The organism is Streptomyces sp. NPDC059787 (assembly GCF_042732315.1).
In the GTDB taxonomy this organism is placed as follows: Bacteria; Actinomycetota; Actinomycetes; order Streptomycetales; family Streptomycetaceae; genus Streptomyces; species Streptomyces atrovirens.
This window is the reverse complement of record NZ_JBHWHX010000006.1, coordinates 1-57,671: the sequence shown is the minus strand read 5'-3', so window position 1 is coordinate 57,671 and position 57,671 is coordinate 1. Positions and strand designations below refer to the sequence as shown.

The following is a 57,671-nucleotide window of genomic DNA, read 5'->3' as shown; positions in this document are numbered from 1 at the left end:
GCCGTCTCCTCCGCCGACCAGCGGCGGATCGTCGACGCCTTCCTGGCCGCGCACGCTCCCGAGGCGGAACCGGCCGACGGCCAGGGTGAGTGAGGGACGTACGACCGTGTCCGCGGGACGCTACGCCCTGCTCGTCGCGACGGGCCGGTACGACAACGAGGAGCTGCGGCGGCTGCGGTCGCCCGCCGGCGACGCCCAGGCGCTGGCGGAGGTGCTCGAGGACCCGGAGATCGGCGACTTCGAGGTGAGCATGGTCGTCGACGGCAGCCATCGGGAAGTGACCCGGGCCATCGAGCACTTCTTCCTCGACCGCCGCCGGGACGACCTGCTCCTGCTGCACGTCTCCTGCCACGGTCTCAAGAACGACAGCGGCGAACTGCACTTCGCCGCCGGGGACACCGACCGGCGGCTGCTCGCCTCCACGTCCGTCCCCGCCCTGTTCGTGCACGAGCGGATGCGCGCCTGCCGGGCCCGGTCGATCGTCCTGCTCCTGGACTGCTGCTACAGCGGCGCCTTCCTGGCCGGCGGCAAGGGCGACACCACGGTCCACGTCGGTGACGAACTGGCGGGACACGGCCGCGCGGTGCTCACCGCGACCAACCGCACCGAGTACGCCTGGGAGGACGGGCGGCTCACCGAACTGGACCCGGAGCCGGAGTCGGAGTCGTCCCGGTTCACCAGGGCCGTGATCAGGGGACTCGGCACCGGTGAGGCGGACCGTGACGGGGACGGCCTGATCGGCGTGCACGAACTGTACGACTACGTGTTCGACGAACTGCAGAAGTCCCCTGTGCCGCAACACCCCTTGATGTGGGCCGAGTTGGAACGCCGGGTCGTGGTGGCGCGGGCGGCACGGCCGGCGCTGCCGACGCCGCCCGATCAGGCGAGGCCGTCGGTGCCCGGACCCCCCGCGAGCCCGGTGTCACCGCTGCTCGTCCTCACCGGGGCGCTGTCCCACCTGATGTGCATGGAGGACGCGCGGAGTCGTCACCAGTTCGCGACCGTGCTGGGCGAGCGGCTGTCCCGACGGATCGATCTGCGGGGTGTCCGGCAGCGCGAGGACGTGGTCGCGATCGTACGGACGGCGCTGAACCAGGACGACGGAGAGGGCCTCCTGCTGTCGACGGTCGCCCTCTTCGAGGGGCAGGCCGCGGCCGACGATCTGCGGGCGCGGCTGGAGCCGGCCGGCACTTCACCGGCCTGCGGCTCGTCGCCGGAGCGGTTCCTGCTGCTGGAACTCGTCGAGGCGCTCTGCGGGCTGTCGTGCATGGAGGACCCCCAGGGCCGCCTCCTGTTCGCGACGCTGCTCGGTGACCACATCGGCCGCCCGGTCGATCTCAGGGGCATCCGGCTCCGGGAGGACGTGGTGGGCATCGTGCGGTCCGCGCTCGACGTCCCCGGCGGGAAAGGCGTGTTGGCGCAGGTGGTCCGGCTCTGCGAAGGAGCGCCGGCCGGTGACCGCGTCGAGCGGCTGATCGACGCCCCGGACTGACCCACCGGTACGACTCCCCGGTGCGGCAACCGTTTACAAGCGCGCTGCCCCGCGCTACCTTCCCCTCACGGGGAGGTGGGAGCGCTCCCATGCTCAGGTGGACCGGAACCCGCCGTTGGGACACTCCCACCTCGCCCCTCCACGCACTCCTGCATGATCCGTCAACCCCACAGTCGCGGACAGGTGTGTCATGATCACAACAAGACCGGGGAGCGGGTCCGCTCCCCGCTCAGCGCTCCCCACCCGCACCCGAGCCCTCTTCCTCGTCCTGGTCTCCCTGCTCGCCACCATCCCGGCCGTCGGCCTGGTCGTGACGGCGGGCGGTGAGGCCGAAGCCCACGGCACGCCGATGAAGCCCGGCAGCCGCACCTTCCTGTGCTGGCAGGACGCGTTGACCGACACCGGTGAGATCAAGCCGGTCAACCCGGCCTGCAGGACCGCCGCCCAGGTCAGCGGCACCACCCCCTTCTACAACTGGTTCTCCGTCCTGCGCTCCGACGGCGCCGGCCGCACCCGCGGCTTCGTGCCCGACGGGCAGCTGTGCAGCGGCGGGAACACCAACTTCACCGGCTTCGACACGCCCGGCGCCGACTGGCCGCTCACCCACCTCACCTCGGGCGCGACCGTCGACTTCTCCTACAACGCCTGGGCCGCGCACCCGGGCTGGTTCCACGTGTACATCACCAAGGACGGCTTCGACCCGACGAGCACCCTCACCTGGGCCGACATGGAGGAGGAGCCCTTCCTCTCCGTCGACCACCCGCCGCTCAACGGGTCCCCGGGCACCGTCGAGGCCGACTACCGCTGGAGCGGACAGCTCCCCGGGGGCAAGTCCGGCCGGCACATCATCTACATGGTCTGGCAGCGCTCGGACAGCCAGGAGACCTTCTACTCCTGCTCGGACGTCGTCTTCGACGGCGGCAACGGCGAGGTGACCGGTGTCAAGGACCCCGGCGACCCGACCGACCCCGACCCCGTTCCGGGGGAGTGCACCGCCACCCGCAGCACCACGGGCAGCTGGAGCGGCGGCTACCAGTCCCAGGTGACCGTCACCAACAGCGGTGACGTGCCGATGCTGGGCTGGATGGTCGACTGGACCCTCCCGGCGGGCCAGAGCGTCGACAGCCTGTGGAGCGGCAACGCCACCTACGACGGCCAGGACGTGATGGTCCACAACGCCGACTACAACGGCTCCCTCGATCCGGGGGAGAGCGCGACGTTCGGCTATGTGGTCTCCGGCTCGGGCGGTGACAGTACGACGACCCTGCCCTGCCGGGTCGGCTGAACCGCCCCGTGGGCGGCCCCGATGGCGTGTCCGGTCGTCATCGGTGCCGCCCACGCACCCCGTCAGCCACCCAGCAGCGAAGCGAGCCAGCCCAGTTGGCGCCGTACGTGCACCGCGTCCCCGCCCTCGTGCCCGTTGAAGGGATAGGCGTGGAGCACCTTGGCCGGATCGCCGGCCGCGCGTTCCGCGTACCGGTTGAACGCCGCGTACGCCCCGCTCGGCGGGCAGACCGTGTCGCGCAGCCCGACCCCGAAGTGGGCCGGGGCGTGCGCGCGCCGGGCGAAGGACACGCCCTCGACGTAGGAGAGGGTGCGGTAGGCGGCCTCCTCGGCGCCCCGGTGCACCGAGAGGTAGGCGGTGATCTCGCCGTACGGGGGCACGTCGGTGAGGTCCAGGGCGCGGTGGATGCCGCACAGCAGAGGGGCGGTGACCAGGAGCGCCGCCAGATCCGGTACGAGGCCCGCCACGGCCAGCGCGAGTCCTCCCCCCTGGCTGTTGCCCACGGCCGCGACGCGGCCCGCGTCCACCCCCGGCAGCGCGCGTACGGCGGCCACCGCGCGCACCGCGTCGGTGATCAGCCGGCGGTAGTGGTGGTCCCTCGGGTCGAGCAGACCGCGGACCGCCGGACCGGGGCCGCCCGGCGCCAGGGCGTGCGGGTCGGGGGTGTCGCCGCCGCAGCCGTACTGGTCGCCCTGGCCCCGGTTGTCCATCAGCAGATGCGCGTACCCGGCGTTCACCCAGGTCAGCCGCTCGTGCGGCAGGCCGCGTCCGCGTCCGTAACCCGCGAACTCCACCACCGCCGGAAGGGGTTCGGTCACGTTCGCGGGAAGGCTGAACCAGGCGCGCACCGGGTCGCCGGCGAAGCCGCGGAACGTCACGTCCCAGGTCTCGGTGAGCCGCAGCCCGTTCACCACCGGCCTCACCGAGACCAGCGGGTCCCCCTCGGCCGACGCCTCCTTCAGCGTGTGCTCCCAGAACGCGTCGAAGTCGGCGGGCTCCTCGATCTCCGGTCGGTAGTGCTCCAGTTCAGCCGGGGGCAGGTCGAACGCGGGCACGGGGCACCTCGCAGAGTCGAAACGGAGTCGAACGGGCAGTACGGCCGATCGTTGCGGGAACGCACCAGAAAGTTTTGGGGACGTTAACAGATCAAGACCCGTTTCCACAGCCGTGCGTACCGGATCCGTCGCCGCCGCGACCTCTTGAATTTCCGCCACGCACCACCCATTGACACCGCTTACCACTGCTCATAGGTTGCCGCGAAGTTACCGGTAGGGGCACGAAACTTTCGGTTCCGCGCCCTACGCACGGGAGGCCCGAGCAATGAGCACCTCCACCACGTCGGCTCCACCGCCGGGCACGCAGGACCCGCCGCCGACGAAGACACCCCCACGACGCACACGCTCACCCGCGCGCACCGGCTGGCGGCGCGCGCTGCGCAAGGACTGGCAGTTGTACTCGCTGGCCGTGCTGCCGCTGCTGTTCTTCCTGGTGTTCCGCTATCTGCCGATGATCGGCAACGTGATCGCGTTCCGCCGGTTCGAGCCGGGCGGTTCGGTCTTCGGCGAGTACTGGGTGGGACTGCGCTACGTCGAGATGTTCCTGTCCGACCCCACCTTCTGGCAGGTGTTCAGGAACACCCTGTGGATGGGCGGGCTCACGCTCGTCTTCTGCTTCCCGATCCCGATCGTCCTCGCCCTGCTGCTGAACGAGGTGCGCCGGAACTCCCTGAAGCGGTTCGTGCAGTCGGTGTCGTACCTGCCGCACTTCCTGTCGATCGTGATCGTCGCCGGCATCACGCTGCAGATGCTCGCCACGGACGGTCCGGTCAACCACGTCCTGGGCTGGTTCGGGCACGACCCGATCCGGTTCATCCAGGAACCCGGCTGGTTCCGCGCCGTCTACGTCGGCTCGGAGATCTGGCAGACCGCCGGCTGGGGCACGATCCTCTACCTCGCCGCGCTCACCACCATCGACGAGGACCTGTACGAGGCCGCCCGCATCGACGGCGCGGGCCGCTGGCGGCAGATCTGGCACGTCACCCTGCCCGGCATCCGCCCCACCATGATCACGCTGCTGATCCTCAACATCGGCACGTTCATGGCCGTCGGCTTCGAGAAGGTCCTGTTGCTCTACAACCCGCTGACGTATCCGACCGCCGACGTGATCTCCACGTACCTCTACCGGACCGGTGTGGAGTCCAACAGCTTCAGCTACGCCGCCGCGATCGGCCTGTTCGAGGCGGTCATCGGCCTGGTGCTCATCACCTCGGCCAACCAGCTGTCGCGCCGCACGGTGGGGACGAGCCTGTGGTGAGCGTCAGCCGGCCGACCCGCGGCCACCGCGTCTTCCAGGGCGTCAACGGCGTGATCCTCACGCTGGTCGTGCTGGTGACGCTGTACCCCTTCGTCAACATCATCGCCCGCTCGTTCAGCGGGGAGCGGCACATCCGCGCCGGTGAGGTGACGCTGTGGCCCAAGGGCTTCAACCTCACCACGTACGAGATCGTCTTCAACGACTCGATGTTCTGGCGCAACTACGGCAACACCGTCTTCTACACGGTGGTCTCCACCGCCGTCGCCATGGTGCTGACCACCTGCTACGCCTACGTCCTGTCGAAGAAGAACCTCAAGGGGCGCGGCGCCCTGGTCGGGATCGCCGTCTTCACCATGTTCTTCACCGGCGGACTGATCCCCAACTACGTCCTGATCACCAGCCTCGGCCTGAAGAACAGCGTGTGGGCGATCGCCCTGCCGAACGCGATCAGCGTCTTCAACCTGCTGGTGATGAAGGCCTTCTTCGAGAGCCTGCCGTCGGAGCTGGAGGAGGCCGCGCAGATCGACGGCCTCAGTACGTACGGCATCCTGCTGCGGATCGTGCTGCCGCTGTCGAAGGCGGTCGTCGCGACCATGATCCTCTTCTACGCGGTGTCCTTCTGGAACTCCTGGTTCTCGGCGTTCCTCTACATGGACCGCACCGAGTTGATGCCGGTCACGGTCTATCTGCGCAACCTGCTCGCGGGTGCCACGGGAGGCACCGGCGCCGGCGCGGCCACCGAGCAGCTCACCCAGGTCAACGCGAACATCCAGTCGGTCACGATCGTGCTCACCTCGCTGCCGATCCTCTGCCTCTACCCGTTCGTGCAGCGCTACTTCGTCTCGGGCGTGATGCTCGGCGCGGTCAAGGGCTGACGGCCGTAACCCCCTTCTCCTCCTCAACCCGCCGACGTACCAAGGGAGTCCCCTGTGAAGAACACCGGACAGCTGTCCCGGCGCCAGCTCCTCGGCGCCGCCGGATTCATCGGCATCGCCGCCCTCACCGGCTGCGGCAGCGGCGGTGACGGCGGCGACGACGCCAAGGACCTGTCGAAGAAGCGCGACGGCGCCATGAAGAAGTACCGGGCCGGCGAGCAGTTCAAGGCCACCGGGCCGCTGACCTTCTCCGTCCTGCACAACAACAACCCCGGCTACCCGATGAAGGACGACTGGCTGTTCTGGAAGGAGGTCACCCGGCGCACCGGCGTCACCTTCAAGGCCACCCCGGTCCCGCTGAGCGACTACGAGAAGAAGCGCAGCCTGCTCATCGGCGCGGGCGACGCCCCGCTCCTCATCCCCAAGACCTACCCGGGCGCGGAGACCGCGTTCGTCTCCTCGGGCGCGATCCTGCCGGTCAGCAAGTACGTGGACCTGATGCCCAACTTCCAGGACAAGGTCAGGAGATGGAACCTCCAGCCGGAGGTCGACTCGCTGCGCCAGTCCGACGGCAACTACTACCTGCTGCCCGGACTGCACGAGAAGGTGAAGCAGGGCTACTCGCTGTCCTTCCGCACCGACGTCCTGGACAAGCACGGCCTGGGCCTGCCCACCACCTGGGACGAGGTGTACACGACCTTCAAGGCGCTCAAGGAGGAGTACCCCGACCGCTACCCGTTCACCGACCGCTGGAGCACCAACACCCCCTTCCCCGCCGGCGCCCTGTTCCAGTACCTCGGCCAGGCGTACGGCGTGCGGGCCGGCTGGTCGTACCTGAACACCAGCTGGGACGCCAAGGCGCGGAAGTTCGCCTTCACCGGCGCCACGGACGCCTTCCGCCAGGTCGTCGAGTACCTGCACAAGCTGGTCGCCGAGAAGCTGATGGACCCCGAGAGCTTCACCCAGACCGACGACGAGGCGGTCAGGAAGCTGCTGGCGGAGAAGTCCTTCGCGATCAGCGCCAACCCGCAGGAGCTGGTGCAGAACTACCGCTACAACCTGGAGAAGCAGGTCAAGGGCGCCACCATCGAGATGATCCCGGTGCCGCTCGGCCCCGCCGGGCCGGTGGTCCTGGGCGGTGCCCGCCTGGAGAACGGCATGATGATCTCCGGAAAGGCCCTTGAGGGCGACGACTTCGTCGCCCTGATGCAGTTCGTGGACTGGCTCTGGTACTCCGACGCCGGCCAGGAGTTCTGCAAGTGGGGCGTGGAGAACACCACCTTCACCCGCTCCGGACCCGGACAGTACGGACTCAAGCCCGGCATCAGCCTCATGGGCTCCGACCCGGACGCCCCGAAGGACCTCCAGAAGGACTTCGGCTTCTCCAACGGCGTCTTCGCCTACGGCGGCAGCTGGGCCCTGGTCTCCTCCTCCTTCAGCCCCGACGAGAAGAAGTTCACCGACGCCATGGCGGCCCGCGAGCCGCTGCCCACCGACCCGCCGCACCCGCTGCGCGCCGAGGAGCAGGAGCAGGCCACCCTCTGGGACACCCCGCTGAAGGACCACGTCACCCAGAACGCCCTCCGGTTCGTCCTCGGCAAGCGCCCGCTCTCCGAATGGGACGACTACGTCAAGGAGCTGAAGGCCAAGAACATGGACCGGTTCATCGACCTGCACAACCAGGCCTACGAGCGGTTCAAGAAGGAGAACGCGTGATCAGCGTCCCCGACGCGCCGAACGGCCGGCTGTCCGACGCCTGGCGGGCCTGCGTCGGCACCGGCCGCCTCGACCTCGCCCTGCGCCGCGACTACCAGGACTCCCTCGCCCTGCTCCGGCGCGACATCGGCTTCCGGTACCTGCGCGGCCACGGCCTGCTCAGCGACGGCCTGGGCATCCACCGCCCCTACGAGTGGCAGGGCGCCCGCCGCACCCACCACTCGTTCACCTACCTCGACCAGGTGCTCGACGCCTGCCTCGGCCTCGGCATCCGCCCCTTCCTCGAACTCGGCTTCATGCCGGGCGCGCTGGCCTCGGGGGAGCAGACGGTCTTCTGGTGGAAGGGCAACGTCACCCCGCCCGCCGACGAGAAGGAGTGGACGGACCTGGTCCGCGCCACCCTCGCCCACCTCGTCGACCGCTACGGCGCCGACGAGGTGCGCACCTGGCCCGTCGAGGTGTGGAACGAGCCCGACCTGCCCGCCTTCTGGCCGGGCGCCGACGAGCAGGCGTACCACCGGCTGTACGAGGCGACCGCGCACGCCGTGAAGGAGGTGGACGCCGAGCTGAAGGTGGGCGGCCCGGCGGTCTCACCCGGCGCCGACGGCTGGATGGAGCGGTTCGCCGAGTTCGCCGAACGCCGGGACGTACCCGTCGACTTCGTCTCCCGGCACGCCTACAGCTCCGGGCCCGCCCAACACGTCCCGTTCGGCGTCCACCAGACACTCGCCCCGGCGAGCGACCTCCTCGACCAGTTCGCCGAGCCCCGCCGGTCCCTGAAGGGCACCCGGCTGGAGGGCCTGCCCGTCCACATCACCGAGTTCAACTCCTCCTACCGCCCCGACAACCCCGTCCACGACACCGCCTTCCACGCCGCGTACATGGCCCCGGTCGTGACGGCCGGCGGCGACCACGCCGACTCCTTCTCCTACTGGACGTTCAGCGACGTCTTCGAGGAGGCCGGCATCCCGACCGCGCTCTTCCACGGCGGCTTCGGCCTGCTCACCCACCGCCAACTGCGCAAACCCACCTACCACCTCTACGCCTTCATGGCCCGCACGGGGGAGGAGCGACTGGCGCGGGGCGACGACCACTTGGTGACCCGGCACGCCGACGGCCGGGTCACCGTCCTCGCCTGGGCCCCCGTCGACCCGACAGGAGAGACACCCGGCCCGGACCGGCACACCCTGCGCCTGTCCCTGCCGGTCGGCACCGCCCCGCGCGGCGAGGTGTTCGTCCGCCGCTCCTCGGTCGACGAGGAGCGCGGCAACGCCTACACCGCCTGGCGGCACATGGGCAGCCCCCGCTCCCCGAAGCCGGGGCAGCTCGACGTCCTGCACGAGGCCTCCGAACCCGCCCGCGCCCACCGGCGGCTGCCGGTCGAGGACGGCCGCGCCGACCTCGACCTCACTCTGGCCCGCCACGAGATCACCCTCGTCGAGCTGACCCCGGTCGACGACGAGACCCCGCCCTGGTGGGACGAGCGGCGGCTGCTCGGCCGGGAGGTGCCGTGAGCACCGTACGGGCCGACGCGTTCGGCACCGGGGCGCTCTCCCGGGCCGCCGCGCTGATCCACACGCTCGTCACCGTCGAGGCCCTGCTGCTGCTCACCGCGGCGCCGGGCCTCGCCGGCCTCTTCCTCCTCGCACCCGACCCCGCCAACCTCCCCCTCGCCGCCCTCTGCCTGCTGCCCCTGGGCCCGGCCGCCTCCGCCGCCCTCCACGCCCTGCACCACCGCAGCCGCGACCTCACCGACCTCCACCCGGCCCGCGCCTTCCTGCGCGGCTGGCGACTGGGCGCCCTCCCCGTGCTGAGGCTGTGGGCACCACTGCTCGCCTGGCTCACGGTGATCGCCTTCACCCTCACCCACTTCTCCGCCGCCGGACTCCCCGGCTGGTGGGCGGCGCTCCTCGCGCTGATCGGCACGGGCTCCCTCCTGTGGGGCGCGCACGCCCTGGTCCTCACCACCCTGTTCACCTTCCGCACCCGCGACACCGCCCGCCTCGCCGCCTACTTCCTGCTGCGGCACCCCCGCGCCACCCTCGGCGCCCTCTCGCTGCTGATCCTGACGGCCGCCGGCACCGCCCTGCTCACCGAGGCCCTGCCCGCCCTGCTCGCCGCCCCCCTGCTGCTGTCCCTGCTGCACAGCAGCCGCCCGGTGATCGCCGAGACCCAGGAGGACTTCACCGCATGACCCCGCCCCGCACCCCGAAGATCCCCTACGGCGGCGACTACAACCCCGAGCAGTGGCCGGAGGAGGTGTGGGACGAGGACCACCGCCTGTTCACCCGGGCCGGCATCGACACGCTCACCGTCGGTGTCTTCTCCTGGTCCCTCACCCAGCCCGCCGAGGACACCTACGACTTCACCGTCCTGGACCGGATCCTCGACCGCGCCGCCGCCGAGGGCCGCCGGGTCTGCCTCGCCACCGGCACCGCAGCCCTCCCGCCCTGGCTGGCGAAGCGTCACCCGGAGGTCAACCGCACCGACTTCGAGGGCCGCCGCCACCGCTACGGCCAGCGCCACAACTTCTGCCCCGGCTCACCGGTGTACAAGCGTGCCGCCTCAGCCCTGGCCGGCCGCCTCGCCGAACGGTACGCAGGCCATCCCGCCGTACTCGCCTGGCACATCAACAACGAGTACGGCGGCGCCTGTTACTGCGACCTGTGCGCCGACGCCTTCCGCGCCTGGCTGCGCGAGCGCCACGGCACCCTGGACGCCCTCAACGACGCCTGGTGGACGACGTTCTGGTCGCACCGCTACACCGACTGGGACCAGATCGAGCCGCCCAGCGCCCTCACCGAGCACTGGCGCGGACCCGACCACACCGCCTTCCAGGGCATCACCCTGGACCACCACCGCTTCACCACGGACGCCCTGCTCGGCTGCTTCCTCGCCGAGAAGGAGGCGATCCGCGCCCATGACCCGGACACGCCGGTCACCACCAACTTCATGGGCATGTTCCGCCCGCTCGACTACCACCGCTGGGCGCCCCACCTCGACTTCGCGTCCTGGGACAGCTACCCGCCCCTGGACGCCCCGCCCACCGTCGCCGCCCTCGCCCACGATCTGATGCGCGGCCTCAGGGACGGCGCCCCCTTCTGGCTGATGGAGCAGACCCCGTCCACCACCGCCTGCCGCGACGTCAACCCGCTGCGCCGCCCCGGCGAGCTGCGCCTGGCCACGTACCAGGCCGTCGCCCACGGCGCGGACGCCGCCCTCTACTTCCAGATGCGCGCCTCACGCGGCGCCTGCGAGAAGTACCACGGCGCGGTCATCGGCCACGCGGGACGGGACGACACCCGCGTCTTCCGGGAGGTCGCCGAGGTGGGGGAGGAGCTGGAGACCCTGGGCGGCGCGACGCTCGGCGCCCGCACCCCCGCCCGCACCGCCCTCCTCTTCGACTGGGACAGCTGGTGGGCCCTGGAGATGTCCGACGGCCCCTCCCGGCTGGTCCGCTACCAGGAGGTGGTCCACGCCTACTACCGGGCCGCCCGCGAGGCCGGCGCCGACGTGGACGTCGTCCCGGTCACCGCCGACCTCACCCCGTACGACGTGGTCCTCGCCCCCGTGCTGCACATGGTCAAGGGCGATCTCGCGGCCCGCCTGGAGGCCGTCACCGCGCGCGGCGGGACCGTGCTGGCGACGTTCCTCTCCGGCCGCGTCGACGAGCACGACCGGGCCTTCCCCACCGACGTGCCCGGACCGCTCGCCCCTCTGATGGGCATCCGGATCGACGAATGGGACGCGCGCCAGGAGGAGGTCGTGAACCCCGTACACCTGGGAGACCTCACCGCCGACGCCCGTCTGGTCTTCGAGATCGTGCAGCCGCGCGGCGCCGAACCGGTCGGCACGTACGGCGCCGACTTCTACGCCGGAACCCCGGCCGTCACCCGCCACCGCGTCGGCGAGGGCGAGGCGTGGTACGTCGCCACGGCCCTCGACCGGCCGGGCGTCGACCACGTGGTCCGCCGGATCCTCGCCCGCCACGACCTCGTCGGCCCGTACGCCGGCCACACCGCCGTCGAGACCGCGGCCCGCGTGGCCCCCGACGGCACCCGCCTGCTCTTCCTCCTCAACCACGCACCGGAACCGGCCCGCTTGACGGCCCACGCCCCGGCCACCGACCTGCTCACCGGCAAACACACCGAGCGGGACGAGCCGTTCACCCTCGACCCGCTCGGCGTGGCGGTCCTGCGCCTTCAGTAGATGATCCGCCCCCGCCCGTCCGGCACCCCGGACTTGCGCAGGAAGTAGCTGTTGACCTGGTCGCGCCACTCACGGGCGCTGCGCAGCTGCTCCTCGAACCGCTCGGCCACGCGCGCATGACGTGCCGGTTCCACCAGGTCCGCGAGGCCCGCCCACACCCGGCGGGCCTCCTCGGCCTCCTCCACACCCTCGAAGTGCGTGTCGTAGATGTGCTGGATCACCGTCTTCCCGCTGCGCAGCACATGCCCGTACGGAACGTGGTGGAAGAACAGCAGCAGTTCGTCGGGGCAGGTCTTCGGCGACTCGTACACCTCGGCCCACGGCTCGGCGTACTGACCGGCGTACCCGGTGCCGGCCGCCGTGGTGCGGTCCACGCCGACACCGTCACGGTCGGCGAAGTGGTAGGTGCCCCAGGGACTGTACTCGTAGCCGTCGACGCTCGGCCCGTAGTGGTGCCCCGGCTGCACCATGAAGCCCACGCCGAGCGGCGCGGTGTACTTCTCGTACGTCGACCAGGAGCCGTCGAGCACCGAGTGCAGCCCGTCGACCAGCCGTTGCTCCGCCCCCGGGTGGGTCAGCGCGATCCACTCGCCGAGGACGGCCCGCGGATCCGCCGCCGGGTCCCAGGCCAGCCGCCCGAAGGCGTAGAGGTTGGCCTGGGCGAGCGGATGACCGGTCCAGAACGGGTCGTCGCCGGCGTTCGACACGGCCACAAGACCGTCCGCCAGCCGCCCGGCGCTCACCTCACCGTCCGGCCGGAACCGCAGCGCCTCGCTCCACATCGGACCCAGCCAGCACGCGTGCCGCTGCTGCCCCGTGTACTCCTGCGTGACCTGGAGCTCCACCGCGAGCCGCGTGCCCGGCATGGCGCCGATCAGCGGGGAGACCGGCTCGCGCACCTGGAAGTCCATCGGCCCGTGCTTGACCTGGAGCACCGCGTTCGCCGCGAACTCCCCGTCCAGCGGGGTGAAATGGTCGTACGCGGCCCGCGCCCGGTCGGTGCTCCGGTCCCGCCAGTCCTGGTGGTGGTCGTAGACGAACGCCCGCCAGTGCACCGTGCCGCCGTACGGCTCCAGCGCGGCGGCCAGCATGTTGGCGCCGTCGGCGTGCGAGCGGCCGTAGGCGAACGGGCCGGGCTGCCCCTCCGAGTCGGCCTTCACGACGTACCCGCCGAAGTCGCCGATCTCCTCGTACACCCGGCGGGTCGCCTCCGCCCACCAGCTGCGCACCGCCCCGTCCAGCGGGTCGGCGGTGGGCAGCCCGCCCAGCACCATCGGCGCGGAGAAGGTGACCGACAGGTGGGTGCGGATGCCGTACGGACGCAACACGTCGGCGATCGCGGCCACTTCACCGATCCGGTCGGTGAGCAGACGCGCCTCGGTCGCGTGCACGTTGACGTTGTTGACGGCGACGGCGTTGATCCCGCACGCGGCGAGCAGCCTGCCGTACGCCCGCACCCGCTCCAGATCACCGCGCGCCCGGCCATCGACCCAGAACAGCGAACCGCCCGCGTAGCCGCGCTCGACCTGGCCCATGACCGGGTGCACGGCCACGTTGTCCCAGTGGTCCAGCATGCGTGAGGCGTACGCCGGACGGTGCTCCTCGCGGGCCCGCTCACCGGTGAAGGCGGCCTCTCCGAGCCGTACGACGTGGAACAGGCCGTACAGCAGCCCGCGTCCGCCGGACGCGGTGACGGTCGTGACGCCGTCCCGGCGCATCAGCGCGAAACCCTCGTCATCCAGCCCGTCGGCCAGTTCGAGAACCAACTCGGCGTCCTCGCCGCCGTCCCGTACGACCCGTCCGCCGAACCGCTCACAGGCGTCGGCCAGTTCGCCGTACACCGTCTCCACCAGAGGACCGGCGCCGGCGGCGCGTATCAGCGAACGCCGGCTGCCGACCGCCCGGAACGCGGCCGACGGCAGCCAGGCCGCGTCGAAGTCCCCCGAGTAGGTCATGCCCGTGCTCTCCCCTTGCCGTGGAAACGCCGCCCGGAGAGCACCGGGGGCCGCCCCCATTCTGGTGTACCGGTGACCTGAGAGGTACCTGTCGGCCTGCGGAAATCCATGGAAAAGGCGGGCCCGGGCGACGCCCGGACCCGCCATGTGAGCGGCAGTCGGCTCAGCTCAGCAGTTCCACCTCCGCCAGCGCCGCCTCACCGGTCAGCACCAGCCGGTAGTGGCCGTAGGCCTTCGGCCGGTCGACCGAGAAGGCACGGGTCTGACGGTCCCAGCGGAACGACTCGTCCGTCCGCCGGTCGAGGTCCGTCCACGTCGTGCCGTCGGCCGAGCCCTGGAGCACCCAGCCCGTGGGCGCCTTGGTGTGGTCCGAGGAGGTCAGCGTGTACTGCACCGCCTCGGTGTCCCCGGTGACGGGCAGTTCCACGGTGGAGACCGCGGCGCCGGTCGCCGACGTGTCGTCGAACAGGGCGCCCCCGCCCTTCAGTACGTCCTCGCGGGGCGTGGGCACCTCGTCGTCCTTGGTGATCGACGCGGGCGCCGCGTTCTCGCCCGTGCCCCACGACGACGGACGCGAGCCCATGTCGAACTCCAGGACGCCGCCCTTCGAGATCAGCGAGTGCGGCAGCGAAGTGGAGTTCCAGCGCTTGCCGTTGACCTTCAGGCCCTGCACGTAGACGTTCCGCGCGCTGTTCCCCGGTGCCTTGACGACCAACTTGCGGCCGTTCTCCAGGTGCACGGTGACCTTCTTGAACAGCGGGGAGCCGATGGCGTACTCGCCGCTGCCCATCACCAGCGGGTAGAAGCCGAGCGAGGAGAAGAGGTACCAGGCCGACTGCTCGCCGTTGTCCTCGTCGCCGTGGTAGCCCTGGCCGATCTCGCTGCCGGTGTAGAGGCGGGACAGCACCTCGCGCACGTTCTTCTGCGTCTTCCAGGGCTGCCCGGCCGCGTCGTACATGTACAGGGCGTGGTGGGCGACCTGGTTGGAGTGGCCGTACATGCCCATCCGGACGTCCCGCGCCTCGGTCATCTCGTGGATGACACCGCCGTAGGAGCCCTTGAACTCGGGGGAGGCCGTCTCGGGGGTGGAGAGGTACTCGTCGAGCTTGTCGCCGAGGCCGTCCCGGCCGCCGTACAGGTTGGCCAGACCGCGGCTGTCCTGCGGGGCGGTGAAGGCGTAGCCCCAGCCGTTGGTCTCGGTGTAGTCGTGGCCCCACACGCGCGGGTCGTACTTCGAGGACTCGACCCGCCAGTCACCCTCGGCGTTCCTGCCCTGGAAGAATCCGGCCTCGGAGTCGAACATGTTGACGTAGTCCTGGGCGCGGTTGAGGAAGTACGCCGACTCCTCCTTGTAGCGCTCCTCGCCCGTCTCCTTGTAGAGCGCCTCGCCCATCTTCGCGATGCCGTAGTCGTTGAGGTAGCCCTCCAGCGCCCACGACAGGCCCTCGTGGGTGTCGGTGCTGGTGTAGCCGAGGAACGGCGAGGTGGCCATGCCCTTGCGGCCCACACCGGAGGACGGCGGCACGACGGTGGCGTTCTTCACCGCCGCGTCGTACGCGGCCTCCGCGTCGAAGTCGACGCCCTTGACGTACGCGTCGGCGAACGCGACGTCCGAGGAGGTGCCGGTCATCAGGTCGGCGTAGCCGGGGGAGGACCAGCGCGAGGTCCAGCCGCCGTCCTTGTAGTGCTGCACGAACCCGTCGACCAGCTCACCGGCCTTGGACGGGGTCAGGAAGGAGTACGCCGGCCAGGTGGTCCGGTAGGTGTCCCAGAAGCCGTTGTTGACGTACACCTTGCCGTCGACGATCTTCGCGCCGGTGTGCGTCGGGGTGTCGGCCGCCTCCATCTTCGAGAAGGGGGATGCGTACCGGTACTTCCCGTCGACCTTCTCGTGGCCCGCGTTCGGGTACAGGTACAGCCGGTAGAGGCTGGAGTAGAGCGTGGTCAGCTGGTCCGGGGTGGCGCCCTCGACCTCGACCTTGCCGAGGATCCCGTCCCACTGCTTCTGGGCGTCGCGCTTGACCTTGTTGAAGGAGGTGCGCTCGCCGATCTCCTGGCGCAGGTTGTCCTTCGCCTGGTCGACGCTGATCAGGGAGGTGGCCAGGCGCAGCGTGACCGTGCGGTCCTTGCCCGCGTCGAAGCGCAGGTAGCCCTTGACGCCACTGGCGTCGCCCTCGGTGACCTTCTTGTCGAACTCGCCGTAGACGAACAGCCGGGTCGCGCCCGTCGACAGCCCGGACTTGACGTCCGAGTAGCCGGTGAAGGTGCCGTTCTCCTTGTCGAGGGTCAGGCCGGCCTGGTCGGTGACGTTGTCGAAGAGCACGCTCGCGTCGTCGCCGGGGAAGGTGAAGCGCATCGCCGCCGCGTGGTCGGTCGGCGCCAGTTCGGCCTTCAGACCGTTCTCGAACCGCACCCCGTAGTAGTACGGCCGCGCGGTCTCGTTCTCGTGCCGGAACGCCAGCTCGCGCTGCTCACGGCCGGTGTCCGGGGTACCGGAGGCGGCCGACGGCATCACCTGGAAGGTCTGCCGGTCACCCATCCAGGGGCTCGGCTCGTGGCTCGCGCTGAACGCCTGGATCGTCGGCAGGTTGTCCGCGTTGTTGCCGCGCGCGTAGTCGTACAGCCAGCTCAGCGAACCTGCGTTGGTGACCGGGGTCCAGAAGTTGAACCCGTGCGGCACGGCCGTCGCGGGGAAGTTGTTGCCGCGAGAGAACCCGCCGCTGGAGTTGGTGCCCCGGGTCGTCACCGCGTAGTCGGAGAGATGGGCCTTCGGCCGCTCGGGCTTCACCGGCTTCAGCGCCACGTCGTCCAGCCAGCCCCGGAACCTGGTCTCGCCCTTGGGGGAGTCGTACGCGACCAGGATCCGGTCGACGGTCTTGCCGGCGGCCACCGAGCCGATCCGGGAGACCACGTTGTTCCACTGGTTGACGTAGAGGATCTTCGACGCGCCCTGCCCCTGCGGGGTGAGCGGGAACCCGTGCTGGTCGGTGGCGCGCAGGTCGCTCAGGTGGGTGCCGTCGGTGAAGGCGAGGTCGACGGAGACGTTGGTGGAGTCGTAGTCGAGGTCGCCGTCCGCCATCGAAGGGAAGATGCGGTACGACAGTTCGGTGTTCCGGTCGACCCTCGTGTTGACGTCGAACACCTTGTTGTACGAGTACGCCCGCCCGTCGGCGGTGTGCCGGCCGGCGTAGCGCAGGGCGCGCTTCCCGGTGAACCCGGCGCCCGCCTTGGCCGTCGGCGAGCCGGTGGGGCCGCGGTCGACCAGCGAGAGCATGTCCTGCGGAACGGGCGCCTCGTCGTCGCCGGTGGAGAACTGGACGTCGGCGAGCTGGACTATGCCGCCGCTGCCGTTCTTGGTGATCTCCAGCCGGAAGTGCCGGTACTCGGCGACGGCGGAGGCGTCGATGTCGTAGATCCTGGTCTGGAAGCGTTCCGCGAACGTCTCGCCCGACCGGGTGTCGAGGGTCTTCCAGTCCTCGCCGTCGGTGGATCCCTTGAGGGTCCAGTCCCTCGGGTCGCGCTCGGCGGCGTCGTTGGCGGACGTGAGGGCGTAACGGACCGCCTTGACGGGGGCGTCCAGGTCGAACTCCACCCAGCCGGTGGACTCGAAGGCCAGCCACTTGCTGCTCGGCTCGCCGTCGACGAGGTTCTCCTTCACCTCCCCGCCGCCGGTGTTCTCCGCGCTGGCGCGGACGTCCGTGACATGGTCGGTGACATTGCCCGGAATGCCGGAGCTGTAACCGCCGTCCACACCCGAGGCGCGCTTCTCGCCGCCTCCCGTGGTGTCGACGGTGTTCAGCCAGTCCGGGGCGGGCTCCCCGGACTCGAACGACGACGCGAACTCACGGTCCGCCTTCGGCGGCGCCTGGGGCAGCGCCACCGCGACGCCCTGTGAGCCCGCGGCCAAAGCGAAGGCGGTCGCCGCGACGACCGCCGTTCCCCATCTGTGCCGAACCCTGTTGTGCATGAGTGAGGACCCTCCCTGCGCCGGACAACGTTGTCAATGAGATGCGCAAGGTCTAGTAGTGCGTCAAGTGGTCGGTGGTGTCAAGGGGGTTGAATGTGGCATTCCAGTCCAACGGCAATGATTCTTCCGTCGGGGAACGCACCGGAGGCCGATATTTCCGCGAGGTCTCAACTCGGAAAAGACCAGAGGTGAACCTTGCATTCGATCTTGATCCATCGACGGGAAGTGGACTATACCTGTCGGCACTCCGGGGCGTCTTCACCGCACCCGACCCTGTACGGCCGCACTTCCTGCACGACCCAGCTTGACCCGAACGCGGTGCCGGGGAGGATCCGGTTCACCGCCTGAGTCCTGGAGAAGGCGAGGACTTGAGCATGGGATCCACTTCCGCCGAGAACAACGGCACCGGTTCCACCGAGAACGACGGCACGACCGGTGTGGGGCGCCGCGCACTGATCAAGCGGTCCGCCGCGCTCGGCCTGGTTTCCGTACCGGCGATGAGCTTCCTGTCCGCGTGTGCCAGCGGGGGCGGGGAGGACAACTCCGGCGACAACGAGGGCAAGACGTCCGAATCCAACCCGTTCGGTGTCAAGGAAGGCAGCAAACTCGACGTCGTCATCTTCAAGGGCGGTTACGGCGACGACTACGCCAAGGCGTGGGAGGCCGCGTTCAAGAAGGAGTGGGGCGTCACCTCCGTCCACACCGGAACGCAGGAGATCACCGGCAAGCTCCAGCCCCGCTTCAACGCCGGGAACCCGCCGGACATCGTCGACGACTCCGGCGCCCAGCAGATCCCGATCGACGTGCTGCACAAGAACGGCCAGCTCCTCGACCTCGCCGAAGTGCTGGACGCGCCGTCGGTCGACGACCCGGACACGAAGGTCCGCGACACCCTCGTCCCCGGCACGCTCGACGCCGGAATGCAGGAGGGCAAGGTCGTCGCCCTCAACTACATCTACACGGTGTGGGGTCTGTGGTACTCCGGCAAGCTCTTCCAGGAGAAGGGCTGGGAGGCGCCCAGGACCTGGGACGACTTCCTCGCCATCTGCAAGGACGCCAAGTCCCAGGGCATCGGCGGTCTCGCGCACCAGGGCAAGTACCCGTACTACATCAACGTCGCCATCATGGACCTGATCGCCAAGAAGGGCGGCCTGGACGCCATGAGGGCGATCGACAACCTCGACCCCAAGGCGTTCGTCGGCTCCGACGCCGCGCAGGAGGCCATCGAGGCGGTCTACGAGGTCGTCGAGAAGGGCTATCTGATGCCCGGCACGAACGGCCTCACCCACAACGAGTCGCAGACCCGCTGGAACCAGTACAAGGCCGCCTTCATCACCAGCGGCTCCTGGCTCGAGAACGAGCAGCTCAAGACGACACCGGACGACTTCGACATGAAGTTCCTGCCGATGCCGCTGCTGCCGGACAGCGCGCTGCCGTTCGAGGCGATCCGGGCCGGCTCCGGTGAGCCCTTCATCATCCCCTCCAAGGCCAAGAACCTCCCCGCGGCCAAGGAGTTCATGCGCAGGATGCTCTCCAAGGAATGGTCGACCCTGTTCGCCAAGGAGGCGAACTCGCTGACCATCCTCAAGGACGGCGTCGACCCGGGCGTCCAGCTCCGGCCGGGCACCCAGTCCACCGTCGAGGCCTCCAAGGCGGCCGGCGACAACACCTTCCGCTTCCTGTACACCGAGTGGTACAGCGAGATGGGCACCGCCATCGAGAACGCCTCCAACGAGCTGATGGCCAAGCGCATCCAGCCCAAGGAATGGCTCAAGCGCGCCCAGGCCGCGGTCGACAAGCAGGCCAAGGACCCGGCCTCGAAGCAGAACCGCCGCGACTGATCTCGCTCGCTCGACCGACCGCATTCCGGGCCGGGAATCCTCCCTGCCGCGTGAACGGCCGGGAGGATTCCCGACCGTATGCACGACCCGGGAGGATTCCCGGCCCGGAACGGCCACACCCAGGGGCAGGAACGCCATGCGCAAAGGGCAGCACCGGTTCGTCGCGGGATTTCTCCTCTTTCCCGTGGCGCTCTACCTGATCTTCGTGATCTGGCCGTACATCCAGACGTTCGGTTATTCACTGACCGACTGGAAGGGCCAGTCGCAGACCTTCAGCTTCGTCGGCCTGGACAACTACACCAAGTTGCTCCAGGACGACATCTTCATGGGAGCCATCTGGCACAACATCCTGTTCCTGGTGTTCATCCCGGTGATCACCATTCTGCTCGCGCTGTTCTTCGCCTTCATGGTGAACGCGGGCGGACGCGGACGTTCCGGAGGTGTCTCGGGAGTCGCCGGATCCAAGTACTACCGGGTCGTCTATTTCTTCCCGCAGGTGCTGTCCCTGGCCATCATGGCGGTGCTCTTCGGAGCGGTGTACCGCAGTGACGGCGGCGGCATGCTCAACGGCGTCCTGATCAAACTCGGACTGGTCGACAAGAACAGTCCGGTGGAATGGCTCAACGAGCCGAACTTCGTGCTGTGGGCGCTCATCGCGGTGGTCGTCTGGCACGGTGTCGGCTTCTACCTGGTGCTGTTCTCCGCCGCCATGCAGTCCATTCCGCGGGACGTCTACGAGGCCGCGCTGATCGACGGCGCCGGCCGCGCCCAGTCCTTCTTCCGCATCACCCTGCCGCTGCTGTGGGACTCCGTGCAGACCGCCTGGGTCTACCTCGGCATCGCGGCGATGGACATGTTCATCCTGGTCTCCACCATGACCGCCGGGGACTACGGCGGCGGGCCCGACCACCACAGCGAGGTCATGTCGACCGTGATGATGCGGAACTTCCTGCTGTACGGCCGGAGCGGCTACGCCTGCGCCATGGGCGTGGTCATGCTGGTCCTCACCCTGATCGTGTCCGTGGTCATGCTGCGCGCCACCCGTCGCGAGCGCATCGAGTTCTGAGGCGGAGTAACGACGATGAGCGCACCCCTCAAGGAAACCGCCCCCACCGGGGGCCCCACCCCGCCCCCGCCGCCGGTGGGCAAGGGCACCGTCCGCCCCGGCCACCGGCGCGGCGAAGGCGTCGTGCTGAACGTCTTCTCGCACGGCTTCCTCGTCGTGTGGGCGGTGCTGATCGTGCTGCCGCTGCTGTGGCTGGTGCTGAGCTCCTTCAAGACCGACACGCAGATCGGCGGCTCGGCCTTCGGCTGGCCGCAGAACTGGGACCTGGACGTGTTCTCCCGCGCCTGGGAGAAGGGCATCGGGGACTACTTCCTCAACACCGTCATCGTGCTGGTCTTCTCCGTGCCGCTGACGATGCTGCTCGGCTCCATGGCGGCGTACGTGCTGGCCAGGTACGAGTTCCGGGGCAACCGGTTCCTGTACTACTTCTTCGTCGCGGGCGCGATGTTCCCCGTGTTCCTCGCCCTGGTGCCGCTGTTCTTCATGGTCAAACGGCTCGACATGCTGAACAGCTACCAGGGGCTGATCCTGGTGTACGTCGCCTACTCGATGCCGTTCACGGTGTTCTTCATGCACGCCTTCTTCCGGACCCTGCCCACGGCGGTCTTCGAGGCGGCGATCCTCGACGGCGCCTCGCACACCCGGACCTTCTTCCAGGTGATGCTGCCGATGGCCAAGCCCGGTCTGCTGAGCGTCGGCATCTTCAACACGCTGGGCCAGTGGAACCAGTACATCCTGCCGACGGTGCTGATGCAGCCGCAGAGCGGTGACGATCCGGAACGCTATGTGCTGACCCAGGGGCTGATCCAGCTCCAGCAGCAGCAGGGCTACGCCTCGGACCTCCCGGTGCTCTTCGCGGGCGTGACGATCGCCATGGTGCCCATGCTGGTGGTCTACCTGTCCTTCCAGCGCCAGGTGCAGGCCGGGCTCACCTCCGCCACCCTGAAGTAAAGCGCCGGCACAGCCTTGAAGTGACGCACCGGAACGCCTCGGGCACGCGCCGCTCCCGTCCCTGGGAGCGGCGCGTGTCCATGTGTCGGTGCACCCGGAAACGGTTCAACCTCTTGACGGGAGGCAACCCGAACGGCTCATCTTAGAGTTCACTAGTTGGACATGAGAGGGGCCTCACCGAAGCGGCCCCCGCGCGCAGGAGGTCGTCGTGGAGACTCCGGGGTCGCAGTCGTCGCTGCACCGAGCCAACCTGGAGCGGGTCGTCCGAGCAGTACGTCTTGCGGGTTCCCTCACCCAGGCCGAGATCGCGAGGACGACCGGCCTGTCCGCGGCCACGGTCTCCAACATCGTCCGGGAACTGAAGGACGGCGGAACGGTCGAGGTCACACCCACCTCGGCGGGCGGGCGCCGGGCACGCAGCGTCTCGCTGAGCGGGGACGCCGGCATCGTGATCGGGGTCGACTTCGGTCACACCCATCTGCGGGTCGCGGTCGGGAACCTCGCCCATCAGGTGCTGGCCGAGGAGTCCGAGCCGCTGGACGTGGACGCCTCCGCGGCGCAGGGCTTCGACCGGGCGGAGCAACTGGTCAAGCGGCTGATCGAGGCGACCGGAGTGGACCCGTCCAAGGTCGCCGGCGTGGGCCTCGGCGTACCGGGGCCGATCGACGTGGAGTCCGGGACCCTGGGCTCGACCGCGATCCTGCCCGGCTGGACCGGCACCAGGCCCGCCGAGGAGCTGCGGGGGCGGCTCGGCGTGCCGGTGCACGTGGACAACGACGCCAACCTCGGCGCCCTCGGCGAGATGGTCTGGGGCAGCGGCCGGGGCGTGCGCGACCTGGCGTACATCAAGGTCGCCAGCGGTGTCGGCGCCGGTCTGGTGATCGACGGTAAGATCTATCGCGGCCCGGGCGGCACCGCAGGCGAAATCGGACATATCACACTCGATGAGTCCGGCCCCGTCTGCCGCTGCGGCAACCGCGGCTGCCTGGAGACCTTCACGGCCGCGCGTTATGTGCTCCCACTGCTCCAGCCCAGTCACGGCACCGACCTCACGATGGAGGGCGTCGTACGGCTGGCGCGGGACGGGGACCCCGGCTGCCGTCGGGTGATCGCCGACGTCGGCCGCCACATCGGCAGCGGGGTCGCCAATCTCTGCAACCTGCTGAACCCGAGCCGGGTGGTCCTCGGCGGCGATCTCGCCGAGGCCGGTGAGCTGGTGCTCGGGCCGATCCGGGAGTCCGTCGGCCGCTACGCGATCCCCAGTGCGGCACGTCAACTGTCCGTTCTTCCCGGGGCACTTGGAGGCCGTGCGGAGGTGCTCGGAGCGCTCGCCCTCGCGCTGAGCGAGATGGGCGATTCGACCCTTTTGGACGGCACTGCGACCGGGTCGCTCACCGCGGCCACCCCTGCCTTCACTTAGAGAACGGATGGCACCGTTGCCATCTCGTTAAGGATTTACTTCTTGACGTCGCACGTGTGGCCGAGTTGACTTCCAGCCACCTCGGCCGCAACGACGCGGCCTCGTCAGGGAGGTTTCTAGAAGTGAACACGCGTATGCGTCGTGCTGCCTTCGCCATCGCCGCCGGTGCGATGGCCGTCTCGCTCGCCGCTTGCGGCAGCGCCGCCGAGTCGGGCGACAAGAAGGACTCCGGTGACTCCGCCGCCAAGGGCGACGACATCAAGGTCGGTCTGCTCCTGCCGGAGAACCAGACCGCGCGGTACGAGAAGTTCGACAAGCCCTTGATCGAGAAGAAGGTCAAGGAGCTCACGAACAACAAGGGCGAGGTTGTCTACAACAACGCCAAGCAGGACGCCAGCCTGCAGAACCAGCAGGTCGAGACGATGATCACCAACAAGGTGGACGTGCTCGTCATCGACGCGGTGGACTCCAAGGCCATCGCCGGCTCGGTGAAGAAGGCCAAGGACGCCGGCATCCCGGTCGTGGCCTACGACCGCCTGGCCGAGGGTCCGATCGACGCCTACACCTCGTTCGACAACGTGACCGTCGGCAAGACCCAGGGCGAGGCCCTGCTGAAGGCGCTGGGCGACAAGGCCAAGGACGGCCAGATCGTCATGATGAACGGCTCCTCCACCGACCCGAACGCCGCCATGTTCAAGGAGGGCGCGCACTCCGTCCTCGACGGCAAGGTGAAGGTCGGCCGCGAGTACGACACCAAGGAGTGGAAGCCGGAGAACGCCAACGCCAACATGGAGGGCGCCATCTCCGCCCTCGGCAAGGACAAGATCGTCGGCGTCTACTCCGCCAACGACGGCATGGCGGGCGGCATCATCACCGCCCTGAAGGCCGCCGGCATCGACAACATCCCGGTCACCGGCCAGGACGCCGAACTCGCGGGTGTGCAGCGCATCGTCACCGGCGAGCAGTACATGAGCGTCTACAAGCCGTACCCGCAGGAGGCCGACGTGGCCGCGGAGATGGCCGTGCTGCTGGCCCAGGGCAAGTCGCTGGACTCCCTCGCCAAGGACAAGGTCGACAGCCCCACCACCAAGGCCGTCCCCTCCGTGCTCGTCCCGGTCGTGTCGCTGACCCAGGAGAACATCAACGACACCGTGATCAAGGACGGCATCTACACCGTCCAGGAGATCTGCACGGACAAGTACAAGGCCGCCTGCGACAAGATCGGCCTCAAGTAAGCAGTCCCCAACTCCCGTGATGCCTCGGGGAGTCCGTGACCCGGACTCCCCGCACGGGACCGACTGCCACGCGCTCCGCCGGCGCCCCGCACACATCAGCCCCGCAAGCTACGCGGGGCGCCGGACGGAACACCCCCCTCAGAAACTTCTGCACAACCTCCCGCCGGGTCAGGCGGCGAAGGAGATGGTTCACGTGTCCGCTACGCCCGTGCTGGCGTTGCGCGGGGTCTCCAAGCGTTTCGGTGCCGTCCAGGCGCTCACCGACGTAGAGCTTGAGGTCCACGCCGGTGAGGTGGTCGCCCTGGTGGGCGACAACGGCGCCGGAAAGTCCACGCTGGTCAAGACGATCGCCGGCGTGCATCCCATCGATGAGGGATCCATCGAGTGGGACGGCAAGGCCGTCCAGATCAGCAAGCCGCACGACGCCCAGAACCTGGGCATCGCGACGGTCTACCAGGACCTCGCGCTGTGCGACAACATCGATGTCGTCGGCAACCTCTACCTGGGCCGGGAGCTCCGCAGGCGCGGAGTCCTGGACGAGGTGGAGATGGAGCGCCGCTCCCGCGAGCTCCTCGACACCCTGTCGATCCGCATCCCCAGCGTCCGCATCCCGATCGCCTCCCTCTCCGGCGGTCAGCGCCAGGTCGTGGCCATCGCCCGGTCCATGCTCGGCGAGCCCAAGCTGGTGATCCTGGACGAGCCCACCGCCGCCCTCGGCGTCGAGCAGACCGCACAGGTCCTCGACCTCGTCGAGCGGCTGCGCGAGCGCGGCCACGCCGTCATCCTCATCAGCCACAACATGGCCGATGTGAAGGCCGTGGCGGACAAGGTCGCCGTCCTGCGCCTCGGGCGCAACAACGGCGTCTTCGAGGTCAAGTCGACCTCGCAGGAAGAGATCATCTCCGCCATCACGGGCGCCACGGACAACGCCGTGACCCGTCGTGCGGCGCGCACCAATGGGGAGATCAAGAAGTGAGCACCGAGAAGACCTCCACCGAGAAGACCTCCGCCTCCACCGAGGACCACGCCGTGGAGAACCCCGAGGCGGCGTCCGCGGCGGTCACCGTCGTCGACCCCCGGCTGCTGGTGCGCGAACAGGGCTTCGCGGGCTACATCAACGAGTTCAAGCGGAAGATGAAGGCCGGTGACCTCGGCTCCATCCCCGTCGTGGTCGGCCTGCTGATCATCTGGGCCATCTTCACCAGCCTGAACTCCAACTTCCTCACCGCCGGCAACTTCTCCGACATGTCCGTCGCCATGGTCGGCACGGGCATGATCGCCGTCGGTATCGTCTTCGTCCTGCTGCTCGGCGAGATCGACCTGTCGGTCGGCTCGGTCAGCGGTGTCGCGGGCGCGGCCTTCGCGGTCATGAACGTCACCCACGGGATGAACGAGGTGCTGGCCCTGGTGCTGGCGATCCTCACCGGCACGGTGGCCGGCGCCGTCCACGGCTTCATCTTCGCCCGCATCGGCGTCCCGGCCTTCGCCGTGACGCTGGCCGGACTGCTGTTCTGGCAGGGCTTCATGCTGCAGATCCTCGGCAGCAACGGCACCATCAACCTCGACTCCGAGGGCCTGGTCGTCAAGCTGACCAGCTACTACTTCTCGGATGTGGCCGCCGCGTACGGCCTGGCGATCGTCGCGACCGTGGGGTACTTCCTCCTGGCGTTCTTCGACAACCGTCGCCGTGAGGCCGCCGGTGTGCCGTCCCGCCCGCTGAACGAGATCATCGTGCGGACCGTGCTGCTCGCGATCCTGGCCTTCGCCGTCGCGATCGTGTTCAACCAGTACAAGGGCCTGCCGCTGGCCGTGGTGATCTTCCTGGCGTTCCTGGTGCTCACGGACTTCGTGCTGCGCCGCACCGCGTACGGCCGCAAGGTCTTCGCGCTCGGCGGCAGCGTCGAGGCGTCCCGCCGTGCCGGTATCAACGTCGAGATGGTCCGCATCTCGGTCTTCGCGATCGCCGGCACGTTCGCCGCGATCGGCGGCCTGTTCGTCGCGTCGAAGATCGCCTCCGCCAACCAGGGCGCGGGTACCGGTGAGTTCCTGATGAACGTCATCGCCGCGGCGGTCATCGGTGGTACCTCGCTCTTCGGCGGGCGGGGTCGTACGTGGGACGCGCTGCTCGGTGTGATGGTGATCATCTCGATCACGTACGGGCTGGCGCTGGAGGGCATCGCCTCGCCGGTTCAGTACATGATCACCGGTGGTGTCCTGCTGGCGACCGTCGTCATCGACGCGGTCACCCGTAAGACGCAGAAGACCGCGGGGCGCGCGTAGCACCTCCGCTGAGGGTGCGCTGTGGTTGATCGCGCCCACGCGGCGGAGCCGCATGCCGGTACAGCCCCGCGCCCCTGAAGTACGTCGCTGTTGCCCGGTGCCTCACAGGTGCCGGGCAACAGTCGTGTCGTAGGACGGACGCATCCGGGGTACTGCTGACCGGGTGACGTACGACGCACGGCCCGGGGGCCGATCGGTTGAGCGGAACATTAGACTCGACCCGCCCGGCAACAGCTCGATCAGCTCTACTGCAAGGAGGCACGGGTGCCGCTGCTGACCCGCATCAGGGGACCGCGCGATCTGGACCGGCTCAGCCTGGAGGAGCTCGACCGGCTGGCCGGGGAGATCCGGACCTTCCTCGTCGACGCGGTCTCCAAGACCGGCGGCCACCTCGGCCCCAACCTCGGTGTGGTGGAGCTCACCATCGCCCTGCACCGGGTCTTCGAGTCCCCCAAGGACAAGGTGCTCTGGGACACCGGCCACCAGTCCTACGTCCACAAGCTGCTGACCGGCCGGCAGGACTTCTCCAGGCTGAAGATGAAGGGCGGTCTGTCCGGCTACCCCTCGCAGGCCGAGTCCGAGCACGACGTCATCGAGAACAGCCACGCCTCCACCGTCCTCGGCTGGGCCGACGGCATCGCCAAGGCCAACCAGATCAAGAAGCGCGACAGCCACGTCGTCGCGGTCATCGGCGACGGCGCGCTGACCGGCGGCATGGCCTGGGAGGCGCTGAACAACATCGCCGACGCCAAGGACCGTCCGCTCGTCATCGTCGTCAACGACAACGAGCGCTCCTACTCGCCCACCATCGGCGGCCTCGCCAACCACCTCGCGACCCTGCGCACCACCGACGGCTACGAGCGCTTCCTGACCCGCACCAAGGACCTCCTGGAGCGCACCCCGGTCGTCGGCAAACCCCTCTTCGACACGCTGCACGGCGCCAAGAAGGGCCTGAAGGACTTCATCGCCCCGCAGGGCATGTTCGAGGACCTCGGCCTGAAGTACGTAGGACCCATCGACGGCCACGACATCGAGGCCCTGGAGTCCGCCCTGGCCCGCGCCAAGCGGTTCGGCGGCCCGGTGATCGTGCACTGCCTCACCGAGAAGGGCCGCGGCTACCAGCCCGCCCTCCAGGACGAGGCCGACCGCTTCCACGCCGTCGGCAAGATCCACCCCGACACGGGCCTGCCGATCGCCAGCTCCGGCGCCGACTGGACGAGTGTCTTCGGCGAGGAGATGGTCAAGCTCGGCGAGGAGCGCGAGGACGTCGTCGCCATCACCGCGGCCATGCTCCAGCCGGTCGGCCTCGACAAGTTCGCCAAGCGCTTCCCCGACCGGGTCTACGACGTCGGCATCGCCGAGCAGCACGGCGCCGTCTCCGCGGCCGGCCTCGCCCACGCCGGGGTGCACCCCGTCTTCGCCGTGTACGCCACCTTCCTCAACCGCGCCTTCGACCAGGTGCTCATGGACGTGGCCCTGCACAAGTGCGGCGTGACGTTCGTGCTCGACCGGGCCGGTGTCACCGGCACCGACGGCGCCTCCCACAACGGCATGTGGGACATGTCGATCCTCCAGGTCGTCCCCGGGCTGCGGCTCGCCGCCCCGCGCGACGCCGACCAGGTGCGCGCCCAGCTCCGCGAGGCCGTCGCCGTGGAGGACGCCCCCACCGTGGTGCGTTTCTCCAAGGGCGCCGTCGGCCCCGCCGTACCCGCCGTGGGCCGCGTCGGCGGCATGGACGTCCTGCGCGAGCCCGGCACCGACGCCCCCGACGTGCTGCTGGTCTCCGTGGGCGCCCTCGCGCCGATGTGCCTGGAGATCGCCGCCCTGCTCGACCGGCAGGGCATCTCCACCACCGTCGTCGACCCGCGCTGGGTCAAGCCCGTCGACGAGGCCATGGCCCCGCTCGCCGAGAAGCACCGCGTGGTCGTCACCGTCGAGGACAACTCGCGCGTCGGCGGCGTCGGCTCCGCGGTCGCCCAGGCCCTGCGCGACGCCGGCGTGGACCTACCGCTGCGCGACTTCGGCATCCCGCCGCGCTTCCTCGACCACGCCTCGCGCGCCGAGGTCATGGCCGAGATCGGACTGACCGCCCCCGACATCGCCCGCCAGGTCACCGGCCTGGTGGCGAAGCTCGACGGCCGGTACGAGCGGTCCGCCGCCGACGCGGTCGACTCGGTGGAGCCGGCCCGCGACTGACCCACGCCTCACACGTCGCCCGGACGGGCCGCCCGTGCCACTGTGAAGAGTGGCGCGCGCGGCCCGTCTGCGTGAAAGCGCCCGCGCCGGGGCATACGAGCTACGCCCCCTCTCGATCATGTCGAGGACGACAAGCGTGGGAGGTACCCGTGACAAGCCCGCTCTTCCGGACGAAGAAGGTGGAGCAGTCCATCCGCGACACCGAGGAACCTGAGCACGCGCTCAAGAAATCGCTGTCCGCGCTGGATCTGACCGTCTTCGGTGTCGGCGTCATCATCGGCACCGGCATCTTCGTCCTCACCGGTACGGTCGCCAAGGACAACGCCGGGCCGGCCACGGCCCTGGCCTTCGTCGTGGCCGGTGTCGTCTGCGCGCTCGCCGCGCTCTGCTACGCCGAGTTCGCCTCCACCGTCCCGGTGGCGGGCTCCGCCTACACGTTCTCGTACGCCTCCCTGGGTGAGCTGCCGGCCTGGATCATCGGCTGGGACCTGGTCCTGGAGTTCGCGCTCGGCACGGCGGTGGTGGCCGTCGGCTGGTCGGGTTACATCCAGTCGCTCATGGCCAACGCGGGCTGGGAGATGCCCGCGGCGCTGGGCAGCCGCGAGGGCTCCGACGTCTTCGGGTTCGACATCCTCGCCGCCGTCCTGGTGCTGGTGCTCACCGGCGTCCTCGTCCTCGGCATGAAGCTGTCCGCCCGCGTCACCACGATCGTCGTCGCCATCAAGGTGACCGTGGTCCTCGTGGTGATCATCGCGGGTGCCTTCTTCATCACCGCCGACAACTACGACCCGTTCATCCCGGACTCCAAGCCCGTGCCCGCCGGCGAGAGCCTCGATTCCCCGCTCATCCAGCTCATGTTCGGCTGGGCCCCGGCCAACTTCGGCGTGATGGGCATCTTCACCGCCGCCTCGGTGGTGTTCTTCGCCTTCATCGGCTTCGACGTCGTCGCCACGGCCGCCGAGGAGACCAGGAACCCGCAGCGCGACATGCCCCGAGGCATCCTCGGCTCCCTGTTCATCTGCACCACGCTGTACGTGCTGGTGTCGCTCGTCGTCACCGGCATGCAGAACTACCGGGAGCTCGACGTGGACGCGCCGCTCGCCGAGGCGTTCAAGGACACGGGGCACCCCTGGTTCGCGGGCTTCATCAGCTTCGGCGCCGCCGTCGGCCTGACGACCGTCTGCATGATCCTGCTGCTCGGCCAGACCCGGGTCTTCTTCGCGATGAGCCGCGACGGACTGCTGCCCCGGTTCTTCTCCCGGGTCCACCCCCGGTTCAAGACCCCGCACCGGCCGACCATCCTGCTCGGTGTCCTCATCGCGGTCCTCGCCGGCTTCACCCCGCTGAACGAGCTCGCCGCGCTGGTGAACATCGGCACCCTGTTCGCCTTCGTCATCGTCGCGATCGGCGTGGTCATCCTCCGCAGGACCCGGCCCGACCTGCACCGGTCGTTCCGCACCCCCTGGGTGCCGGTCCTGCCGATCGTGTCGGTCGCCGCGTCCCTGTGGCTGATGCTGAACCTGCCCGCCGAGACCTGGGTCCGCTTCGGCGTCTGGATGGTGATCGGCATCGTCGTCTACTTCCTCTACAGCCGCACCCACAGCCGTATGGCCCCGGGCCACGACGAGGACCCGGCCGCCACCCCGCCCGCCCCACCGTCCCGCTGAACCGGCACGGGCCCGCCGTCAGGCTCTGGCCAGAGCGAGGACGACGTTGTGCCCGCCGAAGCCGAAGGAGTGACTGACGGCGATACGGACGTCCTGCCGACGGGGCTCCTTGGTCACACAGTCGAGGTCGAACCCCGGTGCCGGGGCGTCCAGGTTCGCGACCGGTGGCACCGTGCCGTGCTGAAGGGTGAGCACGGTCAGCGCCGCCTCGACGGCACCCGCCGCACCCAGGCTGTGGCCGAGCACGCCCTTGGCCGCGGTGACGCCGGGACGGTGCGGCAGCACCCGGGCGATCAGGGTCGCCTCGGCGGCGTCGCCCAGCGGAGTGGAGGTGCCGTGGGCGTTGACGTGGTCGACGTCGCGCGGAGCCAGGCCCGCGTCCGCCAGGGCGGTGCGCAGCGCCGCCTCCGCGCCCCGGGCGTCCTGGGCGGGCGCGGTGGGGTGGTGGGCGTCCGAGGTGCTGCCGCAGCCCACCAGCCGGGCACGGACGCGCGCACCGCGGGCGGCCGCGTCCCCGGTCCGTTCCAGTACGACGACGCCCGCGCCTTCCGCCAGGACGAAGCCGTCACGGTCGGCGGCGAAGGGCCGGGACGCGCCGGTGGGCTCGCCGGCGCGCCGCGACAGGGTGCCCGCACGCCAGAAACCGGCGACCGTCAGCGGGCTGACGGCGGCTTCGGTGGCCCCGGCCACCGCGACGTCGCACCGGCCGGAGACCAGGAGGTCACGGGCCACGGCGACGGCGGTGGCACCCGAGGCGCAGGCGGTGGCCGGGGCGAGGCCGGGGCCGCGGGCCCCGAGGTCGATGGATACCTCTCCGGCCGCCATGTTCGGGATGATCTGGGGGACGGTGAGCGCGGAGACCATGTCGGCGCCCAGTTCCCGCAGGCGCCCGGCCTGTTCCTCGCGTTCCGCGCCCGCCCCCATCCCGCAGCCGATGACGACGGCGACCCGCTCGCCGTCCCACGTCCGGGGATCGAGGCCGGCGTCGTGCACCGCCTCACGGGCGGCGAGCACCGCCAGTACGGCGTTGCGTGACATGCGCCAGGCGGTGCGCCCGACGCGCCGGTCCAGGGCGTCGCGCGACAGGGGGACGCGGCAGGAGAAGTCCACGGGCAGGCCGGCCAGCGCCGGGTCGCGGGACGCGGTGCCCGCCCCGCGGCAGACCCCGTCCCAGGTGGCGTCGGCGTCCTCTCCGGCGGGGGTGACCAGGCCGAGACCGGTGACGGCGACGGGCTCGGTCACGACGGTGCCACCGTGCTCGTGCCGTCCGCGAGCAGCGCGTCCAGGTGGTCGACGACCTGCGCGAGGGTCGTGCCGCGGGAGAGGCCCTCGTTGCCGATCCGCACCCCGAAGCGTTCGTGGAGGATGAGCACCAGCTCCGTCAGGGCCAGGGAGTCCAGGTCCAGTTGCTCCAGTGTGCGCTGGGGCCGGATCTCGTCCTCCGGGACCCGGAAGGCGCCGGTCAGGATGGAACGGACGGCGTCGTAGGTGTCCGGCACGGGGTTTCCTCGCTGTCTTTCGGGACGGACAGGGTGAGCCGGGTGAGCTCCGCGACACCGGCGTCGAATCCGACCGGCGGCTCGAAGCCCAGGTCGCGGCGGGCGGCGGTGAGGTCGAACCAGTGCGGATGCAGCAGTTCCGCGACCAGGAAGCGGCTCAGGGCGTGGGTGCGGGAACTGCGGACCGCGCGCAGCAGCGTGTCGCCGACCGCGGCGCCGGCGGTGGCGAGCCGGGGTGGTACGGCGCACCAGCGGGCGTCGATACCGGCGGCCCGCAGGAAGTGCCGGGTGAGCTCGCGCAGGGGGCGCGGGTCGTCCTGGCCGATGAAGTAGGCGCGGCCGCCCACCGTGTCAGGTGACCGCCGCAGCCGGTCCAGGGCGAGCAGATGGGCGTGGGCGGCGGTCCGGACATGGGTGGTGTCGACGAGGTTGCCGCCGTCGCCGGGCATCGGCAGACGGCCGGCCCGCACGGCACGCGCGAGGGCGGGTACGAAATGGGGGTCGCCCGGCCCCCAGATGATGTGCGGGCGCAGCGAGACGGTGGCCAGCTCCGGACCGTGCGCGGTCAGCACCAGGGCCTCGGCGCGGGCCTTGGTCGCGGGGTAGGCGGCCAGGTGGCAGGGGACGGGGGGAAGGCTCTCGGTGACACCTTCCACGCCGCCGGGCCGGAAGACGACACTGGCGGTCGAGGTGTGGAGGAGCGTGCGTACCCCGTGGGTGCGGCACTGTTCGATCACATGACGGGTGCCGACGACATTGGTGACCCAGTAGGGCCGCGGCGGGCCGCTGACACCGGCCAGCGCGGCGTTGTGGACGACGGCGTCGCACCCGGCGACGGCACGCGAGACCGCGGCGGCGTCGGCGAGGTCCCCCAGGTGCTGGTGGACGCCCAGCCGCTCCAGCGCGCCGCTGGGGCGGCGGCCCAGGGAGGAGACGACATCGCCCCGTGCGCTCAGCTGCCGGCAGATCTCCAGGCCGAGGAAGCCGCTCCCGCCGGTGACCAGTACCTTCATCGGACCCTCCCGCGCAGGCGCTTCGCGGCCCAGCCGGCCAGCCGCATGCGGTCGATCTTGGAGTTGTGCCGGGGGTCGGTGGGAAAACCGGGACGGATCAGCAGGGCGCCGACGCGGTGCCCGTCCGGATGGTCCTTCAGGACGGCGCGCACGGCCGCCAGGGCGGCGGCACGCGGAGTGGACGGCAGGGGCTCCACGCACAGCACGGGCAGTTGGCACACGGCCGTGCCGACGCCGACCAGGGCGGTGCGCCGGACACCGGGGGCGGTGTCCGCCGCGGCCTCGATGTCCTCGGTGGTCAGGGTGAAGCCGGTGCCGGTGACCAGGTGGGCCTTGCGGCCGAGGAACCACAGCCGGCCCTCGTCGTCGAGCCGGCCGAGGTCCCCGGTGCGGTGCAGCACACCGTGGCCGGTGTCGCTCTTGGTGGCGGCGTCGGCGTCGGGGCGCGCGTGGTAGGCGGGGCTGACGGTGGGGCCGGTGACGGCGATCTCGCCGAGCCCGGTGGCGTCGGCGTCCAGGATCCGGGCGCCGACGCCGGGCAGCGGCCGGCCCAGACAGGTGCCCGCGTGCCCGGCGGGCGGCGCGGCGCGCGAGGCCCGTAGCTCGTGGTCGCCGATCGCGGAGACGGGCAGGCACTCCGTGGCACCGTAGACGCTGAGGATCTCGGCGTCGTCCGGTACGGCCCTGCGCAGGACGTCGGCGAGGCGGACGCGCAGCGGGGCGCCGAAGGACAGGACCTGCCGGACCGAGGGCAGGGCGATGCCGCGGCGGGCGCAGTGACGGGCGATCAGGGTGAGCACGGCGGGTGACGCCAGGACGATGCTCGCCCGGTGTTCCAGGATCGGCCCGACGATTTCCTCCGGCGCTGTGCGGGCCGGGGCCAGGTGGTTCACCGCCGGGACGACGGTGGTCACGCCGAGCAGCGGGCCGAGCAGCGCGACCGGCAGGAATCCGGCGAGCAGTACGTCGTCGGGCCGGGGGTCCAGCAGCGTGGTCAGCGCGTCGAGCTGCCCGGCCAGGGTGGTGTGGCGGTACTCCGCGCCCTTGGGCCGTCCGGTGGAGCCGGACGTGAAGGCGATGAGGGCCGGCTCGTCGCCGTCGGGCTCCCGCACCCGCGGAACCGGTGCGTCACCGGCCGGTGCGCGGGTGGCCAGCCGCCGTCCCAGGAGGAGCGGCGCGGGACCGGTGACCAGGGGGATCCGTACGTGGGGGCGGCCCCATCCCAGGGCCCGGCGCCCGAGGTGGGCCAGCGGCTCCCCGACGAAGACGTCCGGGGCGACGTCCCGCAGGCAGCGGCCGACCTCGGCGCGCGGTTCGATCAGCACGGGGACGGCGCCGAGGACGCCGAGGGCGTACGAGACGGCGGTGAGGTCGTGGGCGTCGCGGGTCATCACGACGGCCTTGTGACCGGGCCGGACGCCCGCCTCGCGCAGGGCCTGCGCGAGGCGGTGGCAGCGCCGCACCAGCTCACCGCGACCGGTCGTCCGGGAGGTTCCCCTACGGCATTCGACGAGGGCGACGGCGTCGGGTCCGTCGGTCAGGCGCGCGGCGATGCCGGGGACGGTGGCGGTCATGGTGCCCCCTGGAGGAAGTCACGGACGCGGTCGCCCAGTTCGGCGCCGGCGTCCTCCATCACGAAGTGCCCGGCGTCGGGGAAGCGGTGGACGACGGCGTGGGGATGACGGCGGACCCACTCCTCCAGCAGGACCGGGGTGAAGACGGGATCGCGCATGCCCCAGCCGATGAGCAGCGGCAGCTCCGACAGGCCGGCCCCGCCGCCGGGAGGTTCGAGCAGCCGCCACGCCGGGTCCGCGGGGCCGCGGGGGATCGCCCGGACGGCGTCGGTGACCGCCCGGCGCTCCGCGCGGCGGGCACAGGGCCGTAGATGGGCCCGGCGTTCGGCCGTGAGCAGTGGGCGGTGGACTCCGGCGCGCACGGCGACGCGGGCGAACGCGTTGGTGACGTGGACGAGTTCGGCGACCGGCCGGTGGTCACGGATCCACCGCAGGTGGAACGGCAGCCGGAAGCCGTCCGGGAAGGGGAAGGCCACGGTGTTGCAGAAGGCCAGCCGGGCCACCACACCCGGGTTCCGCAGGGCCCAGGCGGCACCGAGCGGGCCGCCCCAGTCGTGCAGGACGAACGTCCAGCCCCGCTCGGGCAGCCCCTCGTCCCGCACCAGATGGCGGTAGAGGCTGTCCAGGCCCTCCAGCTGGGCCTCGTAGGGGTCCGGGACCCCGTCCGCCGGCCGCAGGTGCCGGGACAGTCCGAAACCCGGCAGGTCCGGTGCCAGGCAGCGGGCGTGCGGGGAGAGCCGGTGCAGCAGCCCCCGCCAGACGTAGCTCCACGACGGGTTGCCGTGCAGGAACAGCACCGGCTGCCCGGAGCCGAGATCGAGGTAGTGCTGCCCGGTGACCGGCACGCGCCGCCAGTGCCGGGGCGCGGGGTAGCCCGGCATCAGCCGTTCCAGCGCGGCGGGATCCGGTACGGGGGCGGGGGCCGGGGTGTCCACGGCTCGGGCGGTCACCACCGTACGAGAGCCAGGCCGAAGCTGAAACCACTGGCCAGGCCGATCATCGCCACCAGGTCCCCGCTCTCGATGCGGTCGGCCTCCCGCGCCTTGACCAGTTGCAGGGGGAGGGAGGCCGCCGCGCAGTTCCCGTGTTCGGCCACCGCGGGCAGGCAGCGGTCCTCGGGGAGGGAGAACCAGTCGATCACCTCGCGGTACTGCGGCATGGCGATCTGGTGGAAGGCGATGAAGGCGTAGGCGCCGGAACGTGCCGCCTCGAGTCCCTCCCCGGCGGTGTCCAGGATCCGGGGGAGCACGTCGAGCGCGGCCCGGCGCAGGTCCCCGTTCAGCCGCAGGGTGGTGTGGTCGTCGTGGACGGAGAGATGGTGCATGCTCCCCCCGCCGGACACGGTGCAGGCGTTCCAGGCGGCGGAGTTGCTGACGAACCGCTGGCCCAGGATGCCGGGATCGCCGTCACCCGCGGGGCCCGCGGTGAGCACCATCGCGGCACCGGCGTCGGAGGCGGTGTAGCCGGGCAGGGCCCTCAGCAGGTCCTCCCGGCCGGGGAGGTGCCAGCGGGTGGCCAGGGTGGAGGGTTCACCGCAGGCGATGAGGACCGTGCGGCAGCGGCCGGTCTCGATGAACGACGCGGCCACCTCCATGGCGTTGAGGAAGCTGTTGCAGGCGTTCTTGACGTCGAACACCGGGCACGAGGCGCCCAGTTTGGCGGCCACGAGGTGGGACGTGGCGGGTTCGACCAGGTCCTGCGAGGTCGAGGCGAACAGCAGCAGGCCGATGTCGCCGATCCTCAGCCCCGACTCGTCGAGCGCCGTGCGGGCGGCCGTCACGGCGAGATCGGAGGCGTCCTCGCCGTCCTCGTGCACATGGACGCCGCGCACCCCGGTGAGATCCTCCAGCAGGCCGGGCGGCGGAGCGTAGCCACCCGTCCCGGTGATCTTGACGCGGATCTCGTCCAAGGTCCGGTAGCGGGACGGAAGATGAGCGGAGACGGCGGCGATACGGGCACGGATGGCTTCGGGCACCGCGCCACCGTAGCCGCTGCCGGACCGGAATGACGCATACGTAATGATGTCCACCCCAACGAGTGATATGGGATGGATTTTCCCGCTCGTTGTCCCCTCCGGTCCGCTTCAATCCGCACGAGGGCCAGTAAACGGCGTGAAGGGGCGGGGACTTGGCGATGCAGCAGCTTGAACGGGCCGTGGCGGTGGTGGGCGTGGGTTGCCGGCTCCCCGGAGGCATCACCGACCTGGACGGCCTGTGGTCCGTGCTGCGCGACGGACGGGACATGGTCGGCGAGATGCCCGCCGACCGGCTGCCCCGCGACCGTACGGTCGACCCGGGGACCGTACGCCCCGGCCGCAGCTACACCGCCGCCGGCGGCTTCCTCGACGACGTCGCCTCGTTCGACGCCGCCTACTTCGGCATGTCCCCCGCGGAGGCCCGGCACATCGATCCCCAGCAGCGGCTGCTGCTGGAGATGACCGCCGAGGCACTGGACGACGCCGCCGTCCCCGCCGAATCGCTGGCCGGATCGGACACCTGCGTGTACGTGGGCGTCTCGGACCCCGGCTACGGCGTGAACCTGTCGATGATGCAGGACCACACGAGCCCGCACACCATGCCCGGCGCCACCCTGTCCATCACGGCGAACCGGATGTCGTACGCCTTCGACCTGCGCGGGCCGAGCATGGCCGTCGACACGGCCTGCTCCTCCGCCCTGGTCGCCCTGGACCGGGCCTGCCGCACCCTGCGCGAGGGCACCGGCCGCGTCGCCCTGGCAGGCGGTGTCAACGTGCTGTCGAACCCCTACTCCTTCGCCGGATTCTCCTACGCGGGCATGCTGTCGCGGCGCGGGCACTGCGCGGCGTTCTCCGCCGACGCCGACGGCTTCGTCCGCGCGGAGGGCGGCGCGGTGCTCGTCCTCAAGCGCCTCACGGACGCGGTGGCGGACGGCGACCGCGTACACGCCGTACTGGCCGCCACCGGCAACAACACCGACGGCCGCAGCACCGGCATGATCGTCCCCAGCGCCGAGACGCAGGAGGCGCTGCTGCACACGGTCTACGCGGAGGCCGGGATCGACGCCGACGACCTGGTCTACGTCGAGGCCCACGGCACCGGCACCCAGATCGGGGACCCGGCGGAGGCCGAGGCCATCGGCCGGGCACTGGGCCGAAGCCGGCGCGGCGGCCCGCTGCCGATCGGTTCGGTGAAGTCGAACCTCGGCCACCTGGAGCCCGCCTCCGGGATGGCCGGCCTGCTCAAGGCGATCCTGGTGCTGCGCCACCGACTGGTGCCGGCGTCCCTGCACGCCCTCCCCCTCAACCCCCGGATCGACTTCGACGGCCTGGGACTGGCCCCCGCCGTCGAACCCGTCCCGCTGGAGGTGGGGGAGCGGGCCGCCGTGGGAGTGAGCGCCTTCGGCTTCGGCGGGGCCAACGCCCACGCCGTCGTCACCCCGCCGCCCCCCGCCGCCCGCCGGCCCGAGCCGCACCCGGTGCCGGACGGGCGCCCGCTGCCGCTGGTCGTCTCCGCGCGCTCCCCCAAGGCACTGAAGCAGATGACCGCCCGCATGGCGGAGCGGCTGCGGGACACGGAGCCCGGCGAGTTCTACGACCTGGCCCACACCAGCACCGTACGGCGCACCGCGCACCCGCACCGCGCCGCCGTACTGGCCACCGACCCGCAGGACGCCGCCCGGCAGCTGGACCGGCTGACGGCCGCGGAACCCGCCCGCGGGGCCGTCGTGCGCACGGGCGAGCGGGACGGGACCGCGTTCGTGTTCTCCGGCAACGCCTCCCAGTGGCCGGGCATGGCCGCCGACCTGCTGGAGAGCGAACCGGCCTTCCGCCGGGCCGTCGAGGAGGCCGACGCGGCCCTGGCACCCCACCTCGGCTGGTCGGTGGCCAAGGAACTGGCCCACCCCTCCCCCCGGAAGTGGCAGCGCACGGAGGTGGCCCAGCCGGCCCTGTTCGCCGTCCAGGTCGGCCTGACCGGGCTGCTCGCCTCGCACGGCGTGCGCCCGCGGGCCGTGGCCGGACACAGCGTCGGAGAGGTCGCCGCCGCCCACGCCGCCGGGGCCCTCACCCTCGAACAGGCGGCGTTGGTGATCGCCGTACGCAGCCGCACCCAGGGCGCCACGGCCGGCCGGGGCCGCATGGCCGCCGTCGGCCTGCCCGAGGCGCGGGCACATGAGGAACTCCTCCGCCACGACGGCGCGTTGGAGATCGCGGGCATCAACAGCGAGAGCGACGTGACCGTCGCCGGGGACGCCGACGCACTCGCCGCCTGGGGAGCCGAACTGACCGGCCGCGGCGTCTTCTTCCGCGAACTGGACCTGGACTACGCCTTCCACAGCCGGGCCATGGACCCCATCCGGGAACCGCTGCTCGACGCCCTCGACGGACTCGAACCTGCCCCCGCCCGCATCCCGTTCGTCTCCACCGTCACCGGCACCGAGCTGAACGGGCCGGAACTCGACGCCGCATACTGGTGGCGCAACGTCCGCGAGCCCGTCCGGTTCGCCGAGGCCGCCGGCCTGCTCGCCGCCGGACACGCGGGCACCCTGGCGGAGATCGGCCCGCACCCGGTGCTACGCCCCTACCTGCGCCGCACCGGTGCCACCTGCGTCGCCACCCTGCACCGCGACGGCGACGGCCCCCGCGAGACCGCGGCGGCCGTCGCCGCCGTGCTCGCCGCCGACACCGGCACCGACTGGCGGCACCACTTCCCCCGGCCGGGCCGGGTGGTCGACCTGCCCGCCTACGCCTGGCAGCACGAGAGGTACTGGCACGGCACCGCGCAGGACCGGGTCGCGGGCACCAGCGGCAGCGGTCTGCTGGACCATCCGCTGGTGGGAGAGCGGATGCCCGCCCCGCACCCCGTGTGGCACGGCACCGTCGAACCGCAACTGGTGCCCTGGCTGGGCGACCACAGGATCGGGGACGACGTCCTCATGCCGGCCGCCGCCTACGTGGAGATGGCCCTGAGCGCCGGCCGCCGGGCCCTGGACCGCCCGGTCGAGGTACGGCACCTGGAGATCGGCCGCCCGCTCTCCGTGCCGTGGCCGGACCCCACACCGGTCGCCCTGCAGACCGCGGTCACCCCCGACGACGGCGCCGTGACCATCAGCGTCCGCGAGGAACACGGAGGCGAGTGCCTGCCCGTCGTACGCGCCCAGGTCCGCACCCTGCTCGGCACGGCACCGGACCCGCTCGACCTCACCGCGCTCCGGGCCCGCTGCGACCGGAGCGTCGACGGCCCCGACTTCTACCGGACGTGCCACGGCATCGGGCTGAACTGCGGGCCGGACTTCCAGCTCATCGACCGTGTCGAGGTCGGCGACGAAGAGGTGCTGGTCACCTACCGGCTGGCGCACACCGCCGACGCCTACACCGCCCACCCGGTCCTGATCGACGCGCCGCTGCAGGCCACCGTGGCCCTCGCCGGGGCGGAGACGGAATCCGCCGCGTTCCTGCCGACCGTGTTCGGATCCGTACGCGTGTGGCGGACCCCCGCGCCCGCCGGCGTCGTACACCTGCGCCGGCGCAGCCGCAGCGCCAACGAGATGTGCTGGGACATCACCTACGCCGACGCCGACGGCACGGTCACCGCCGAGATCGACGGCTGCCGCACCCGCCGGGGCCACCTGACCGAGCGCACCCCGCTGACCGTCCAGCGCACCGTGCTCCGGGCCGCCCCCCACCCGGGGACCCCCGCTCCGCCCTCCCCGCTTCCCGCGCCCGCCGAGGTCGCGCGCGCGGCCGAACCGCGTATCGCCGCCGCCCGCGCCGCCCTGGACGACAGCGGCCACCACCGGTTCACCGCCGCCGCCGAACAGGCCGGCGCCCACTGCTGGGCCGAGACGCTGCACGGCCTCCTCGCCGACCCCGCGGCCCCGTTCTCCATGGGCGACCTGGTGGCCGGGGGCCTGCAACCCCGGCACCGGCGGGCGGTGAGGCTGATGCTGCCCCTGCTGGCCGAGCACGGCCTCGCCCGGACGACCGGACAGACCTGGCAGCTGACCGGCGCGGAGAGCCACGCCGAGGCGCTGCTGCGCGGCCTGGTGGAGGACCACCCCCCGTTCGGCGCCGAGACGCTGCTCCTCAACCGGCAACTGCGCCGGCTGCCCGACGTGGTACGGGGACACGTCGACGCACGCGAACTCCTGCCGGCCGGGGACAGCGCGCACGAGCAACTCCACGAGACCGGCCCGGCCCACCGCTTCGCCCACCGCGCCGTGCAGGCGCTGCTCGGCGACATCGTCGACCGCTGGCCCGCCGACCGTTCGCTGCGCGTCCTGGAGATCGGAGCGACCACCACCGCCCTGACCGCCGCGGCACTGCCCGTGCTGCCCGCCGACCGGACCCGCTACACCTGCACCACCCCCACCGGCAACGGTCTCACCCGCGCCGAACACCGCTTCGCCGCCTACGACTTCGTCGACCACCGCACCCTGGACCCGGACGCCGACCTGATCGGTCAGGGCCTGCCCCGGTCCGGTTTCGACCTCGTCCTCGCGGGCGACGCCCTGCACGCCACCACCGACCTGGCCGCGACCCTGCGCCGGCTGCACGCGGTGCTGGCCCCCGGCGGACACCTGCTGGCCACCGAACCGCACCACGCCCGGCTCCAGGCCCTGCTCTCCGGCACGCTGGACGACTTCTGGGAGCGCGGCGACCACACCCTGCGCCCGGCGTCCCGCATCCTCCCCCGCGACCGGTGGGCACCGCTGCTGCGACGGTGCGGCTTCTCCGGTGTGGCACAGACCGGGCCCGAGGACCGTTCCGTCCTCCTCGCGGCGGCGGACGACGACGGCGGCGGTCCGGGCCATGACCGCGGCCACGCACCGGGCCGCGACCGGGACCATGGACCGGGCCATGACCGAGGCCACGCACCGGGCCGCGACCGGGACCATGGACCGGACCACGACCGCGACCACGCACCGGGCCGCGACCGGGACCACGGACCGGACCACGACCGGGACCACGGACCGGGCCATGACCACGGCCACGCACCGGGCCGCGACCGGGACCACGGACCGGACCACCGCCACGGACCGGACACCGAGCCACCGTCAGTGGTCCCCGGTGCCGCCTGGGTGATCGCCGTCGAGGACGACACCGAGACGGCGACCGCGCGGACACTGGCCGCCCTCCTCGGAAAGGCCACCGTCGTCGTCGCGCCCGACCGGGCCGCCGCCTGGATCGAGGCCCTGCCCACGGACTCCGGCCCGCGTGTCGTCCTGCTGCTCGCCGAGCCGGGCCCGCACGACACCGTCGCACGGACCACCCGCCGGGCGGCCCTCCTGCGCTCCCTGGCCACCGCCTGCGACGGCCTGAAGGGCACCGTCGGACCCCGCGTATGGCTCGTCACCCGCCCGACCGGCCTCTTCCCGGCCCCGGAGCAGCCCTCCCACCCGGACGACGCGGCCGTCTGGGCGGCCTGCCGCACCCTCGCCAACGAGCGCCCCGACCTGTCCCTGCGGCGCCTCTCGTGCCACCGCACCGGTGACACCGGCACCGACGCCCGCCGCCTGGCCGGCGAGCTCCTCGCCCCCGGCGACGACGACCCGGGCGCCCGGGAGGACGAGATCGTCCTGACCGCCGGGGGACGGTTCGTCCCCCGGCAGGTCCAGCACCCGGCGGACGAACCCCCCGGCGTCCCCGCCGGCACGCCGTACATCCTGGAAGCCCGCGACCCCGGCCTGCGCCGACGGCTGATCTGGCGGCAGACGGACCTCCCCGTACCCGGGCCGGGCGAGGTGGCCCTCGAGATGCGGGCCGTGGCCCTCAACTACCGCGACCCCATGAGGGCCAACGGCCTGCTGCCGCCCGAGGCGGTGGAGAACAGCCCGATCGGCCGCGGCCTGGGCACCGACGGCGCCGGCGTCGTACGCGCCGTGGGGGAGGGCGTACGGGACCTGAAGCCCGGCGACCGGGTCTGCGGCCTCGTGCCCGCCGCCCTCGCCTCCCACGCGACGACCTCCGCCTCCGCCGTCGTCCGCATCCCCGACGGGCTGGGCTTCACGGAGGCGGCGACCTTCCCCGTCGCCTTCCTGACCGTCCACCAGACCCTCGTCAACCAGGCCCGTCTGGGTCCCGGGGAGACCGTGCTCGTCCACGGCGGAGCCGGGGCGGTGGGCCTGGCCGTCCTGCAGTGCGCCCGCCGTCAGGGCGCCCGCGTCATCGCGACCGCCGGCACCGAGACCAAACGGGACCTGCTGCGCACCCTCGGCGCCGAGCACGTACTCGACTCACGCAGCCTGGACTTCGTCCCCCGCGTACGGGAACTGACCGGCGGCCGGGGCGTGGACGTCGTGGTGAACTCCCTCAGCGGCGAGGCCATCGCCCAGGGCCTCGGCCTCCTACGGCCCAACGGCCGTTTCATCGAACTCGGCAAGAAGGACATCTTCCTCAACAATCCCGTCACACTGCGCCCCTTCGACCGCAGCCTCACCTTCATCGGCTTCAACCTCGACGCCGTCATCGACGACCCGGAACTCGGCGCCCTGCTGCTCACGGACTTCGAGGCGGAGGCCACCTCCGGCACCTACCGCCCCCTGCCCCACACGACCTACCCCGCCGCGCGCGTCGAGGAGGCCTTCCACCTCCTGCAGCACTCCCGGCACACCGGCAAGGTCGTCGTCACCTTCGGCCCCCTCGACGAACCCGTCCCCGTGGAACCTGCACCCGGCACCCTCCGCCTCGACGGCGAGGGCACCTATCTGATCACCGGCGGACTGAGCGGACTCGGCGCCGCCACCGCCCGCCTGCTGGCCGACCGCGGGGCCCGGCACCTGGCCCTGCTCTCCCGCGGCGGACCCGACGCCCCCGACGCGCCCGCCCTTCTCCGGGAACTCACCGACCGGGGCGTGCACGCCACCGCTCACGCCGCCGACGTCACCGACGAAACCGCGCTGCGCCGGGTCCTCGACGCCGTCGACGCCACCGGGCACCCCCTGCGCGGCGTCGTCCACGCGGCGACGCACATGGACGACGCGGTGCTGGCCGACCTCACCGACGACCGGTTCGCCGCCGTACTGGCGCCCAAGGCGGGCGGCGCGGCCCTCCTGGACCGCCTCACCGCCGACCGCGACCTGGACCTGTTCCTCACCTACTCCTCCGTCTCCGCCGGCATCGGCAACCCGGGCCAGGCCGCCTACGCGGCGGCCAACGCCTACCTGGAAGCCCTCACCCGGGCCCGGCGCGGCGCCGGCCGGCCGGGTACGGCACTGGCCTGGGGTCCGATCGGCGAGACCGGCTACGTCGCCCGCAGCGGCATGGGCCCCGCCATGACCGGACGCGGCCTCGAACTGCTCACCCCCGCCGAGGTCCTCGCCACCGCCGACCGCCTCCTGGCCGCCGGCACCGACGTCGCCGGAGCGGGCCGCTACCGCTGGGGAGCCGCACGCCATCTGCTGCCCGCCCTGGCCACCCCCCGGTTCGCCCCGCTGGCCCCGTCCTCCTCCACGGCCTCCCCGGACGCCCGCAACGAACTCCTGAGCACACTGGCGGACCTCCCGGCGGACGAGGCGGTGCACAGGATCACCGGGACGATCGCCCGGCTCCTCGCGGGCGTCCTGCAGACCGACCCGGCCGACCTGGACCCCACGCGCAACGTCACCGACTTCGGACTGGACTCGCTGCTGGGCATGCAGTTCCTGGTCCAGGCGAGGGACCTGTTCGACATCCGCCTCGGCCCGGCCGACCTGGCCACCGGACGCACCCTGGCCCACTTCGCCCGCCTGATCCACCAGCGGCTGGACCTGAACGCCGACACGTAAGGCACCGGGCATCGCCGGTCTCAGCGGGGCACCGCCCCGACGACGTTCGCGGTGTCGACGCCCGGCCCAGGGCCGCAGCGAGGAGGTCCGTAGCCGGGAAAGGTGACCGGTCAGCCTGCCGAACAGGCCCCGTATGTCCCGTTTCGATGCGGCATGCGGGGCCTGTTGCTCCTCAGGGGTCAGCCCGTCTTCTTGGCGTCCTTGAGCAGTTCCGCCGGGATCTCGGCGTCGTCGCGGATCGCCGTCCACAGCTTCTCCGCCTTCGACTCGACGGCGACCACCCGGTTCGGGTCGACCTTGTCGTACGTGACCGGCAGCATGATCGTCTGCATGCCCTCGGCGTCGATGCCCTTGACGCTCTGGGCGAAGTCGGCGAGGGCGGTCAGCGACGCGAGTTCCTTGTCGGTGGTGAGCGCGCCGGTCGCGGACCGGGCGATGGAGTAGGCCTTGGTGGGGCTGGTCAGCAGGTCCTGCTTCTGCACCTCGCTGATCAGCGCCTTGAGGAACTTCTGCTGGAGTTCGATGCGGCCCAGGTCGCTGCCGTCGCCGTAACCGTGCCGGGTGCGGACGAACTGCAGGGACTGGTCACCGTCCAGGCGGTGTGTGCCCGTCCCCAGCTGCAGCTGATCGTTGTCGATCGGCTTGTCCAGCGTCACGGTGACGCCGCCCACCTCGTCCACGATCTGCTTGAAGCCGGAGAAGTCGAGCTCCACCAGGTGGTCGATGCGGACGTCGCTCATCGACTCGACGGTCCTCGCCGTGCAGGCCGGCCCGCCGAGGGCGTAGACCGCGTTGAACATCACACGCTTCGCCTCCGGCAGCACCTTGCCGCTCTCCGTGGTGCACTCGGGCCGGGTCACCAGGGTGTCGCGCGGGATGCTCACCGCGACCGCCTCGGTGTGGCCCTTGGCTATGTGTACCAGCAACGTGGTGTCCGACCGCTGCCCGCTCACGTTCCCACCGGCCAGGTCGCCGTTGTCGCCGGCCCGCGAGTCGGAGCCGAGCACCAGCAGGTTCAGGGCGTCGCCCGCCGCGGCCTTCTTCGCGGGGCGGGAGGAGTCGTCGCCGAGGGCCTTGTCGAGGTCGACGGCATTGTCCTTGAGCTTGGAGTCCAGGGACGAGTAGAGCCAATAGGCGGTGCCGCCGAGGACGAGGACGAGGGCGAGCAGGGAGAAGAGTACGATCCGGCCGGTACGTCGCTTCTTCTTCTGAGCTCTGCGGTTGCCCCGCTTGTCGGGCGGGGTGCGGTCGGCAGGCGGCACAGGCGTGCTCAGGTCGTGACTCACGGCGGGGTCCTCGCAACTCGTGCCCAGAGGGCAAGGGCAGCAGGCCGCTCCCGTGAGGGGCCGGGTCGGTGCTGCTCGGCTGACGCTTGGTTGGCATTGAACTATAGACAGGTGCTCGAAAACTCTTTTGAGTGATGTGCCCGGTTGTGTGCCCTGGCGAGTACGGCCGGCCGTCCCGTCCCCGGTGCTTCCGGCCGCTCCCGGATCCGTTCCGGCGGCCGCGACCCGAGGCTCGTGCGGCGCCGACGGGGCAACGGGACGCTTGTTCGGACGTGCTTATGATGTGGCGAATTCCGGGGTCATCCGTGGATACCGGGGCCCGGCGCGGGAAGGGACGGCACACATGCGCGGCAGAGGTGCGCAGGCGGTGGCCACGGGATCGTGGCTGCTGCGTGGGAACGACGACCGCCTCGCCGTGTACGCGCTCGTCGAAGGCGGTGTGCACCGCTGGACGGAGACCGCGGTCGGCAGCGGGCGCTGGAGCGGGCCGGACTTCTTCCCCGCTGAGGGGCTGACCGGGCTCGCCGTCGCCCAAGGGGCCAATCGCTACGCGCACTTCCTCGGGCGCAGGGAGAAGCGGACGGGCGGGGACACGCCGAAGGTCGACCTGCTGTACGCCGTGCAGTACCAGTCGGGCCGAACGCTGGGGGACTGGCGTTCCCTGGGCAACCCGTACCGCGACCCGAGGGACGCCGCGACACTCGGCGTGCCGGCCGCCGCCGTCGACGGACAGGGCACGGTCCACGTCTTCGTCTCCGGCGGCCCCGGCGGGGTCATGCTGCGGCGCGAATCCAAGAGCGGGGCGTGGGAGGCCTGGAAGGACCTGCGCGGCGGCGCGGTCGAGGGCGGGCCGGCCGCCGCGGCGAACTCCGCCGGACTGGTCGAACTCCTCGTGCCGGGGAACCGGTCGGTCATGCGCTGGGTGCAGACGGAGCCCGGAGCCGACCTGCGCCGGGCACAGGACCTCTCGCCCGCTCCGGTACCCGGCTCTGCCGCGCTCCTCGAGACCGCCCCCGGTGTGTTCACCGCGTACTGGTCCGAGCAGAGTGGGACGGGCGTCTACGCGCAGCGGCCCGGCGAGTGGGCCTTCCCCGTCGGCGGGGCCCCGGGCGAGGGACCCCACGCCACGCTCCGTGCCTCCGTCGACGGCTACGACTGCACGGTCCTGGCCCACCAGGGGCGTACGGGAACAGCCGTGATCGGCGTCTGCGGCACCGGCGCGGAGTCCGGTGGACTGTGGTGGTCCGACACGGGGGTGACCTGTATCGGCACTCCGGCGCTGGCACTGGACGGGCGGGGCCGGGTCGTCATGGCGACGGTCACCGCGGACGGCGCCGTCCTGGTGAACCGGCAGCGGCCGGAGCCCGGCCTCACCCTGTCCGACTGGGACCGCCTGCCGGGCGACTGAGCCGGCTCCCGCCGTCCCAGGCCGACGAGACCTGCCAACTTACGGCGCGTCAGTACACCAGATCATGCTGGAAATCCAGACCTGCAAATGGTTGTACGGCTCATCGGTGATGATTGTCACGCATCACAAGTTGTCCACAGGCTGTCTTGACCTGGACTTTTAGGAAACCATTATGTGAAAGTTTGATGGTTCACCGTTATGCGGTGATCGCAGTTGAATCGGGGCGATGAGCCCTGTGTCTGGTAACGCGAGCTTCTTCCACGCCAAGGCCCACACAGCGGGGTGTGCGACATCCTTGGAGGGCAGAGCTGCTGGGTATGGATGGTGGATGCCTCGTGGGTGGCTCGGACAACCCTGAAGCCGGAGCGCTGATCTCGGCGTACCGGTCTGCGGTTCCGACCGGCGCGAGGCAGCGCATCGTCCGCGGGGTGCCGACCCCGGTCCGCAAGGTCGTGAAGTCCTCCCTCACCGCCGCCGACTCCGTGCGCTCCGCCGCGGTGGTCTGGGCGATGGGGGGCAAGCGAAAGGCGCCCCGGCACAGCACCGCCTACAGCCGGCGGGTCGTCCGCGTCGGCCGCCGTCACATGCGTGCGCTGTTGGTCGAGGGGGCGACGGACTGGGCCGCCCGCGCCCGCAACCTGAACATCGTGGTCTCCGTTCTGGAGGCGGCGGGCGTCGACTACTTCTGCGTGCGGGGCACGAACAGCGGGCTGCCCGCCGTCGCCGTCCCCGCCGCGTCCCGCCCGCTGGTCGAGGAACTGCTCCAGCTGGCCTTCGAGCAGGCCCCGGGCTATGTGGGACCCGCCGGCGGCAACGAGGCGCGGATGGAGCCCGGCGACGACGAGAGGTCGTGGCGGCAGCTGCGCAAGAACAAGGTGCTGCGCGTCGCGTGGTACGTGTGCGACCCCACCCAGCAGCTGGTCTTCGGCGCGGCCACCGGATGCGACCTGGAGATGTGGACGGAGCGGGACGGGGAGCTGCGGGCTCCGCGCCCCAACCGGGTCATCGACGCGGTTCCGGTGAGGGCCCCGCGCAAGTCGGCGCCGCAGAGCCTCTTCAGCCCCATTCCTCCCGCCTACCACACGGGGGACGCGAGGACCCTGGCCGAGTTTGCCGTGCCGCTCCCCGAGGACCACCAGTTCCCCATCGATGCCGTCTACACCTGGGTCGACGACTCCGACCCGGTCTGGCGGGCGTCGCGCGACCGTGTGCGCCGGGGGTTCTCCGCGGACGGACTGCACGAGCAGGCGGCGAACGACTCGCGGTACACCAGTCGTGACGAACTGCGGTACTCGCTGCGGTCGCTCCACCAGAACGCCCCCTGGGTGCGCAACATCTATCTCGTGACGGCGGGCCAGGCCCCGTCCTGGCTCCAGGCGCAGCACGCGAACCTCCGGGTGGTGGACCACCGGGAGATCTTCTCCGACGCCTCCGCCCTGCCGACGTTCAACTCGCACGCCATCGAGAGTCAACTGCACCATATTCCGGGACTCTCGGAGTGCTTCCTCTACCTGAACGACGACGTGTTCTTCGGCCGGCCGGTGACGCCCGGGCATTTCTTCCATCCGAACGGCATAACCAAGTTCTTCACCTCACCCGCGCTGATACCGGGCGGCGCCGTCTCCTCGACGGACCTTCCGGTCAACGCCGCGGGCAAGAACAGCCGTTGGCTCATCGCGCAGAAATTCGGTACCGCCATATCCCAGAAGATGAAGCACACGCCGCACGCGCTCCGCAGGAGTGTGCTTCAGGAAATCGAGGAGACCTTCGCGGAGCAGCACGCCACCACCCAGCATTCACGTTTCCGTTCCCCTGGGGACGTGCCGATCGCCTCGTCGCTGCACCACTATTTCGCATACCACTCCGCCCGGGCCACGGTGGGGGACATCCAGTACCGGTACATCGACCTCTCGGCCGATCTGGCCGAGCGGCGCCTGAACACGCTCCTCGCCAACCGGAACATGGACACCTTCTGCCTCAACGACACGGTGGAGTCGGCTGACCCGGAAGCGCAGCGGGACATGCTGAAACGTTTCCTTGAGGCGTATTTCCCGGTGCCCAGTCCTTATGAAATCGCGGAATACGAGAATGCCCTCGAGCCTGCGAGTGAGTTCCGGCGCACATGAATTCCTATGACGTCACGCTGGTCGTGCCGGTCTACAACGTGGAGCAGTACCTCCAGGAGTGCCTGGACTCCATCGAGGCACAGACGGTGTTCGAGCGCTGCGAGATCGTGCTCGTCGACAACGGCAGTACGGACGGCTCCTACCGGCTCTGCGCGGAGTTCGCCCGTCGGCACGCCAACACCACGGTGCTGGTGCGCCACGGCGGCGGTGCAGGAGCGGCCCGCAACCTCGGCATGGACCGGGCGACCAGCCCGCGCATCACCTTCTGTGACTCCGACGACGTGCTCCCGCCCACCGCGCTCGAACGCATGCTGGACGCCTCCTCGGCCACGGGGGCCCAGGTCGTGGTGGGTGCGATGGAGACGTTCCCCAAGCCGACCAACTGGGCCTGGAAGGAGCACTTCGGAAAGGGCGACCGGACGTTCGACAGCCTCGTCGAGATGCCTGAACTGGTGCACAGCGCCAGTGCCTGCAACAAGCTCTTCGACCTTTCCTACCTGCGCTCCCACGGCATCCGCTTCGCTGAAGGCGTCCACTTCGAGGACGCCTACGTCGGCGTCTCCGCGCTCGTTCTCGCCACCCGGCTCGCCCTGGTCGACGCGTGTGTCTACCGATACCGCAAGCGCGCCGCGGGGAACTCGACCATGGACGCGATCTGGACGCGGCGGCAGAACTACTGGGACCACCTCCAGCTCGTGGAGTACCTGCACCGGCTGGGCGCGGGCCTCCCGGAGAACTCGAAGGCCGTGCTCGACCTCTTCCTGGTACGGAGCTACCAGGGCTTCGCGCTCCGGGCACCTGACCTCTTCCAAGGGGCGGAGCTGGAGGACATCTACGCGCGGTGTCGCGCGGTCTACTGGGGCGTCTCGCCCGACGTGATCGTCAGGGCCACCGCGGACGCCCGCCATCGGGTGGCCTATCTCGCCTTCCTCACCGGGGACTTCGGCCTGTTCGCGGACCGGGCGGCCAGGCTGCACAAGCTCTCCGTGCGTGACGGTCACCCGTACCTCATCGGTGGACTGCCGGACCAGCTGGCCCCGTTGGCGCAGGCCACGCCCTTCACCGCTCATCTGGAGCACGTTCGCCGGGTGCCGGGAACCGGGACGCTGCGGCTCTCCGGACGGTTCGAGGTCAGCGGCATGCCCCTGGTCCGGCCCCTGGCGGGGCACCTCGGCCTGCGTGTCCGGGGGAGCCGCCTCAGCGTCCCCGCCACGCAGATCCGCCGGCGGGACCTGAAGAACACCCGGCCCGACACGGAATGGGGCGGCTTCACCGCCGACCTGCCCTTCGACGCCTTGCGGAAGGGTGTCCACGACCTCGAGTTCGTCATCGACTCCGAGGGGGGCCAGGCGGTCACCCCGTGCCTGGTCGCCGCGGGTTATCTGCGCGGGGCGCGCGTGGTCGAGCACGGCGGAACACGGGTCGTGCCGCACTGGAAAGGGAAGAACCGGGCGATCCTGATGGTCTCCGGCACGGCACGCCGGCTCGCCCTCGGTGTCCCGGGCGGTCTCCTCGCCAAGGACGCCAAGCATGTGCTGCGCCGTCGGCCGTTCTGGAAGCAGCGCCTGCTGCGGCTGTTCACGAAGCCGCTGAAGCCGCTGTTCCTCGGCCGGGACATCTGGCTGTTCGGTGAGCGGGGCGACACCGCGCAGGACAACAGCTGGCACCTGTTCCGGCACGCGCGCACCGCGGGCAAGCGGCGCGGGGCGTACTACGTCATCCGGGCCGGCAGCCCCGACCGGGCCCGTCTGGCGGGGCTCGGCCACGTCGTCACCCACAGCTCCTGGAAGCACAAGCTGTTGATGTTGCACGCGTCCGTGCTGGTCAACGCCTACGACATCGACACCTACATGCTGCCCGACGGCTGGGACCGGACCCGCTACCTCAAGCATCTGAACTGGCGCGTGGGTGCCCGCCGGGTCTTCCTGCAGCACGGTGTGACGGACAAGGACGTCAGCAAGGGCCTGCACCGCAACCGCACGGGCGTCGACCTCATCCTCGCGGTGAGCCGGCGCGAGGGGCGGTTCCTGTCGGAGGAACTCGGCTACGAGGGGCAGGTGGGGGTCATCGGCTTCCCCCGCTTCGACGCGCTGGTTCCCGGGCGCGGCGGACGCACCATCCTGTTCATGCCGACGTGGCGCGCCTATCTGACCGTCGCCTCGTACAGCCGTGACGGCGGCGGACGCGAGACGCGACAGGCCATGCGCGACCGGTTCCTCGCCTCCGGCTACCGGGATTTCATGGTCCGTTTCCTGAACGACCCGGAGCTGCTGGCCGCCCTGGACCGGTACGACTACACACTGCAGTTCCTGCCGCACTACGAAATGCGCGCGATGGTCGGGGAGATCGTGCCGGACCACGGCCGGGTCCGGATCATCGACCAGAACGAGATCAGTGTGCAGGAGGCCATGCGGCGCTGCGATCTCTTCGTCACGGACTGGTCGTCCACCGCCTTCGACGTCGCATACCTCGGAACTCCCCTGGTGTACGCACAGTTCGATGCCGAGGAGTACTGGGACGGGCATTACCAGAAGGGCTATTTCGATGCCCGCCGGGACGGATTCGGGCCGGTCGGGGAAACCGTCGAAGAGGTCGTGGGTGAAGTGGTCCGCTACATACGGGGAGGGTGTGAGAGGGAGCCCGAGTATCTGCGGCGGGTGGAGAATTTCTTCGAGTACCGGGACCAGCAGAACAACGTGAGGGCGTCGGAAGCGATCGATCGTCTCGTTCGGGAGTTGAATCATTGATGTGGTGTGCCAGGAGGAAGCATGTCCCAAGCCAACTGTGACGTGACGGTCGTCGTGCCGTTCCGCGATGTCCAGAACTTCTTCGCCGAATTCCTGGAGTCGGTGGCCGCGCAGACCGCCTTCGCGCGCGCCCATGTGATTCTCGTCGACAACGGCAGCAGTGACCGGTCGGTGGCGATCGCGAGCGAATTCGCCGGCCGGTACGCCAACGTCGACCTGGTCTCGCAGCCCCAGGGCCGGGCCGGCGACGCGCGCAACATGGGCATGGACATGGCCTCGACGCCGTACATCGTCTTCTGGGACGCCGACGACGTCGTGCCCGAGCGGTCCCTGGAAGTGCTCCTGAAGACCATCGTCAAAACCAGGGCCACGATCGTCGTGGGCCGTGAGAAGCATGTCCCGAAGCCGGTCAAGGCGCCGTGGCACAAGTACTTCGGCAAGAACGTCAAAACGGTGAGCAGCGTCGTCGACATCCCCGACCTGATCCACTCGGCGTCCTGCTGGAACAAGATCTTCGACCTCGACCTGCTGCGCTCCCAGGGCATCCGGTTCGGTACCGGCACCGCCTTCGAGGACGCCTATGTCTCGCTGCCCGCGCTGCTGCTCTCGGAGCGCATCGCACTGGTCGACGCCCCCGTCTACGAGTACCGCAGGCGCGGTGACGGCTCCTCCGTCATGGACACCATCTGGGACCTCCCGCAGAACTATGCCGATCAGCTGATGATGCTGGAGTACCTCGCGGGTATGCGTCAGGGACTCACGCCGTACCAGCAGGAGACGCTGGAACGGTTCCTCATCCGCAGCATGCAGGGCTTCCTGCTGAGGGCCCCGCGGATCTTCGGCGAAGCCGACTGCCGGAAGCTCTTCGAGCGCTGTCGCACGCTCTACTGGGGAATCACCTCGGAGCAGTTCGCCCGGAGCACGAACGACACCAGGCACCGGCTCCCCTATCTCGCGCTGCACTTCGCGGACTTCGACCTCTTCTACCGTCCGGCCTCCGTCCTCGGCTCGGTCTTCGGCCGGGAGGGGGACCTCTACGTCGACTACCCGGGGACGTCCTGGGGGCTGCCGCTCACGAAGGTCACGTCCGTTCCGGCCCGGATCGAGGGGGTCTCCGCCGGCGAGGGCGGGACGGCGGTGGTCCACGGCCGCTTCTCGGTCAACGGGATCCCCGACGAACTGCTCGCCAAGCTCGAACTGCAGGTCTGGTTCGAACGGAGCGGCAAGACCCTTCCGGCGGTGAACCACGGGCAGGACCACGGCCAACCGGGCCAGGAGGGAGCCGTCTTCAGCGTCACCGTCGACCCCCGGGAGTTCCCGGCCGGTTCCTTCCCCGTGCGTCTGGTGCTGTGCACCCGGGGCAGGGACGTCTCGCGCCCCTGCACCGTCTCCCCGGCCCTGTCCCAGCAACCGCCCGTCAACGGATTCCACGGTTTCGCGCGCATCACCGCCGACGGCGGGAACGCCCAACTCGTCATCGAGTCCACCCAGCACTGATCACGATCCGCTCCAGAAATGGGGTATTCGGCAGAAAACAGGAGTCATAGGTGTTCGATCCCCTCTACGACGTCGCCGTCGTCGTCCCCATCTTCAACGTGGAGAGATATCTCCAGGAGTGCCTGGACTCGCTGGCCCGCCAGACGGTGTTCGACCGCTGTCAGGTGATCCTGGTCGACAACGGCAGCAGCGACGAGTCGCCCGCGATCGCCGCGGAGTTCGCCTCGCAATATCAGAACGTATGGGCGTTCGTGCATCCTGAGGGAAAGGCGGGCGGAGCCAGGAACGCGGGAATGGACCTGGTCAGCGCCCGCTACATCACGTTCTGCGACTCCGACGACGTCCTGCCCGAGGACGCCCTGGAAATCATGTGGCGGACCGCGGTCAAAGAGCGTGTGCCGCTCACCATCGGACGGATGGAGACGTTCCCGGAGGAGACCAACTGGCCCTGGCTCCGCTACTTCGGGAAGCAGGTCCAGGTGCATCCCGGAATCGAGAACATCCCGGAGATGATCCACGGCGGAAGCGCCTGCCACAAACTCTTCGACGTCGAGTTCATCCGCGCGAACGACATCCGGTTCCGTGAGGGCGTGCACTTCGAGGACGCGTTCTTCTCGGTCACCGCCATGCTGCTCGCGGACCGCATCGCGATGGTGCCGAACACGGTCTACCGGTACCGCAAGCGCGCCGCCGAGGACTCCACGATGGACAAGCTGTGGGAGCGCACGGAGAACTACTGGGACCACCTCCTTCTGGAGGAGTACCTGATGACGCTCCGCTCCCGCCTCTCCGGCCACCGGCAGGAGGTCCTCAACAGGTTCCTGGTGCGCAGCTACCAGGGCTTCGCCCTGCGCGCGCCGCAGGTCCTGCCCGAGGAGGAGCTGTTCCGGCTCTTCCAGCGGGCCCGCGCGGTCTACACGCTGGTGCCGCCCGACGCGGTCCTGACCTCCACCCACGACACCCGCCACCGGGTGCCGTTCCTGGCGATGTACATGAACTGGTACGAGCTCTTCGCGCGCCCGGAGCAGGCGATCAGCGGTGTGTACGGGCGGGGCGGAGACCTCTACCTCGACGTCGCGGTGCCGAGCGCGTTGCTCCCGCTGACGAAGGTCTCCTCCACCAGCGTGCACGTGGAACGGATCCAGGCGGACGCCAAGTCCGGCGGGATCGTCGTGGCCGGCCGGTTCGTGCTCAACGGACTCCCCATGAGCGCCGCCATGCGTAATCCCCTGCAGCTGTGGGTGGAGAAGAGCGGTCAGATGGTGCCCGCGCGACAGGTGTGGCGCAGTGACCTGCTGGCGACGCGTGACGATCTCGCCTGGGGCGGATTCGAGGCGGTCGTCCCGGCACACGCCCTCAAGGACGGTGAGTTCCCGCTGAAGCTGGTGTTCTGCACCTCCGGCCGTGATGTCTCGCGCCCGTGCATGATCACCACCGCGATGCTGCGCGGCGCCCGTCCCATGAAGATCGCGGACCGCTATGTCCTTCCGCTGGCGAAGGGCAAGGACAACGCCGTCCTGGTCGTCCGGGAGGCGCAGGGCCGGAACGGCGACAAGGCCTGGGAGGAGTTCCTCGAGGGCCTGGACCAGGAGCAGAAGAAGCGCAAGGCGCCCTTCTGGCGTGCCCGCGCCATCCGGCGGGCCACGCTCCGGTTCTTCCGCCGCAAGGAGATCTGGCTGATCGGCGAGCGCAAGGACACCGCACAGGACAACAGCCTGCACCTGTTCACGTATCTGCGGAAGCACGAGCGCCGCCGCAAGGCCTACTACATCATCGAGAAGGGCAGCGCGGACCGGGCCAAGCTGAAGCGCCTGGGGAACGTGGTGGCGCACAGCTCCTGGAAGCACAAACTGCTGATGCTGCACGCGTCGCTGCTCATCAACGCCTACGACATCGACTCGTACATGCTTCCCGACGGCTGGGACCGCACGAAGTACCTCAAGCACCTCAACTGGCGCGTCGGGGCCCGACGGGTCTTCCTCCAGCACGGGGTCACCGACGAGGACGGCAGCAAGGCCCTGCACCGCAACCGGACCGGTGTGGACCTGGTGTTCGCGACCAGTGACCGGGAGGCCCAGTACTTCTCCGAGCACATGCACTACGGGGACCAGGCCAAGGCACTGGGCTTCCCGCGCTTCGACGCGCTGCAGCCGGACCGCGGCCGACGGCGTGTCCTGCTGATGCCCACCTGGCGCAAGTACCTGACGATCCCCTCGTATCTCCAGGGGGACGGTGCCGACCAGGACGCGGTCGACGAGATCTTCCGGGAGTCGGCCTACCGGGAGTTCATGGTGCAGCTGCTGCGCCACCCGAAGCTGATGGAGGCGCTGGAGCACTACGACTACGTGCTCGACTTCCTTCCGCACTACGAGATGCGGAACATGGTCGACGGGGTTGTACCGGACCACCCCCGAGTGCAGCGTCTGGACCAGACGAAGGTCAGTGTTCAGACGGCCCTGCGCCAGTGCGACCTGTTCATCACGGACTGGTCCTCGGTCCACTTCGACATGGCCTATCTCGGCACGCCGCTCGTCTACGCCAGGTTCGACCCGGACGAGTACTGGGCCAAGCACGCCAGAAAGGGGTACTTCGAGGCGGCGTACGACGGGTTCGGACCGGTGTGCGGCAACGTCGAGGAAGTGGTGACCGAAGTGATCCGCTACCTCGGCAACGGGTGCAAGCGCGAGCCGGAGTACGACTACCGGGCGCGCGCCTTCTTCGCCTTCGAGGACCGCGACAACTGCGCCCGCGCGACGGCCGCGATCGCGGAGCTCGCGGCAACGGACGTGTGAGGCCCCGCCTCACCGGTCGCGGCGCAGCGTCACCGCACCGATCAGGGCCCGGTGGTCGGAGCAGAGGCGTACGCCGTGGCACGAGGCCGGTATGGCCAGGGAGTCCGCCGTGTACGCGCCGCTGATCCGGTCGGCGCGTACGAAGAGGTAGTCGAGCTTGACGCCGCTGCCGCACGGCCCGGGTCGGGGCGCGGGCACGGAGAAGGTCCGCTCGCCGTGCCCGGCGCAGTGCCCGCGGTCCGCGTCGTCCAGTTCGCGGTGCGCACCCCGCCCGCCGTGGTCCGTGCGGCGGGCGACGGACGGCGCGTACATCCGGTCCATGCGGGTGTGGTGTGGCTGGGCGTTGAAGTCACCGGCCACCAGATAGGACCGGCCGGCCGTGGCGAAGGCGTCGAGCCGTGCCCGGACGGCGGCGATCTGGCGGTCGTTGGGCGAGCCGTCCCTTCCCGGGAAGGCGCGGGGCGTCAGATGGGTGGTGCAGAAGGTCACCTCCGGACGGTCGGCGAGCGGCGCGCACAGTAGCGCCCGGCGCTCCGCCGTGCCGTCGGACGGCAGGACGTAGGTCTCCGCCGGGCCCAGCGGCCACTTGCTGAACAGCGCGATCCCGTACGCCTCGGAACCCCGGCACAGCCCCTTGCGGGGGTTCAGCGTGGCGGTGAACCGGGAGAAGTTGCCCCGGTCGGCCGGCCAGCCGGCCCCGCGGAGCCACTCCTGAACCGCCTCGTACTGCCCGCGGCACACTTCGTTGAGTGAGACCAGGTCGGAGTCGCGGTTGAGGACCGAGGAGACCAGGGCGCCGACGAGCCCGTCGGAGACGGAGCCGCGGTGCAGGGTGTTCCCGGCGATGTTCCAGTGCCAGAGCCGGTACGGGGCGTCTGCGGCGAGCGGGGCGGAGGCGTACGGCGGGGCCGCGTACGGGGTGGTCCCCAGGAGCACGGCCGTGGTGAGCAGGAACGGCAGCACGAGGATCCGCCCGGTGCGCATGTGGCGCCACTTGCCGACGCGACGGCGAAGGGCCTGCGGCCGACGGCCGAGTCTCACCGGCGCACCGCCCGCGGCCCCACGCAGGTCGCGCCCAACTCACCGACCCTGCGCCTGAGCGCACGGTCGGCGGTGACCACGACCACGGGCTGCTCAGCCCGCTCCACCAGGGCCACGATGTGATCGTCCCCGCTGCCGGCCGCCGACTCGACGCGTACGCCGGGGACGGACTCCACGCCCCGGGCGGCCCCCTCGACCACCAGCACCACATCGGCACCGGTCCGCTCGGCGTGTTCCAGCAGGAGGTCGCGCAGCCGCTCGGCCGCGCCCCGCCGGTCCCGCCACCAGCCGTCCGGTACGGATCCGACGACGTTGGCCCCGTCGACCACCAGCAGTTCCCTCATGTGGACCAGGGTCGCACGTGACGCCCGACGGCTTCCGCGCGAGAGGGAACGCGTGTGCTCGTGCGGAGCGCCGACGGCGGTCGGGAGCCAAGCGGAAAAGGCGTGGGAACCGTGTGCCGGCCACGCCCGGCACAC

The 57,671-nt window shown here is 70.6% G+C and carries 36 protein-coding genes (1 of these 36 running past the window's edge); 24 read left to right on the top strand and 12 right to left on the bottom strand.

The genetic code is table 11. From position 1 onward, the window contains the following. From ACFV5H_RS07685 to ACFV5H_RS07675, 3 genes are all read left to right on the top strand, one after another. Window positions 1-93, top strand: partial view of a hypothetical protein gene (locus tag ACFV5H_RS07685; protein WP_385048527.1) — the 3' end only. The gene continues 294 nt to the left of window position 1, outside the view; the window shows 93 of its 387 coding nt (coding positions 295-387); the start codon falls outside the window, past its left edge; its stop codon occupies window positions 91-93. Window positions 94-106: 13 nt separating this feature from the next. Beyond that, window positions 107-1,492, top strand: a complete 1,386-nt coding sequence (locus ACFV5H_RS07680) for a caspase family protein (RefSeq protein ID WP_385193378.1) — start codon at window positions 107-109, stop codon at window positions 1,490-1,492. A gap of 190 nt (window positions 1,493-1,682) precedes the next feature. Then, on the top strand, window positions 1,683-2,777 hold the full coding sequence (locus ACFV5H_RS07675; RefSeq protein ID WP_385048532.1) for a lytic polysaccharide monooxygenase: 1,095 nt from the start codon (window positions 1,683-1,685) through the stop codon (window positions 2,775-2,777). 62 nt (window positions 2,778-2,839) lie between these two features. Here ACFV5H_RS07675 and ACFV5H_RS07670 read toward each other — a convergent pair whose 3' ends face one another. After that, window positions 2,840-3,832 carry an acetylxylan esterase gene (locus ACFV5H_RS07670; RefSeq protein WP_385193376.1) on the bottom strand — a complete coding sequence of 331 codons (993 nt, stop codon included), beginning with the start codon at window positions 3,830-3,832 and terminating at the stop codon, window positions 2,840-2,842. Between the two features lie 265 nt (window positions 3,833-4,097). Here ACFV5H_RS07670 and ACFV5H_RS07665 point away from each other — a divergent pair, with 265 nt between their 5' ends. The 6 genes from ACFV5H_RS07665 to ACFV5H_RS07640 are packed head-to-tail and all read left to right on the top strand — an operon-like array spanning window position 4,098 to window position 11,890. Continuing rightward, window positions 4,098-5,090 carry an ABC transporter permease gene (locus ACFV5H_RS07665; RefSeq protein ID WP_385048537.1) on the top strand — a complete coding sequence of 331 codons (993 nt, stop codon included), beginning with the start codon at window positions 4,098-4,100 and terminating at the stop codon, window positions 5,088-5,090. Then, window positions 5,084-5,965 (top strand): carbohydrate ABC transporter permease, encoded by an 882-nt coding sequence (locus tag ACFV5H_RS07660; protein WP_385048540.1) that lies wholly within the window; start codon window positions 5,084-5,086, stop codon window positions 5,963-5,965. The genes ACFV5H_RS07665 and ACFV5H_RS07660 overlap by 7 nt, the downstream gene beginning before the upstream one ends. A gap of 54 nt (window positions 5,966-6,019) precedes the next feature. Then, window positions 6,020-7,681 carry an extracellular solute-binding protein gene (locus ACFV5H_RS07655; RefSeq protein WP_385048543.1) on the top strand — a complete coding sequence of 554 codons (1,662 nt, stop codon included), beginning with the start codon at window positions 6,020-6,022 and terminating at the stop codon, window positions 7,679-7,681. Further along, on the top strand, window positions 7,678-9,195 hold the full coding sequence (locus ACFV5H_RS07650; protein WP_385048546.1) for a xylan 1,4-beta-xylosidase: 1,518 nt from the start codon (window positions 7,678-7,680) through the stop codon (window positions 9,193-9,195). Before ACFV5H_RS07655 ends, ACFV5H_RS07650 begins: the two co-directional genes overlap by 4 nt. Further along, window positions 9,192-9,875, top strand: a complete 684-nt coding sequence (locus ACFV5H_RS07645) for a hypothetical protein (RefSeq protein WP_385193373.1) — start codon at window positions 9,192-9,194, stop codon at window positions 9,873-9,875. Before ACFV5H_RS07650 ends, ACFV5H_RS07645 begins: the two co-directional genes overlap by 4 nt. Then, entirely contained in the window at window positions 9,872-11,890 is a 2,019-nt protein-coding gene (locus ACFV5H_RS07640; protein ID WP_385193370.1) for a beta-galactosidase, read from the top strand. The genes ACFV5H_RS07645 and ACFV5H_RS07640 overlap by 4 nt, the downstream gene beginning before the upstream one ends. Here ACFV5H_RS07640 and ACFV5H_RS07635 read toward each other — a convergent pair. After that, on the bottom strand, window positions 11,884-13,845 hold the full coding sequence (locus tag ACFV5H_RS07635) for an alpha-glucuronidase (RefSeq protein WP_385193367.1): 1,962 nt from the start codon (window positions 13,843-13,845) through the stop codon (window positions 11,884-11,886). The genes ACFV5H_RS07640 and ACFV5H_RS07635 overlap by 7 nt on opposite strands. 163 nt (window positions 13,846-14,008) lie before the next feature. Next, a complete protein-coding gene (locus ACFV5H_RS07630; RefSeq protein ID WP_385193364.1) occupies window positions 14,009-17,812 on the bottom strand; it encodes a GH92 family glycosyl hydrolase in 3,804 nt (1,267 codons plus the stop codon). A 374-nt stretch (window positions 17,813-18,186) separates the two neighbouring features. Between ACFV5H_RS07630 and ngcE the strand changes: the two genes are divergently transcribed. From ngcE to ACFV5H_RS07585, 9 genes are all read left to right on the top strand, one after another. Then, a complete protein-coding gene (ngcE, locus tag ACFV5H_RS07625) occupies window positions 18,187-19,653 on the top strand; it encodes an N-acetylglucosamine/diacetylchitobiose ABC transporter substrate-binding protein (RefSeq protein WP_385048559.1) in 1,467 nt (488 codons plus the stop codon). 136 nt (window positions 19,654-19,789) lie between these two features. Then, window positions 19,790-20,719, top strand: coding sequence for a carbohydrate ABC transporter permease (locus ACFV5H_RS07620; RefSeq protein WP_385048562.1), 930 nt, complete (start codon window positions 19,790-19,792; stop codon window positions 20,717-20,719). Window positions 20,720-20,734: 15 nt separating this feature from the next. Next, entirely contained in the window at window positions 20,735-21,670 is a 936-nt protein-coding gene (locus ACFV5H_RS07615; RefSeq protein ID WP_385048564.1) for a carbohydrate ABC transporter permease, read from the top strand. A gap of 208 nt (window positions 21,671-21,878) precedes the next feature. Next, window positions 21,879-23,090 carry an ROK family protein gene (locus tag ACFV5H_RS07610; protein WP_385048568.1) on the top strand — a complete coding sequence of 404 codons (1,212 nt, stop codon included), beginning with the start codon at window positions 21,879-21,881 and terminating at the stop codon, window positions 23,088-23,090. A gap of 134 nt (window positions 23,091-23,224) precedes the next feature. Then, a complete protein-coding gene (locus tag ACFV5H_RS07605) occupies window positions 23,225-24,325 on the top strand; it encodes a sugar ABC transporter substrate-binding protein (protein ID WP_385193361.1) in 1,101 nt (366 codons plus the stop codon). A gap of 184 nt (window positions 24,326-24,509) precedes the next feature. Beyond that, window positions 24,510-25,301, top strand: a complete 792-nt coding sequence (locus tag ACFV5H_RS07600; protein ID WP_361737696.1) for an ATP-binding cassette domain-containing protein — start codon at window positions 24,510-24,512, stop codon at window positions 25,299-25,301. Beyond that, a complete protein-coding gene (locus tag ACFV5H_RS07595; RefSeq protein ID WP_385193358.1) occupies window positions 25,298-26,605 on the top strand; it encodes a sugar ABC transporter permease in 1,308 nt (435 codons plus the stop codon). Before ACFV5H_RS07600 ends, ACFV5H_RS07595 begins: the two co-directional genes overlap by 4 nt. Before the next feature lie 264 nt (window positions 26,606-26,869). Then, entirely contained in the window at window positions 26,870-28,801 is a 1,932-nt protein-coding gene (gene dxs / locus ACFV5H_RS07590; protein ID WP_385048578.1) for a 1-deoxy-D-xylulose-5-phosphate synthase, read from the top strand. A 149-nt stretch (window positions 28,802-28,950) separates the two neighbouring features. Next, on the top strand, window positions 28,951-30,468 hold the full coding sequence (locus tag ACFV5H_RS07585; protein WP_385048580.1) for an amino acid permease: 1,518 nt from the start codon (window positions 28,951-28,953) through the stop codon (window positions 30,466-30,468). 18 nt (window positions 30,469-30,486) lie between these two features. On the opposite strand, the gene ACFV5H_RS07580 is transcribed toward ACFV5H_RS07585, so the two are convergent. Genes ACFV5H_RS07580 through ACFV5H_RS07555 form a run of 6 tightly spaced genes read right to left on the bottom strand, consistent with a single transcriptional unit; the run spans window position 30,487 to window position 36,529 of the window. After that, window positions 30,487-31,710: a beta-ketoacyl-[acyl-carrier-protein] synthase family protein gene (locus ACFV5H_RS07580; protein WP_385193355.1), complete on the bottom strand. Its 1,224-nt coding sequence runs from the start codon at window positions 31,708-31,710 to the stop codon at window positions 30,487-30,489. After that, window positions 31,707-31,967, bottom strand: a complete 261-nt coding sequence (locus ACFV5H_RS07575) for an acyl carrier protein (protein WP_385048586.1) — start codon at window positions 31,965-31,967, stop codon at window positions 31,707-31,709. Before ACFV5H_RS07575 ends, ACFV5H_RS07580 begins: the two co-directional genes overlap by 4 nt. Then, the gene (locus ACFV5H_RS07570) at window positions 31,931-32,980 is read right to left on the bottom strand and encodes an NAD-dependent epimerase/dehydratase family protein (protein WP_385048589.1); all 1,050 of its coding nucleotides are present in this window, start codon (window positions 32,978-32,980) and stop codon (window positions 31,931-31,933) included. Before ACFV5H_RS07570 ends, ACFV5H_RS07575 begins: the two co-directional genes overlap by 37 nt. Beyond that, window positions 32,977-34,554, bottom strand: a complete 1,578-nt coding sequence (locus tag ACFV5H_RS07565; RefSeq protein ID WP_385193352.1) for an AMP-binding protein — start codon at window positions 34,552-34,554, stop codon at window positions 32,977-32,979. Before ACFV5H_RS07565 ends, ACFV5H_RS07570 begins: the two co-directional genes overlap by 4 nt. Then, window positions 34,551-35,504 (bottom strand): alpha/beta fold hydrolase, encoded by a 954-nt coding sequence (locus ACFV5H_RS07560; RefSeq protein WP_385193350.1) that lies wholly within the window; start codon window positions 35,502-35,504, stop codon window positions 34,551-34,553. The genes ACFV5H_RS07565 and ACFV5H_RS07560 overlap by 4 nt, the downstream gene beginning before the upstream one ends. Beyond that, a complete protein-coding gene (locus ACFV5H_RS07555; RefSeq protein ID WP_385048598.1) occupies window positions 35,501-36,529 on the bottom strand; it encodes a 3-oxoacyl-ACP synthase III family protein in 1,029 nt (342 codons plus the stop codon). Before ACFV5H_RS07555 ends, ACFV5H_RS07560 begins: the two co-directional genes overlap by 4 nt. 158 nt (window positions 36,530-36,687) lie before the next feature. Between ACFV5H_RS07555 and ACFV5H_RS07550 the strand changes: the two genes are divergently transcribed. Next, entirely contained in the window at window positions 36,688-44,295 is a 7,608-nt protein-coding gene (locus tag ACFV5H_RS07550) for an SDR family NAD(P)-dependent oxidoreductase (protein ID WP_385193347.1), read from the top strand. A gap of 179 nt (window positions 44,296-44,474) precedes the next feature. On the opposite strand, the gene ACFV5H_RS07545 is transcribed toward ACFV5H_RS07550, so the two are convergent. Next, window positions 44,475-45,581, bottom strand: a complete 1,107-nt coding sequence (locus tag ACFV5H_RS07545) for an LCP family protein (RefSeq protein WP_385193343.1) — start codon at window positions 45,579-45,581, stop codon at window positions 44,475-44,477. 343 nt (window positions 45,582-45,924) lie between these two features. Between ACFV5H_RS07545 and ACFV5H_RS07540 the strand changes: the two genes are divergently transcribed. The 5 genes from ACFV5H_RS07540 (at window position 45,925) to ACFV5H_RS07520 (ending at window position 56,151) form a co-directional block, all read left to right on the top strand. Then, window positions 45,925-46,989 carry a hypothetical protein gene (locus ACFV5H_RS07540; protein ID WP_385193340.1) on the top strand — a complete coding sequence of 355 codons (1,065 nt, stop codon included), beginning with the start codon at window positions 45,925-45,927 and terminating at the stop codon, window positions 46,987-46,989. Between the two features lie 317 nt (window positions 46,990-47,306). Beyond that, window positions 47,307-49,115 (top strand): stealth family protein, encoded by a 1,809-nt coding sequence (locus ACFV5H_RS07535; protein WP_385193337.1) that lies wholly within the window; start codon window positions 47,307-47,309, stop codon window positions 49,113-49,115. Then, entirely contained in the window at window positions 49,112-51,862 is a 2,751-nt protein-coding gene (locus ACFV5H_RS07530) for a glycosyltransferase (RefSeq protein WP_385193334.1), read from the top strand. The genes ACFV5H_RS07535 and ACFV5H_RS07530 overlap by 4 nt, the downstream gene beginning before the upstream one ends. Window positions 51,863-51,883: 21 nt before the next feature. Then, window positions 51,884-53,359, top strand: a complete 1,476-nt coding sequence (locus tag ACFV5H_RS07525) for a glycosyltransferase family 2 protein (RefSeq protein ID WP_385193331.1) — start codon at window positions 51,884-51,886, stop codon at window positions 53,357-53,359. A 50-nt stretch (window positions 53,360-53,409) separates the two neighbouring features. Next, window positions 53,410-56,151, top strand: a complete 2,742-nt coding sequence (locus ACFV5H_RS07520; RefSeq protein WP_385193328.1) for a CDP-glycerol glycerophosphotransferase family protein — start codon at window positions 53,410-53,412, stop codon at window positions 56,149-56,151. A gap of 9 nt (window positions 56,152-56,160) precedes the next feature. Here the strand turns inward: ACFV5H_RS07520 and ACFV5H_RS07515 are convergent, their stop codons facing one another. Together ACFV5H_RS07515 and ACFV5H_RS07510 are read right to left on the bottom strand one after the other, a co-directional pair. Then, window positions 56,161-57,135 carry an endonuclease/exonuclease/phosphatase family protein gene (locus ACFV5H_RS07515; protein ID WP_385193325.1) on the bottom strand — a complete coding sequence of 325 codons (975 nt, stop codon included), beginning with the start codon at window positions 57,133-57,135 and terminating at the stop codon, window positions 56,161-56,163. Window positions 57,136-57,188: 53 nt separating this feature from the next. After that, window positions 57,189-57,536: an NTP pyrophosphohydrolase gene (locus ACFV5H_RS07510; RefSeq protein ID WP_385193322.1), complete on the bottom strand. Its 348-nt coding sequence runs from the start codon at window positions 57,534-57,536 to the stop codon at window positions 57,189-57,191. Window positions 57,537-57,671: the final 135 nt, after the last annotated feature.

Excerpts from the sequence above, each read along its gene's own strand:
- ACFV5H_RS07675 (WP_385048532.1), top strand. The coding sequence starts at position 1,683 with ATGATCACAACAAGACCGGGGAGCGGGTCCGCTCCCCGCTCAGCGCTC.
- ACFV5H_RS07665 (WP_385048537.1), top strand. The coding sequence starts at position 4,098 with ATGAGCACCTCCACCACGTCGGCTCCACCGCCGGGCACGCAGGACCCG.
- ACFV5H_RS07640 (WP_385193370.1), top strand. The coding sequence starts at position 9,872 with ATGACCCCGCCCCGCACCCCGAAGATCCCCTACGGCGGCGACTACAAC.
- ACFV5H_RS07635 (WP_385193367.1), bottom strand. The coding sequence starts at position 13,845 with ATGACCTACTCGGGGGACTTCGACGCGGCCTGGCTGCCGTCGGCCGCG.
- ACFV5H_RS07630 (WP_385193364.1), bottom strand. The coding sequence starts at position 17,812 with ATGCACAACAGGGTTCGGCACAGATGGGGAACGGCGGTCGTCGCGGCG.
- ngcE (WP_385048559.1), top strand. The coding sequence starts at position 18,187 with ATGGGATCCACTTCCGCCGAGAACAACGGCACCGGTTCCACCGAGAAC.
- ACFV5H_RS07620 (WP_385048562.1), top strand. The coding sequence starts at position 19,790 with ATGCGCAAAGGGCAGCACCGGTTCGTCGCGGGATTTCTCCTCTTTCCC.
- ACFV5H_RS07615 (WP_385048564.1), top strand. The coding sequence starts at position 20,735 with ATGAGCGCACCCCTCAAGGAAACCGCCCCCACCGGGGGCCCCACCCCG.
- ACFV5H_RS07605 (WP_385193361.1), top strand. The coding sequence starts at position 23,225 with ATGCGTCGTGCTGCCTTCGCCATCGCCGCCGGTGCGATGGCCGTCTCG.
- ACFV5H_RS07600 (WP_361737696.1), top strand. The coding sequence starts at position 24,510 with ATGGTTCACGTGTCCGCTACGCCCGTGCTGGCGTTGCGCGGGGTCTCC.
- ACFV5H_RS07570 (WP_385048589.1), bottom strand. The coding sequence starts at position 32,980 with ATGAAGGTACTGGTCACCGGCGGGAGCGGCTTCCTCGGCCTGGAGATC.
- ACFV5H_RS07565 (WP_385193352.1), bottom strand. The coding sequence starts at position 34,554 with ATGACCGCCACCGTCCCCGGCATCGCCGCGCGCCTGACCGACGGACCC.
- ACFV5H_RS07550 (WP_385193347.1), top strand. The coding sequence starts at position 36,688 with ATGCAGCAGCTTGAACGGGCCGTGGCGGTGGTGGGCGTGGGTTGCCGG.
- ACFV5H_RS07540 (WP_385193340.1), top strand. The coding sequence starts at position 45,925 with ATGCGCGGCAGAGGTGCGCAGGCGGTGGCCACGGGATCGTGGCTGCTG.
- ACFV5H_RS07535 (WP_385193337.1), top strand. The coding sequence starts at position 47,307 with ATGGATGGTGGATGCCTCGTGGGTGGCTCGGACAACCCTGAAGCCGGA.
- ACFV5H_RS07530 (WP_385193334.1), top strand. The coding sequence starts at position 49,112 with ATGAATTCCTATGACGTCACGCTGGTCGTGCCGGTCTACAACGTGGAG.
- ACFV5H_RS07525 (WP_385193331.1), top strand. The coding sequence starts at position 51,884 with ATGTCCCAAGCCAACTGTGACGTGACGGTCGTCGTGCCGTTCCGCGAT.
- ACFV5H_RS07515 (WP_385193325.1), bottom strand. The coding sequence starts at position 57,135 with ATGCGCACCGGGCGGATCCTCGTGCTGCCGTTCCTGCTCACCACGGCC.
- ACFV5H_RS07510 (WP_385193322.1), bottom strand. The coding sequence starts at position 57,536 with ATGAGGGAACTGCTGGTGGTCGACGGGGCCAACGTCGTCGGATCCGTA.